Origin of the sequence: Methylobacterium sp. Leaf91 (assembly GCF_001422815.1) — a bacterium.
Classification (GTDB): Bacteria; Pseudomonadota; Alphaproteobacteria; order Rhizobiales; family Beijerinckiaceae; genus Methylobacterium.
Map to the genome: position 1 here is coordinate 115,344 of NZ_LMMP01000023.1, position 55,773 is coordinate 171,116.

The following is a 55,773-nucleotide window of genomic DNA, read 5'->3' on the forward strand; positions in this document are numbered from 1 at the left end:
TCTTGTTGTAAGCACCGCGCAGCTTGAACGAGAAGACCGGCTGCAGATCCTCGCGCTTGAGCAGAATCGGGCGCCCCAGGCGCGCGGACATGCGCGGCATCGGATCGAGCGGACTCTCGATGGCGACGTCGTAGACGCGGGCGGTGAGGATCTTGCGGATATAGTCGGTCAAGGAGACGCGTGCTCCGTCGGGGGTTCAGAATCGATGTCGGGTGTGCCTCGGGATACGCCCGAGGCGACAAAGAAGCGAGGGGCGATCCACCGGCCCGGTGGGACAAGGCGCCGCCCGTAGCGGAGATGGCAAACGAGGGTCGACTTTAAAAGAACCTGTCGACCAGGGCTGCCAGCCACACCAGGGCCGCCACGGCCTGCGCCATAAAGGCCCCGGCGGAGGCGAGATCCTTCACCACGCCGATCCGCGCATGGTGGTCCGGGTGGAGGTGGTCGCAGAGTTTCTCGATCGCCGTGTTCAGGAATTCGGCCGCCAGCATGAGGAGCAGGCCGGCCAGGAGTGCCACGCGGATCCAGAGCGTTCCGCCGAGCAGCAGGGCCGCCGGAACGCCGACCACCAACAGGACGAGCTCCAGGCGCAGGGCCCGTTCCGTCCGGGCGCCGAAGACGAGCCCGCGCCAGGAATTGAGGAAGGCGAAGTAGAGCGCGCGCATGCTTTCAGCGATCCGCCGGAGCGCCGCGTGCGATCCACTTGGCCAGAAGCGGTCCGGTGATCAGGACGACGAACAGGCGCAGGGTCTGCACCGCCAGGACGAAGGAGACGTCGGCCTTCGAGCCGACGGCGATGATCGCCACGGAATCGAGCCCACCGGGGCTCGTCGCGAGAAACGCCGTGAGGAAATCCACCGGAAGCAGGAAGGTCAAGCCGAAGGCCCAGCCGCCGCAAAGGGCGATGACCGCAAGGGTGGCGGTGAGGATGCCCGGCAGGGCGGCGACGGTCTCGCGCAACGTCTGCGCGGTGAAACGCAGGCCGACATACCAGCCGATGCAAGCATAGGCGAGATCGAGGAGCGGCTCCGGCAGGGTCATCGAGACGAGGCCCATGGCGTGGAGCACGGCACCCAGGATCATCGGCCCGACGAGGGCACTCGCCGGCAGGCGCAGAAAGCGGGCCAGCGCGGCGCCGATCCCGGCGACTGAGAGCGTCACCAGCACAGGGAGGATACTGGCCTCCTCCAGCGATGCGGCCTTTGCCGGAATCGATGTGTCGGTGAGGATGCGGGCGACCACCGAGGCCGACAGGACCACGGCAGCGACGCGGACATATTGCATGAAGGCGACGAGGCGCGGATCCGCGCCGTATTCTTCCGCCATGGCCGTCATGGCGGCGGCTCCGCCAGGGGACGAGCCCCAGGCGGCGGTACTACCCGGGAGGATTCGCAGGCGGGTCAGCGCCCAGCCGACAAGGGCGCCGGCCATGACGGTGACCAACACCACGGCGAGGATCAGCAGCCCGTCATCGAGAAGTGTCCCGACGATGTCGGCGGTCACGGATTTGGCGACGAGGCAGCCGATGATGGCCTGCGCCGCCTGGAAACCCGGTTTCGCCAACGACAGGCTCGCACCGCCGACCCCGAAAGCGATGGCGACGAGCATCGGCCCCAGGAGGAGCGCCGCCGGGAACTGCGCGAGCGTGAGGCTGTAGGCGATGACCGCCGAGGCGGCGACGAGCGCCGTCCAGAGGCCGAGGGAGCGCGGGCTGATCACGGGAGACCATTCTTGGGAAGGCAGCCGGCGCTACACCGGTTCGGCGACGCTGTCACGACCCGCCGGGGCATCGTCGCGAAACGCCGTTGTCCCGGCGGGCGCGTGCGCCCTGAAGAAGCTCGCCAGATGCGCAAGGCCGCTGGCGCGCGGGTCGCTGGAGCGCCAGGCCAGAGCGATGGTCCGGCCCGGCCCGTCGAGATCGAAGCCGCGCGTCACGGTAAGGCCGCTGGCATCGGCCCCGGCCGGCACGGCGAGCGCGGGGAGCAGGGTGTAGCCGGCGCCGGCCGCCACCATCGAGCGCAGGGTTTCGAGCGAGGTGGCATGGCGGCCCGCCGCGGAGCCGGCCCCGCACGCTGCGACGGCCTGATCGCGAAGGCAATTACCCTCGTCGAGGAGAAGGAGGTCCGGCCCGGCAATGTCCGTCGCCCGCAACGCCCCGCCCTGGGCGAGGGCATGATCGGCGGGACAAGCGAGCAGGAACGGCTCGATGAAGAGCGGCGAGACGGTGAGACCGGACGTGGGGATCGGCAGGGAGATCAAGGCGGCGTCGACCCTGCCGTCGCGCAGCCCCTCCAGGATTTCGGCCGTCTTCGCCTCGCTCAATGCCAGGGACAGGATAGGAAATTCCTGCCGCAATGTTCTCAGCACGAGGGGAAACAGATACGGCCCCAGGGTCTGGATGGCGGCCAGGACCAGGCGTCCGGTAAGGGGCGCGCCGCGCCCTTCGCTCGCCAGAGCCAGCAGCCGCTGCGCCTCGGCCAGCACCGTGCGGGCCTGGCGGACGATGCTCTGACCCGCCGGAGTCAGCATCACCCGTCGGTTGCCGCGTTCGAAGAGAACGAGGCCCAAGGCCTCTTCGAGCTTGCGGACCTGCACGCTGAGTGTGGGCTGGCTCACATTGCAGCGTTCGGCCGCCCGTCCGAAGTGATTCTCCTCGGCAACGGCGACGGCATATTCCAGATCCCGGAGGGACAGACCAGATACATTCATAGGCTCTGTCTATCGCAGCCTTTGCGACGATGCATTAGCCAAACGATCGGGCACGGTTCATAAGGGTGTCTCAGAACGATTCCAGGATGGCGACGCGACACCGCACGCCCGATCCGGATCGTCCCGACATTCTAGGAGAGAGTTCCGCATGAGCGATCAACGCCCGATACTGACCACCCGCCAGGGCCATCCGGTCCGTGACAACCAGAGCACGCGCACGGTCGGCGAGCGGGGACCGGCGACCCTCGAGAACTACCAGTTCATCGAGAAGATCACTCATTTCGACCGTGAGCGTATTCCCGAGCGTGTCGTCCATGCCCGCGGCGCCGGCGCCCATGGCTATTTCGAAGCCTATGGCAAGATCGGCAACGAGCCGGCCTCCAAGTACACCCGCGCCCGCGTCCTGAACGAGACCGGCGTGAAGACGCCGATGTTCGTGCGCTTTTCCACTGTGGCCGGTGCCAAGGAGAGCCCGGAGACCGAGCGCGACCCGCGCGGCTTCGCGGTGAAGTTCAAGACCGTCGACGGCAACTGGGACCTCGTGGGCAACAACCTCAAGGTCTTCTTCATCCGCGATGCGATCAAGTTCCCCGACATGATCCACGCGTTCAAGCCGGACCCGGTGACGAACCGTCAGGAGGCGTGGCGCTTCTTCGACTTCGTGTCCCAGCACCCTGAAGCCATCCACATGGTGACTCACTTGAAGTCGCCCTGGGGCATTCCCGCCAACTATCGCGAGATGGAGGGCTCGGGCGTCAACACCTACAAGCTGGTCAACGACCAGGGCGAAGCCGTGCTCTGCAAGTTCCACTGGGAGCCCAAGCAGGGCGTCCGCAACCTGACTTCGGCCCAGGCGTCCGAAATCCAGGCCAAGGATGTCGGCCACGCCACGCGTGACCTCTACGACAACATCTCAAAGGGCAACTTCCCCGAGTGGGAATTCTGCGTGCAGATCATGCCGGACGGCCCGAACGACCACCTGTCGTTCGATCCCCTCGACGACACCAAGCTGTGGCCGGTCGAGGACTTCCCGCTTCTGCCTGTGGGTCGCATGGTGCTCGACCGCGTGCCGGACAACTTCTTCGCGGAAGTCGAGCAGTCGGCCTTCGGTACCGGCGTGCTCGTGGACGGCATCGACTTCTCGGACGACAAGATGCTCCAGGGCCGGACGCTATCCTATTCGGACACGCAGCGTTACCGCGTCGGCGCCAATTACCTGCAGCTGCCGATCAATGCGCCGCAGCCCGGCGTGAAGGTCTATTCGAACCAGCGTGACGGCCAGATGACCTACTCGGTCGACGGCACCGGTCCGAACCGGCACATCAACTACGAGCCTTCGACGCTGGCCGAGGGCCTGCGCGAGGCTCCGAAGCCCGCCAAGGACTATCACCAGCCGGTGCAGGGCCAGCTCGGCCGCTACCAGACCTCGCGCACCGAGGACGACTACACCCAGGCCGGCGTCCGCTACCGTTCGTTCCAGGATTGGGAGCGTGACGACCTGATCGCCAATCTCGTCGGCGACATGAAGCAGTGCCCGGAAGCCATCCAGCTGCGGATGGTCTGGCACTTCTGGCATGCCGACGAGGATTACGGCCGTCGCGTTGCCGAAGGTGCCGGCATCGATCTGGAGAAGGCCAAGGCCCTGCCGCCGCTGCCGGGCCGCGCGGCTCCGGGCAAGCGCCTCCAGGCCGAGACCTACACGGATGGCAGCCAGGCGCATCGCGTCGCCGCCGAATAAGCTCCGGTAGTTCGGACTGAACCATGACCTCCCCGCGATCCTCGTGATCGCGGGGATTTTTTATGCGGTCATTCCGCGGCGGAAGCCGCGCCGACCTTCCGGTCTCGGCCCGCGCCGAGGGCGAAGATTCCGGACGCTAGGGCGATGGCACAGAACAGACCGGCCGAGACGCGCCAGCCCCCGAACAAGTCGTGCGCCAGGCCGAATCCCAGCGGGCCGAGGGCGGCGATGGAATAGCCCACCGCCTGGGACATCGCCGAGAGATCGGCCGCGCCGACCGCATCGCGGGCGCGCAGCACCACGATGGTGAGGGCGAGTCCGAACAAACCGCCGATTCCGAGACCGAGCCCGATGCCGAACGGGAGTACGAGTGCGACCGGTCCATCGACCAGCGCCAGGAAACTCGCCGCCGACAGGATGAGAAGGGCGAACGCGATACCGCGCTGGTCCCGCAGCCGCGCGGCGAAAGCCGGCACGAGGAGGGCGCTCGGCGCCTGTCCGATGCTCATGATGGAGGTGACGAACCCGGCCTCCAGCGCCGACAGGCCACGGCTCTGCAGCACGACCGGGAGCCAGCCGAAGGTGATGTAGGCGAGGGAAGATTGCAGGCCCATGAACCCGGTGACCTGCCAGGCCAGGGAATCGCGCCAGAGCGGGCGGCGGCGGGCGGGCGGCGGCCCCTTCTCGCGATGGGGCACGAAGACGATCCAGGCGATGGCCGCCGCCACGGCCGGCACGGCCCAGACCGCCATCGCCCGCGTCCAGCCTCCGAAGGCATCGGCCAGGGGCACCGCCGATCCGGCGCCCGTCGCCGCGCCGAGGCAGAGAACCATCGTGTAGAGTCCGGTCATCAAACCGGCCTGCCCGGAGAAGTCTCGCTTCACCAATCCGGGCAACAGGACGCCCGCAAGGCCGATCCCGACGGCCGCGATACAGGCCCCGGCGAAAAGGGGAGGGAGCCCTCCGAGCCCGCGCAGGGCCGAGCCGAGGGCGATGACTAGGATCGCGACCAGCACACCACGCTCCGCCCCCGTCCGCCGGACCATGACGGGGCCGAGCACGCAGGCGAGGCCGAGGCAGAGGACCGGCAGGGTCGTCAGGAACGCCGCCCCCGCGGCGGTCAGGCCAGTCTCGGCGCGGATGGCATCGAGTAGAGGACCGAGAGAGGTGAGGGCGGGGCGCATGTTGAACGCGACCAGCATCATCCCGAGCCCGACGAGGACCGGGCGGGCGTTCCGCAATGTGGGGTCGGTCACGCGATGCGGCGCCTTACCAAGAGGGCGATGAGGCCGAGGCCGGCAAGCATCGCGGCGAAGGGCAGGTCACGCAGGACGGCGTAGACTGTGCGGCCGGGCAACCGAACGGGGAGATCCGCATCGAGGATGCCTTCTACCCCCACGGGCAGGCTGGCAGTAATGCGTCCATACGGGTCGACCACCGCCGAGATGCCGGTATTGGCGTCGCGCACCATGGGCAATCCTTCTTCCACGGCCCGCAATCGGGCCTGGGCGAAGTGCTGGCGCGGCCCAGGCGTATCGCCGAACCAGGCATCGTTGGTGACGTTCAGGATCAGCCCCGGAACGGGAGACGACCCGTCGGGCGCGTGTCCGGGCAGGATTTCGCCGGGAAAGATCGCCTCGTAGCAGATCGTCGCGACAACGGAGGGAAGTCCCGCGATGTCGAGCAGACGCTGGCCGGACCGGGCGCCGGGCGTGAATCCGCCGGGAATCGACACGAACTGGCGTAGACCCACCGCCCTCAACGCTGCGTCGAGGGGCCCCGGCAGATACTCGCCGAACGGCACGAGATGGACCTTGTCGTAGATGTCGCCGAGCTTCGGACCGGACGAGATCGTCAGGATCGAATTGAAGAAGCGCGGGCGCTCATTCGGCAATGGCTCCTCGGCGCGGGCCGCGCCGGTGATGAGCTGCCGCCCCGGGGGGAAAGCAGCGGCGATGCGTGCGAGCGAGTCCGGATCGCGCTGGATCAGGAAGGGGAACGCCGATTCGGGCCAGATCACGTGGGTGACGTCCGCGATGCCGGTACGGTCCGGCGCGGCGGCACGATCGCTGAGACCGATGTACCAGTCGATGATGTCGGCCCGATTTTCCGGGCGGAACTTGGCGTCCTGGTTGAGGTTCGGCTGGACCAGCCGCAGACGTACCCCTTCCACTGTCGCCGTGGCTGTCGGCGGCAGACGAACGATCCCGAACAGCGCCATCGCGGCGAGTCCGGCGGAGGCCGCCAGGGCCGGTGCGTAACGCCCTCGTGCCGTTGTGCCGGTCGCGAGGGTGGCGGGCGCTGCCGCGATCAGGACAGCGAGAAGCGTAAGGCCGTAGAGCCCGATCACCGAGGCGGATTGCATCAGCCAAAGGTTCTGGCCGAGCGCCATGCCGAGGGTGTTCCAGGGAAACCCGGTAAAGAGGTGACCGCGTAGCCACTCAGAAGCAGAGATGCCGACCGCGAGAGCGGCGATACGTGCGGGACCCTGTGACCAGAGCACGCGCGCCAGCGCGAAACCCGCGGCGTAGAACAGCGCGAGCACCGCGGGCAGGCCGATCACGCCGAGGGGCAACGCCCATAAGAACTCGTCCGCCTCTACCAGGAACGCGGAGCCGAGCCACCACAGACCGGCGGTGAGGTAGCCGAAGCCCCAGGCCCAGCCGATGACCGCGCAGGCGAGGACCGCACCGCGGTTTCCCCGCCGCCCCGTTGCCGCCCCGTCGATCAACCAGACGGCGATGCTCAGCGAAACGACGAGGGCGGGCAGGGCACCGAAAGGCGGCATCGCCAATGCGCCGACGGCGCCGGCGGCGATCGACACGAGCAGGCGACGCCAGCCGGAGGTCAGCATGATCCATTGCGCGAGGTGTGCGAGCGGCCCCGTCGCGCTTCCGGGCACGGGCGCAGGGCGCGACCCGGCACCGTCGAAGGCGTAGCTCATCTTCGGGTCATCCCGGCTGGAGCATCAGCCCGAGGCGTGTCCGCCACGTCCTGTGAAAAGCTGATGTGAGACGAAAGCCTGGCGCGAGGTCCGCAGCGCGCAGTCAGGCGCTAGGAAGCTTCGGCGATCGGACTGCTGCTCGGCGGCGGAAGGGCCAGAGGTATGAGCGGGGCGATCTTCATCGGCCCGCGATGCAGCCGCAGCCGTTTCACCCGGCGCGGGTCGGCATCGAGCACCTCGAATTCGAGGTCGCCCGGCCCGGTGATGAGTTCGCCGCGCGAGGGAACGCGTCCGGCCAGCGTGACGATGAGGCCGCCGATCGTGTCGATCTCCTCGGCCATCTCGCCCACCGCGGCGACGAGATCGACGCCGCTCACCTCGGATACCTCGGCGAGTCCGGCGCGGGCATCGGCGATGAACATGTCGGCATCGCCCTCGACGCGCTGAACCAGGTGGCCTTCGGCCACATCGTGCTCATCCTCGATATCGCCGACCACCATCTCGATGAGGTCTTCGATGGAGATGAGCCCGTCGGTCCCGCCATATTCGTCGATGACGAGGGCCATATGCGTGCGCGTCGCCTGCATCCGTACCAAGAGATCGATGGCCGGCATGGACGGCGGCACGAACAGGACCGGGCGCTGGATCCGGGTCGAGGCCAGGGTCGCCGAAAGATCGACATTGCCGAGGTTGAGTGCCTTCAGGGCACGAGTGCCGCGGCGCGGGCGCGGAGGTACCACGGCTGCGACATCGCCCGCCGTGTCGGGAAGTGCGGTGGCGATCGCGGCGCTCGGTCGGCGGGTGGTCGCTTCGGCCTTGGCGGCGATGTGATCGACGAAGTCGCGGATGTGGACCATGCCGCGCGGATCGTCGAGCGTCTCGCCGTAAACCGGCAGGCGCGAATGGCCGGCGGTGCGGAACAGCTTCAACAGATCGCCGAGACTCGTCTCCATGGAGACGGCGACGATGTCGGCGCGCGGGATCATCACGTCGTCCACGCGCACCTTGTGCAGCCCGAGGACGTTCTTGAGCATGGCCCGTTCGAGGGGGGAGAACAGGTTCTCACCCGAATCGGGTTCGGCCAGCGCATCCTCGATATCGTCGCGCAACGAATCGCGCGGCCGGAGATGGAAGGCGTGCAGCAGACGGTCGTACCAGGGCTCGCGCGCCTGAGCCTCACCGTCACCGCTACTGGGCGCAGCCTGAGCCGCGCCGCGACTTCGATCGTTCGTCATGTCTCTCTGATCTGGAATTGCGGGCGGAATCGCCCCTCACTCGGCATAGGGGTCGGCGATGCCGAGGCCGTGCAAGGCTTCGGTCTCCAAGGCCTCCATGGCGGTCGCGTCCGCGTCGCCGGTCTCGTGGTCCTGGCCGAGAAGATGAAGCGTGCCATGGATCAGAAGATGCGCGAGGTGGTCTTGAAGCGGTTTTCCCTGCTCGGCACTCTCGCGCAGCATCGTGTCATACGCAAGAACGACATCGCCGAGCGGCACCGCGACACCCGCATGGGCGGGTTGCGGCGAAGCGGGAAAAGACAGGACATTGGTGGGCTTGTCTTTGCCACGCCAGGTCCGGTTGAGGTCCTGGACCACCTCATCCGTGGTCAGCAGCACGCTCACCTCGATCGGATGGGCCGGCGTATCGGGCGCGATGGCAAGTCCTGCCTCTACCGCCCGGATGACGAAAGCCTCGAGGTCCGGCACCACGGTTTCCCAACGTGGGTCCTCCACGGCGACGTCGATCTCGGATTCGATCTCAGACCCCGGCATCACGAAAGCGGCCTGCGGCGGGACATGGACGAGCGGTCCGCATCGCCCTCGCCATGGGCAGCCGTCTCGTAGGCGGTGACGATGCGGCGAACGAGGTCATGGCGCACCACGTCCACGTCGCGGAAGGTCACCCGGCCGATCCCCTCGACACCGTCGAGGATGTTCACGGCCTCGACGAGCCCGGATTTCTGGCCGGGCGGGAGATCGACCTGACTCGGGTCTCCGGTGATGATCATGCGCGAGTTCTCGCCGAGACGGGTGAGAAACATCTTCATCTGCATCGAGGTGGTGTTCTGCGCCTCGTCGAGCAGGACCACGGCGTTGGTCAGGGTCCGCCCGCGCATGAACGCCAGCGGCGCGATCTCGATGACGCCGGTCTGCAGGCTGCGGTCCACGTGCCGCGCCTCCATGAAATCGTAGAGTGCGTCGTAGATCGGACGCAGGTAGGGATCGACTTTCTCGCGCATGTCGCCGGGCAGGAAGCCGAGACGCTCGCCGGCCTCGACGGCGGGCCGTGAGAGGATCAGGCGCTCCACATGGCCTTGTTCCAGCAGGGACACCGCGTAGCCCACCGCGAGCCAGGTCTTACCGGTGCCGGCGGGGCCTTCGGCGAAGACGAGCTCATGGTTGCGAAGAAGCTTGATATAGGTGTCCTGGGCCGCGTTCCTGGCCCGCACGGCGCCGCGCTTGCGCGTGGCGATCTGGTCGAAATGCGGGCGATCCGGCTCGGCGCTCACCTCCGCGGAGGGGAAGAGGTTGCCCTGAAGCGTCGTCTCCTGGATCGCGCCGTCGACATCGCCGAGGGTCAGGGCGGTGCCGCTGGCCTTCACACGCGCATAGAGCCGTTCGAACACCTTGCGCGCCTTCTCGGCGGCATCCGGCGGTCCCTTCACCACGAGGTGGTTGCCCAGAGCCGTGGCGGTGACGGCCAGACGCCGTTCGATATGGGCGACGTTCTGGTCGTACTGGCCGAAAACGAGGCTGGCGAGCCGGTTGTCATCGAAGGTCAGGGAGACGTCTACCGTCTCCACGATCTCTCCCACTCGCGCCGCCGGACCACGCCCACGAAGGGGCGCTCCCCGTCCACTCAGACCGTCAGATGCCGGCACGCAGAGGCTCCTTGCTGTGAGTATCGCTGAGCGTCACGAATGGAGTCGGGACGGCATGACGCGGCCATCCCGTCTCCCGGGATGGAGGTGCGGTAGCGTGGCATGAGCCTCGTCAAGCGGCCGCCGCCTCGTCGGTAACGGCTTCGCCGAACAGGCTGTTCGAGCCGGCGCGGATCACGCGCACGGGCACGACCGTGCCGATGGTGGCGGCCGGAGCGTCGAATTGGACGGGCAGGAGATGCGGTGTCTTGCCGGCGACCTGCCCCGGATGACGTCCGGCCTTCTCCACCAGCACCTCGACGACATGGCCCACGGCGGACGCGTTGAAGGCGTGGCGCTGGTCATCGAGCAAGGCCTGGAGTGCTGCGAGGCGCTCGGACTTCACGGCCTCGGGCACGGCGTCCTCGCGCTCGGCGGCCGGCGTACCGGGGCGCGGGCTGTACTTGAACGAATAGGCCGACGCGAAGCCGATCTCGGAAACGAGGCGCATCGTCTCCTCGAACTCCACATCGGTCTCGCCGGGGAACCCGACGATGAAATCGGAGGACAGGGCGATATCCGGCCGCACCCGGCGCACGCGCTCGATGAGCCTGCGATAGGCATCGCCCGTATGCTTGCGGTTCATCGCCTGCAGCACGCGGGTGGAGCCCGACTGAACCGGCAGGTGCAAGTAAGGCATCAGCGCGGCGATTTCCCCATGCGCCCGGATCAGATCGTCAGCCATGTCGTTAGGGTGGCTCGTGGTGTAGCGCAGGCGCAGGAGGCCCGGTATCGCTTCGAGCGCGCGCATCACCGTGGGAAGCGTCACCGATGCGCCATCGGCGCCGACCCCATGATAGGCGTTGACGTTCTGCCCGATCAGCGTGATCTCGCGAGCACCGCCCCGAACGAGTTTCTGCGCCTCATCCAGGATCGCCTCCACCGAGCGCGAGACCTCGGCCCCGCGCGTATAGGGGACGACGCAGAAGGCGCAGAACTTGTCGCAGCCTTCCTGCACGGTCAGGAACGACGAGACCGCAGCCGTCCGCCTGATGGGCAGGTGGTCGAACTTGTCCTCGACGGGAAACTCTGTGTCGACGACGCGCGCCGAGCCGGAACGAGCCAGAAGATCGGGCAGACGATGATAGTTCTGCGGGCCCACGACCACATCGACGGCGGGTGAACGCGCCAGGATCTCCTTGCCTTCAGCCTGTGCGACGCAGCCCGCGACCACGATCCGTGTGTCCAGCCCAGCCTCGGCACGAGCCGATTTCAGAACGCGCAGTCGGCCGAGTTCGGAATAGACCTTGTCGGCGGCCTTCTCGCGAATGTGGCAGGTATTGAGGATGACGACATCTGCCTCCTCGACGCTTTCCGTGGCGGCATAGCCCTGGCTACCGAGCAGGTCGGACATGCGACCCGCATCGTAGGCATTCATCTGACAGCCGTAGGATTTGACGTAGGCTTTCTTCAACGCGACCGTTCCAGCACCGGATAGACCTCGGGCGTCGCTTGGACGCCCCCTGCTGCCGGCGGTGCTAGCACGTTTCACCCGGCCCGTCGCTTCCTTGCGACATTACGAACACGGCCGAAGGGGTTCAGGCGGCGACATTCGAGGAGGGGAGCGTTGCGATGAGGGGCTCCGCGACGGGCAGTGCCACCGCCACGCCCTCCCACCGGCCCGTTACGGATGCCTGCATCGCCCTGCGCACCGAGGCTTCGGCCATGGCGGTGGCGCGCTTGCGGTCGGTGCCGGCCTCGAAGGCGATGGGATCGCCCCAGAAGACATGAACGTCGATCGGCCCCTCCCGAAGGAAGACCGCAAGATGCGGGGCCAGCTCCATGTCACCGTACCAAGCGATGCCCGGCCGCTCGGACCGGATCACGGGCAGGCCGTTGCGGCGCGGATAGGTGAGGGCGAGGGGCTGGAGCCGGACACGGTCGCGGGTGCCGCCCTCGGAATCGATGGCAGCGCGGGCGGCTCCGACGAGGGACGAGCGGAACGGCAGCAGACGTGTCCCGTCACCCGTCGTACCTTCAGCGAAGAGGACGATGAGATCGCCATCGGTCAACCGGCTCGCCACCGTGGCGTTGACGCTGGCTGTCGCGGCACGGCGCGCTCTGTCGATGAAGACGGTGCGCTGGAGCCGGGCCAGGGTTCCCACGACGGGCCACCCGGAAATCTCCGATTTCGCCACGAAGGAGAGCGGCCGCAAGGATCCGAGGACGAGGATATCGAGCCAGGAGATGTGGTTGGACAGAACGAGGGCCGGCTCCCCCAGGGCAGGGGGCGTGCCGCTCTGGGTCACTCTCACGGAGAACAGCGCCAGGAAGATCCGGTGGAAGTAGGTCGGAGCATGGGCAGCGATCCGTCCGCGCCCGAATCTCAGGCTGAGGAGATGCGGACCGACCAGCACCCCGAAGGCCAGGACGCAGACGAGAAGCCGAAGGGCGGTGCCGAGACGCGTCATCGTCCGACGTCGATCAAGAAGCGCGGATCACGACAGGGTCGCCGTCATGGTGAAGGCGGTGGCGCGAGTGCCATCGGCGCGGGTGTAATACCCGGTGCGCTCGCCGACGCGCTGGAAGCCGTGCCTGGCGTAGAGCTTCAGTGCGGCGGCATTGCCCTCGTCCACTTCGAGATGGACATGGCGCACGCCGTTCAGCGCGAGATGCCCGAGATGCTCACGTACGAGCTTGTGGCTCAGGCCACCGCCCCGTGCGGCAGGTGCCAGGACGACGGTGAGGATCTCGGCTTCGTCGGCGACGCGGCGCGAAAGAATGAAGCCCTGGATCGTGCCGGCGCGCCAGAGCGCGTGAGCCTCGGTGGAGCGCTCGCACAGCATCCGCTCGAATTCATGGGCATCCCAGGGCCGCGCGAAGGAGGTGGCGTGCAGGCGGGCAAGGGTGGAGGCGGAGGAAGAATCGCGCAGAGGCGTCACGTAGGGCTCGCCGCCCCAGGCGTCCCACCAGGCGAGCCACCAATCGAGAGCCCAAAGCGGAGAGACGGGACGAATCATCGACGGGCCAGCCTCGCGTGATCCTGGGGAGTGGCGTCCGGTCCACGCAGGTAGAGCGGACGCGCCATGGCTTGGGCAGGGTCGGCCAGCATGCCGAGGGAGGCGATCCAGGCAATCTGCGGCGGGCCAGCATCACTGATAGATGCCGCGACGCCACGGGATCTCAGCAGGTTGCTCAGTGCCGGCGCGCCGGAACCGACCAGGGTGACGGGGCTACGCCCGACGTGATCGGCCGCTTCCTCGATCCGCAGGAGGCTCGGGGGAACGACGATGCCTTCCGCCATGTTCATGGCCTGAAAATACACCGAGCCGTGCCGGGCATCGATCGCCGCGGCGATCAGGCCCTGGCCGTTGGTGGCGAGCAAGGGCGCCAGGAGCGCGGACAATGTCGTGACGCCGACCACCGGAACCTGTGTGGCGAGGCCGACGGCGCGAGCGGCCGACAAGCCGACGCGAAGGCCGGTATAGCTCCCTGGACCGACGGTGACCGCGACCCGGTCGAGACTCTCGAACCCGCCTTCGACACGCGCCATCACGCGTTCCAGCATGGGGAGCAACGCTTCGGCATGGCCACGGGCCAAGGTCATGGATTCTTCGGCGAGGAGATCGTCGGAGAGATCCGTCGCGATGCAGACGGAGCAGGCGTCCAGCGCCGTGTCGATAGCCAGGATACGCAACGTCACTCCAGATCGGGATGCCCGTCGGGCGCACGAGTTTACGATGAAAAAGGCCGCCCCGTCAGTGCGGGACGGCCCTCGGAAGCAACGAAGGACGCAGGGTGTTGCGCGCTTGCGACGGCAATCAGACCGCCTGGACCTCGCGCACTTCGGGAAGGAAGTGCTTGAACAGGTTCTGCACCCCATGCCGGAGCGTGGCGGTGGAGGAAGGGCAGCCGGAACAGGCACCCTTCATTTCGAGATAGACCACGCCCTCCTTGAAGCCACGGAACGTGATGTCGCCGCCATCGCTGGCAACCGCAGGGCGCACGCGGGTCTCGAGCAGGTCCTTGATGGTGACGACGGTGTCGTGATCCGCCGCATCGTAGAATTCTTCGGCATCGTCGCTACCGAGAACGACGCCCTCTGCCAGGACCGGGGCGCCCGACTGGAAATGCTCCATGATCGCGCCGAGGATCGCCGGCTTCACCTGCGGCCAGCCATGCTCGTTCTCGATCTTGGTCACGGAGATGAAGTCGTGGCCGAAATAGACGCCGGCGACACCGGGTACGTCGAAGAGGCGCTGGGCCAGCGGCGAGCGAGCAGCGGCTTCGGCATCCCGAGCCTCGAAGGTCGATTCGGGAAGTACCACGCGCCCCGGCAGAAACTTCAGGGTGGCGGGATTAGGAGTAGCTTCGGTCTGGATGAACATGGCTGTGTCGTATCCTCGTCCGCTGCGCCGGTTCAAGGCCGGCCGGGAAGGGCGCGAGGAACGCCCCGCGCTTACCTATCCATGTGGACCGTATGCGGGATTTTCTCAACCTGCACGCACCGGGCGGTGGACAGGCCCGTTCGTGTTCTTCGACGGGGATGTCGACAAGCGCCGATGCTTCCTGTATGGCCCGCGGCAACTCAAAACAGGATGCCGAAATCCTGACGCACGCATTCCCCTCCTGGGATCGCGGGCGCGCACCGGCAGGAACTTGACCATGAACATCATCCAGCAGCTCGAGCAGGAGCAGATTGCTGCGCTCGGCAAGACCATTCCCGACTTCCAGCCCGGCGACACGGTGACCGTGAACGTGAAGGTGAAGGAAGGCGAGCGTACCCGCGTGCAGGCCTATGAAGGCGTATGCATCGCGCGCTCCGGTGGCGGCCTCAACGAGAGCTTCACCGTCCGCAAGATTTCCTACGGCGAGGGCGTCGAGCGCGTCTTCCCGGTCTACTCGCCGATGATCGATTCGATCGCCGTCGTGCGCCGCGGTAAGGTGCGTCGCGCCAAGCTGTACTACCTGCGCGACCGTCGCGGTAAGTCGGCCCGTATCGTCGAGCGCGCCGACCGCCCGGCCGAGAAGGCTGCCAAGGCCGATGCCTCGAAGGCCAACAAGGACGCCCGCAAGGCCGAGAAGGCCGCGAAGTCCGCTGCCAAGACCGCAGCCGAATAAGCTGTACGGCGCAGCAGCGTCGAATGCGAAAGGCCGGGCATTGCCCGGCCTTTTTCGTTGGCGGATGGAAGCCGCACCGGCATCCATCCCAAAGCAGTCTCGCATCCCGAGACATACTCGACCCACCCCATCCTCGACTGCAACATCTACGAGGACGGATTGGCCGGCACGAGGATCATCTCCATCCGACCACCACGGGGGAAGGGGATCATTTTCATTTCCTGCTTCGGCGCAGGGCTCAATATCCGCGACGGCTCATAGCGCTGGTCGATCGCATGGGTCGCGTCGATATCTTGGTGACGCTGTTGAACGCCGCGCTTCCCCGCCGTCTGGGCAACCGCCGCCGAGGAAGCCGTCGCGAGAATGAGCATGGTGGCAACTGCTACATTTTTATACAGCATGATTTTCCTTAGTGCATGTTTCAGCTACATAAGGGTCAACGGACGGCCAACAATGCCTAATCCTGCGCCAATCAGCCTAGTCCGTGAACAGGGTGCGGCGTCACACGGGCCAAGAGGAAAGGCCTGACATTGTGTTCGAAGGCGCGGATTAACCTCCTGACGCGATCCGAACGTGGTCTCGCCAAGGCAATAAAAAGAAGACCATCAGCAAGATGGCGGCACATAGCAAAATAAATAGAGATTTCACTTCCGAAATAGATCTCGATAAGTATCGATAGATATCTGCATCATCTTACAAAAGCGACCCGGCCGCTCGGGTCCAAGTGATGAGAGGATATCTTCGGAACCATTCCCTCAGGCCGGAGCCCCGGCCGTCATAGCCCGAGGCAGCGACCGGCGCCGCCTCGGAGGATGGGTCAGCTTCATCAGCGTCCCGGAAAGGGCGGATTGGAGGTCGGGGCGGCTGATCGAATGAAGACGTGCCGACCCCTTCACACCACTATCCCCGACGCAGGGCCTCGAGCACCTTTCCACCCGGTCGCCCGGTCTGCGGCATACCGAGCTTGCGCTCGATGGCCTTGATCGCGTCGCGGGTCTTTGCGCCGACTTTACCGTCCGGCTCGCCGACATCGTAGCCCTGGGCCGCCAATCTGGTCTGAAGATCGCGGCGCTCGGCGCGCGACAGGGGCGGATCGTCGGTGGGCCATTCCGCCTGGACACCGGAGCGGCCGCGCAGGCGGTCGGACAGCACCGCGATGGCCAGACCGTAGGATTCGGCGGCGTTATAGGAATAGAGCGCGTCGAAATTCCGGGTCACCAGGAAGGCCGGGCCGTTGATACCGGCCGGGAGCAGGATGCCGGCAGGGCCGTCGCCGGAAAGCGGGCGTCCGTCGATCCGGGTGACACCCATGGAGGCCCAATGCGCCACGGCGTGCTTGTTCTTGCGCCCGGCGGCCCCGGCATTGAAGCCCTTCGGCACACGCACCTCGTAGCCCCAGGGCTGGCCGTTCGACCATTTGGCCACGCGCAGGAAGTTGGCAGTGGAGGCCACCGCGTCGGGCACCGAATCAACGAGATCGCGGCGCCCGTCGCCGTCGCCGTCGACGGCGAGGCGCTGGTAGGTGGTTGGCATGAACTGGGTCTGGCCGAAGGCGCCGGCCCACGAGCCCGTCAAGCGAGACGGGTCGATGTCGCCACGCTCGATGATCTTGAGGGTGGCCATCAACTCACCCTTGAAGAACGCGGCGCGGCGGTGATTCGAGCAGATCAGGGTGGCGAAGGACTGAACCAGCGGCATCTTACCGAGGTTCTTGCCGAAATTCGATTCGACCCCCCAGACGGCGGCGATGGTGTAGCGGTCGACACCATAGCGCGCCTCCGCATTGGCGAGGGCCTGGCCATGCTGCTTCATCGCCGCTTTGCCGTCGTCCACCCGCTCCTCGTCGACGAGGGCGGCCATGTAGTCCCAGATCGGCGTCTTGAATTCGGGCTGCGCCTGGGAGAGCTCGATGACCTTGTCGTCGAAGGCGATGCCGTCGGTCGCCGCGCGGAAGGTCTGGGCCGAGATCCCCTGAGAGGCCGCCTCCGCCTGAAGCGAGGCAAGGCATGAGCGGAAGTCGGCCTTGGCCGGAACGGACGCTGCCGCACTCGCGAGGCAGAGGAGGGCAGTCAGCTTCGCGCGCGACGTCATGGGCGGTCTCCCGGCGGTTTTCGGCGTTTCCCGACCTTTAAGCCGCGCGCATGGTAAACGAACCGTGATGATGTCGGCGCTCAGGCAAATCCGCGCGCGGCGAGCTTCTCCTCGTAGGCGTCGATCTTCGGCGCTCGCATGAGGGTCAGGCCGATCTCGTCGAGCCCGTTGAGCAGGCTTTCTTTGCGCCCGGCATCGATGTCGAAATGCAGCGTGCCGCCATCAGGCCCCTTGATGGTCTGGCTCTCGAGATCGATCGTCAACGTGGCGTTGGAGCCGCGCTCGGCATCGTCGAACAGCTTCTCCAGATCCTCCGGCGAAACGATGATGGCGAGGATGCCGTTCTTGGCGCAGTTGTTGAAGAAGATATCGGCGAAGCTCGTGGAGATGATGCAGCGGATACCGAAATCGGCGAGCGCCCAGGGCGCGTGCTCCCGCGACGAGCCGCAGCCGAAATTGTCGCCGGCCACCAGCACCTTGGCGTTGCGATAAGCCGGCTGGTTGAGGACGAAATCCGGGTTCTCGGAGCCATCGTCGTTGTAGCGCATCTCGGAGAACAGGCCCTTGCCGAGACCGGTCCGCTTGATCGTCTTGAGATACTGCTTCGGGATGATCCGGTCGGTATCGACATTGGTGATGCGCATCGGCGCGGCAACGCCGGTGAGGGTGGTGAACTTTTCCATGATGCTTCGCCGTTCGTGAACCGGCCCGTCGCCCGCGCCTCTCCCGCGCTCGGGAGAAGAAGGGCAATCACCGGATGATCCTGTTTCCTCTCCTTACCAGTCGCCTTGGCATCTCGAAAGCAGGCGGTGCCATCTCGTAGCCGTCACGCAACTTGGCTATGCTTATCGTCGACGGACAACCGGGGCGACGCGATGAACGAGACGAGCAATCAGTTCAAGAAGGCGCCCAAGCGCAAAAAGGAAAAGGCCCGGAGCGTTTCCGTGTCACCGGAAATGCGCCAGGCCTATGCCGACCTCATCAAGGAGCGCGAAGAACGCGAGGCCTATGCCCAGCACCTGCCGGCCGAGGGCGGCGGCAAGCGCTGAGCACCATCCTCGATTTCAGCGCTTCGGGCCGGCCTCGATCACGTCTTCCAGCGTGCGGAGCCCAGCGCGGGGAGCGTTGACGAGACAGGCCATGTTGCCGGGCGGGTGCTGGTTCTTCCACATCTTCGTGTGCGCCTGGGGGATCTTATCCCACGGGAACACCTCGCTCATGCAGGGGTCGATGCGCTGGTCCAGCACGAACTGGTTGGCGGCCGAAGCCTGCTTCAGATGCGCGAAGTGCGAACCCTGAATACGCTTCTGGCGCATCCAGACGTAACGGGCATCGAAGGTGATGTTGAAGCCGGTGGTACCGGCGCAGAACACCACCATGCCGCCACGCTTCACGACGAGCGCGGAGACCGGGAAGGTCGCCTCACCGGGATGCTCGAAGACGATGTCGACATCGTTGCCCTTGCCGGTGATGTCCCAGATCGCCTTGCCGAACTTGCGCGCTTCCTTGGTCCAGGCGTGGAATTCCGGCGAGTTCACCTTGGGCAGCTGGCCCCAGCAATCGAAGTCCTTGCGGTTGATGACGCCCTTGGCGCCGAGGCTCATCACGTAGTCGCGCTTCGACTCGTCCGAGATGACCGCGATGGCGTTCGCACCGGAGGCGGCGCAGAGCTGGACGCCGAACACGCCGAGACCGCCCGAGGCGCCCCAGATCAGCACGTTCTGGCCCGGTTTCACCGTGTGCGGAGCGTGGCCGAACAGCATCCGGTAGGCGGTGGCGAGGGTCAGCGTGTAGCAGGCGCCTTCTTCCCAGGTGAGGTGCTGCGGCCGTTTCATCAGCTGGCGCGACTGGACCCTGCAGAACTGTGCGAACGAGCCGTCCGGCGTCTCGTAGCCCCAGATCCGCTGTGAAGGCGAGAACATCGGGTCACCGCCGTTGCACTCTTCGTCGTCGCCGTCGTCGCGGTTACAATGGACGATGACTTCGTCGCCGACCTTCCAGCGCTTCACCTTGGCGCCCACGGCCCAGACGATGCCCGAGGCATCCGAACCGGCGATGTGGTAGTCGGCCTTGTGCACGTCGAAGGGAGAGATCGGCTCGCCGAGGCCGGCCCAGACACCATTGTAGTTGATGCCGGCCGCCATGACGTAGACCAGGACTTCGTCGTCGCCGATCTCCCAGGTCGGCACCACCTCGACCTGCATCGACTCCTCCGGCGGGCCATGGCGCTCGCGTCGGATCGCCCAGGCATACATCTTCGCCGGAACATGGCCGAGGGGCGGAATTTCACCCAGCTCGTAGAGGTCCTTGCCCTCGGTCGTATTCAAGGCAGCACTCGCCGACATCTTGGCTCTCCCATTATTCTTTCTGTGCGACCCTATATCCACGAACCTGGACTGCTCCAAGGCCCCCTAAAAGGCCAGGATCGGGTGCTGCGTCCTCGAGTGCGTGCGCTGACCCGCCGCCTATTGATGTATTCATAATAAAGTCTTTGATGCAGAACGGCTCGTTTTCGATATTCCGCATCGAGGTCAAGGATTTACAGGAAGCTCACCTCAGTCGCCGGACAAAGCGCTCTTCAATTCGCTTGATCCTGTCGTCTAGAATTTTTCGAAGCATTATGGGCCGTCGACCGCCAAGTTGGACCATCGGCCAGATGACGTATGGCCGAGGCTTGGTTAGGGTGCCGCACAATAAGCGTGAGATCGCGCAGCCTTGGAATCGAGTGGAGTCAGTGGAATGAGCGCGAGTGCGACCGTCGCCGAGGTCAAGCGCGACAAGCCATGGATCATCCGGACGTATGCCGGCCATTCCAACGCCAAGGAATCGAACGAACTCTATCGGGGCAATCTGGCCAAGGGGCAGACCGGACTGTCGGTGGCCTTCGATCTGCCGACGCAGACCGGCTACGATCCCGACCACGAATTGGCACGCGGCGAGGTCGGCAAGGTCGGCGTCTCGATCGCTCATCTCGGCGACATGCGGACTCTGTTCGATCAGATTCCGCTGCAGCAGATGAACACCTCGATGACGATCAACGCCACGGCACCGTGGCTGTTGTCGCTCTACCTCGCGGTCGCCGAGGAGCAGGGCGCGCCGCTCAGCGGCCTCCAAGGTACGACGCAGAACGACATCATCAAGGAATACCTGTCGCGCGGCACCTACGTGTTCCCGCCGGCCCCATCCCTTCGCCTGACCAAGGACGTGATCCTGTTCACGACCAAGGAAGTGCCGAAGTGGAACCCGATGAACGTGTGTTCCTACCACCTGCAGGAGGCCGGGGCGACGCCGGTGCAGGAGCTCTCCTACGCGCTGGCCATCGCCATCGCGGTGCTCGACACGGTACGCGACGACCCCGATTTCGACGAGGCGAGCTTCGCCGACGTGTTCAGCCGCATCTCCTTCTTCGTGAATGCCGGCATGCGGTTCGTCACCGAGATCTGCAAGATGCGGGCGTTCTCGGAGCTTTGGGACGAGATCGCCCAGGAGCGCTACGGCATCACCGATCCGAAGAAGCGCATTTTTCGCTATGGCGTTCAGGTCAACAGCCTCGGACTGACGGAACAGCAACCTGAAAATAACGTCCACCGCATCCTGATCGAGATGCTGGCCGTCACCCTGTCGAAACGCGCCCGCGCCCGTGCCGTGCAGTTGCCGGCCTGGAACGAGGCTCTGGGCCTGCCGCGCCCCTGGGACCAGCAATGGTCCATGCGGATGCAGCAGATCCTCGCCTTCGAGACCGACCTCCTCGAGTACGAGGACATCTTCGACGGTTCGAAGGTCATCGACGCCAAGGTCGAAGCTCTGAAGGAGGAGACCCGCAAGGCCCTCGAAGAGATCGGCGGCATCGGCGGCGCGGTGGCGGCGGTCGAGACCGGGGCACTGAAGCGCGCCCTCGTGGAATCCAACGCCAAGCGCATCTCGGCCATCGAGGCAGGCGATCAGGTCGTCGTCGGCGTCAACAAGTTTCAGGCCGGCGAGCCTTCGCCTCTCACGGCCGGGGAGGGCGCCATCTTTACGGTCTCCGAGACGGTGGAGATGGAAGCAGAGCAGCGCATCCGCGACTGGCGGGCCAAGCGCGACGGCAAGGCCGTGGAGAAGGCCCTCGACGAGCTCGAGGCCGCCGCGCGCTCGGGCGCCAACATCATGCCGGTCTCGATCGCGGCGGCGAAGGCCGGCGTCACAACCGGCGAATGGGGCACGCGCCTGCGCCAGGTCTTCGGTGAATACCGAGCCCCCACCGGCGTCAGCCTCGAGACGATCTCCTCGGGTGCGGCCGAGGACGCCAAGCTCCTCATCGCCGATCTCGGGGAGCGCCTGGGCGAGACGCCCAAGCTCGTCGTCGGCAAGCCCGGTCTCGACGGCCATTCGAATGGCGCCGAGCAGATCGCGCTCCGCGCCCGCGACGTCGGATTCGACGTGACCTATGACGGCATCCGCCAGACCCCGGCCGAGATCGTGGCGAAAGCCAAGGAGACCGGCGCCCACGTGGTCGGACTGTCGATCCTGTCCGGCAGTCACGTACCGCTGGTGCGCGACGTAAAGGCGAAGATGCGGGAGGCGGGCCTCGACCACGTCCCCCTCGTCGTCGGCGGGATCATCTCGCCGGACGACGAACTCGTCCTCAAGAACATGGGCGTCACGGCGGTCTACACGCCGAAGGACTACATCCTCGACACGATCATGATCGGCATCGCCAAGGTGGTGGGCCGCGCCCTCGACAAGCGCGCCGCAGAGAAGGCGGATGCCGCGGCCGGCATCGGCGGATCCTCCGTCAGGGAGGGCGGCGAAAAGGTGTTCTGACGCGTCTACGTACCTTCCTCCCTCTTCGGGGGAAGGTGCCTATGCAACCGGTTCGGAGAGGCTGCCTCTCCGAAAGGTGCACTCTCCCCGCCAGCGGCAAAAACGGGTAGGCACTCCGCACGACCTCGCGACATCAGCGGACCCTCACACGACAATGCCTTTCGCGCCGCTCGTCGCCGTACCGCTGGCCGCCTGCCTCAGCGCGGTCCTGATAGTGCTGCTCAAACCGATCCTTCAACGCTATGCGCTCGCCCGGCCGAACGCGCGGTCGAGCCACAGCGTGCCGACCCCCCAAGGGGCCGGCATCGCGATCGTCCTCGCCATCCTGGCGACCGGTGGGCTCCTGGCATCCCTGATGCAGCCTATGCCGGCGACGATGGAGGCGCTGGTCCTCGCTCATGCGACGCTGCTCCTCGCCATCGTGGGTGCTGTCGACGATATCAGGCCACTGCCGGCCACGTTGAGACTCGGTCTTCAGACTCTTGCGGTGACCGGCCTCGTCCTGTCGGTGGAGGGACGGCTCCTACCCGAGATTCCGCTCATTGCTGAGCGCGCGCTCGCCGTCCTGGCAGGAGTCTGGTTCGTGAACCTGACGAACTTCATGGACGGGCTCGACTGGATGACGGTCTCGGCCATGGTGCCGGTCTCGGCCGCGCTGATGCTCGCCGGACTTGCCGGAGGATTACCGCCGCTGCCGACCCTCGTGGCCGCGTCCCTCCTCGGTGCGCTGATCGGCTTTGCACCCTTCAATCGCCCGGTGGCCCGCCTTTTCCTGGGGGATGTCGGCTCCCTACCGATCGGCCTTCTGGGGGCGTGGCTGCTCTACCGCCTCGGCCTTCAGCACGGTCTGGCGGCAGCCATCCTTCTTCCGCTCTACTACATCGCCGATTCCACGCTGACGCTGCTGCGCCGCGCAGCCAAGGGCGAGCCTGTCTGGAAGGCGCATCGCAGCCACTACTACCAGCGCGCGACGTCGAACGGCTTCACGGTGACGGAGGTGGTCGGGCGGGTCTTCGTCCTCAATACGACGCTGGCGGTCCTGGCGGGCGCCACCTTGCTTTGGCCGTCGCAGCTTGTCACGCTCGCGGCCCTTGCTGCAGGCGCGGCCCTGGTCGCCGCGACGCTGCGTCGGTTCTCGACCTTGCGAGAAGGAATCGCCGCTTGAGCGGAAACGTCATCGCGCTCACCGGTGCCACCGGCTTCATCGGCCGTCACCTCCTGCGCTCGCTCTCGGATCAGGGTTACCGGGTCCGGGTGCTGCTGCGACGCCCAGTCGAGTTGCCGCCCGGCGCCAGCGGCGCCGTGGTGGGCGACCTGAGCCGGCCCATGAACATGGCGGCGGCACTTTCCGGCGTCGACGCCATCGTCCATTCCGCCGGCCTCGCCCATGCCATGTCCGGCACGCCGGAGGACGATTACCGCTCCTCGAACATCGACTCGACGCGACGTCTCGCCGAAGCAGCGGCCAAGGCGCGGGTCGGGCGCTTCGTCTTCCTCTCCTCGATCAGGGCGCAGACCGGCATCAGTGCGGCCGGAACCGTCACCGAAGTCGATCATCCAAATCCCACCGATGCCTATGGCCGCTCGAAACTCGCCGCTGAGGAAGCCTTGGCCGAGATCGGGATCGACTGGGTCGCCCTGCGCCCTGTCCTCGTCTATGGCGCTGGGGTGAAAGGCAACATGGCCGCGCTCCTGCGGCTCGCGCGAACGCCCTATCCCCTCCCACTCGCGAGCCTGACGGGGCGTCGGTCCCTGATCTCGGTGGAGAACCTCTCGGCAGCCATCGTCACGGTGCTTCGTCACGAAGGACCGCTTGGCCGGGCGCTGGTGGCGGCAGAGCCGGACGCCTTGACCTTGCCCGGCATGATCGCGGCCTTACGCGCCGGCCTCGACCGCCGCGCCGGTCTTGTACCCTGTCCGCCGAGCCTGTTCGGCCTCGCCTGCCGGATGACGGGTCGGCGGGAGATCTTCGAGCGCCTTTCGGGCGACCTCGTGGTGCACTCCAAGGGGCTGTCTGCGTTGGGTTGGTCCCCGCAATTGACCTCATCCCAGGGGCTTACAGCCCTGGCCCGCACGGAGTGTGCAGCCTAGGCGGGGATGGTCATTGGCGCAGGTTGTGACACGGGAACCGCTTTCGGCCGGTTGCGGTAATCCGGAATAGCGGTTTCGAACACCAGATCGGCGGCGGCCCTGTCATGTGTGGCGACCGCCTGTTTCAGCGCGGCGATCCAACCCTCCAGCACGGTACGGTCGGCGAAGACGGGCTTGGCCGCCATGACACCGTCGATCCCGTCGAGGGCGACACGCGGCTCCTCGCGGGCGAACAGGATCTCGTTCAAACGCTCCCCCGGCCGCGAGCCGGTGAAGACCACCTCAATGTCTTCGCCGGGCTCGAAACCAGCGAGCCGGATCATCCGCTCGGCGAGATCGAGAATGCGCACGGGCTGACCCATCTTCAAAACGTAGACTGCAGCCCGCTGGTCGGATTCGGGGGCGGTCAGAGACAGGCAGCGTCCCTCGCGGTCGCCATGCGAGGCTGCGGTGAGAACGAGGTCGGCGGCCTCGCGCACGGTCATGAAGTAGCGCACCATTTCCGAATCGGTGACCGTGACCGGGCCGCCTCGGGCGATCTGCGCCTTGAACACTGGCACCACCGAACCGACCGAGCCGAGCACGTTGCCGAACCGCACCGCGATCAGACGAGTCGGCTTGTCCTGCGACGCGGTCGCTTGCTCGGCATCGAGCGCCTGGGCCACCATCTCGGCGAAGCGCTTGGTGACGCCGAGTTGGGAGACGGGCTCGATCGCCTTGTCGGTGGAAATCATCACCATGGCGCGCGCACGAGCCGCTACCGTCGCATCCGCGACGTTGATGGAACCAAGGACGTTGGTCTTGATGCCCTCCGACCAGTCCCGCTCCAGATACGGCACCTGCTTCAGGGCTGCGGCGTGGAACACGTAATCCGGCCGGAAACCGGCGAAGACCGCGTGCAGACGTTCACGGTCGCGAATATCGCAGAGTGCACCGGTGACATCGGCCGCTGCGATGGCGGGCTGGCTCAGGATGCCATGCAGGGCAGGCTCTGAATTCTCCACGACAAGGACGGATGCTGCGCCGAACGCCACGGCCCGGGCGACGATCTCGGAGCCGATGGAACCTCCGCCACCCGTGACGATGACGCGCGTCCCATTGAGGAAACGCTCGAGGCGCGGCCGGTCGATGGAGACGGTGGGTCGTAAGAGGAGATCCTCGATCTCCAGGGGCGCCAGTTCGGCATCGCGCATGCCCTCGCCGAGACTGGTGACCCGCGACAGCGGAAGGCCGAGTCGACGGGCGCGGGCGATCAGGTCGTCGGGCTCCGCCTCCGGTGTCAGGGCATTTGGAACGGCGACGAGGCGGCGTACCGGGGTACCCTCACTGGCTAGGTTAGCGACGACTCGCTCAAGGTCGGAGAAGGCCCCCAGGATGGGGACGCCGCGCATGATCTGGCCGGTCTCGTTTGCGCGTGGCGCAAGGATGCCCTTGGGGGACAGGCGCCGCACCGAGCCCGCTTCGATGGCGCGAAGCAGAAGTTCGATATCCCTGCCACGCCCGAGCAGCAGCGTCGGGGTCGTGGCGCTACGAGCTTGGCTCTGCCGCGAACGCGTGTATTTCAGATAGCGGAAGGCGAGCCGGGTGCCCCCCAACAGGAAGATCTGCAGCACCCAGTACAGGGCAATGGCGATCTTTCCGAAAAAGTAGAATCCATACATGTCCGCCGAAACGAGCACGTAGTCGACGACGAGGAGCGTGAGGGCGAGGACGCTCGCCGCCTTGACGATTCCGGCGAGGTCGGGGAGCGAGGCGAAGCGCCACTTTGTCCGGTAGAGCTTGAATCGACCGTAGACCAGCGCGGCGAAAGCCACGAACGGCGGCAGCAGAAGTGGAAGCGCGTCGAGGCGTTCGGCGAGCAACTCACCGTTGAAGCGGAAAACAAAGGTGAGTGTCACGGCTAGGACGGTCGCCACGCAATCGTGGACCACCATCACCGCTGTCTTGTAGATGCGCTGCTGCATGGGCTCCGGGCCGGGCGCGGTATCGGCGACGGAACGCCCCTCTGTCAACGCACCCCACGAACCACGGGGCTACACATCAGTTCAGATTGCGCACGGCACGCAGGACGGCATCGTCGGTTTCGTCGAGATCCGGTGCGTCGATGTGGCGGTACCAGGCTTGGATCAGGCCATACACGCCAAAGGCGAGATGCCCGGCGGCGACGATGCCAAGAAGGACGGAACCGTAGGGCTGAGCTCGCAAGGCGGAGAAAGCGCCTGCCAAACCCTTCACCTCCGAGGAGGCTTGGTACCATGCGGCGACCAGCACGAAGCCGCCGATGATCACGAACGCGACCCCGCGCGCAGCGTATCCGAACTGACCCAACGGCTTGACCCATCGGCAATGGGCCTCGTCGAGAGAAAGCCGGTCGGTGACATCGCCCTTCCCGGCCTTCACTAGGAAGGCGATTCCTCCGCCGATGATGCCCAGGCCGATGAGGCCGACCAGCCATGGGCCGAATGGCTTGGCCAGCAGCCACGCGGTCCAATCCTGCAATCCCCCGCCGCCGCTGGCGCGTCTGCCGAGGCCGAGGGCGAGACTGGCCGCCGTGATGCCGAGGCCGACAGCCACGATGCCGCTGCCGAAATGCGCCAGCCGAACGACGAGCCCCTTCGCCGAGGTGCCGTGGCGGTCGGCGTCGGTGACGGATTCGACGAACCTCCAGGCGGCGAAACAAAACAGTCCCAGCGCTATGAGCCCGACGAGGATGGCCCCGAACGGTCCGAGGAAGACCCACCGGATCGCACTCTCGCTATCGCCCGCCCGACCGCCCTGGCCCAGAGCGGCGAGCAGCGCCAGCCCGCCGACGATGCAATAGACGATGCCTCTAGCACCGAACCCCATGCGGGCGAGACGCTCGATCGTATTGCGGCCCATTCGCTTCACGAGGAGACTTTCACGATGACCTGTGGCGGAGACGAGCGGACGGACCGCGTTCCCTCCAACGCCGTTCGGGCTCGGACCGCTCCGGCATGGCCGTCATTTCTTTGCCGGCGCGAGACCGGAGCCTCCTAGTCGCCGGCGCGTGTCGCCTTGCCGGCGAGCGCGACGTAGAAGCCAAGGCCATCGCCGGCCGGAAGCGTCTGAAGTCGATCGACGATGCCCTTGCGCTTCGCGTCCAGCAACAGCCTGCCGACGGGCTGGAACAGGGTCTCTCCGCCGCCTTCCGGCGGCGGATCGAAGCGGATCGCCACAGTTTTGCCTTTGCCGAAGCGGCTGCGCTCCAGCATGTCGTTCAAGGATGCTTCGGCCGTCGGACGGTTCGTCCCACGCAGGTCGAGAACGGATTCCGCATCGGTGACTCCTAGAGAACCGCGCAGCTTGTCGGCGTAGAAATCTTCAAAGTGGGGCAAGGGCGGGACCTGACGCGGCGAGGGCGATGGGAGGCTCAGAGGGGCAGTCCGGTATAGAGGGCGCCGACCGGCACGGCGCCACCGAGTTCGGGAAGGTCGAGGCTGTCGTCACGGTACCGGGCGTCGACCGTCCAGCTCCCCGCCTCGGTCCGGCGCCAGGCCTCGACCCTGACCTCGTCCTGCGAAACGATGAGGAAGGTCCGCAGGCTCGGCACAGAGCGGTAGAAATCGGTCTTGCGGCCACGATCAAGACCCATCGTGCTCGGGGACAGGACCTCGGCCAGCAGCAAAGGGGCGCTGGTATATCCATCCTGACCCAGTGGGCCGAATGTCACGACGATGTCGGCGATCGGCGCGAAATCGTCCATCGCCGCGCTGAGCACGCCGAGGCCGGGAAGCGCGTTGCAGCCCCGGCGTTCCGCGAGCTCGTCGAGGCGTCTGCCGAGATTCATCACAATGCGCTGGTGGCGCCCGGTGGGCGGCGACATCAGCAGGGCTATGCCGTCGATCAGTTCCCAGCGTTCCTCGTCGGGCCGGGGCTCGGCCCAGAGGCGGAACTCGGCGACGGTCATGCGGGTATCGCGGCGCGCGGCGACGGCCATGGCGGGGGCTCCCGATCGGATACGGGATGGTAGCATCCCGCCGAAACCCTGCAACATCCGTGCAGAGGAAGCCGCTATGCAGTCGTGCTCGGGCGGGATCCCGGGCTCCACAACGCGGCCTGGGAAAAGACGTGGCGTTGGTCCTCGCCCATCATGGTCTGGCCCTTGGCGCCAAGCAGAGGGCACGGAGCGCGGGGAGGACGATCCCGCGCTCCGTTCGTCTATTCAGCTCTGAACGAGGACGTTCCGGAACTGCCAGGGGTCGCTCTCGTCGATGTTCTCGGGGAACAGGCCGGGGCGCCCGCTCAGCGGGGTCCAGTCGGTGTACACGCCGACGACGGGACCGAGATACGGCATCTGGACTTCGAGGCAGCGACGGAAATCCATCTCGTCGGCCTCGACGATGCCGGCTTCGGGGTTCTCAAGCGCCCAGACCATGCCGGCGAGGACCGCCGATGTAACCTGAAGGCCGGTGGCGTTCTGATAGGGGGCGATGCGACGGGTCTCCTCGATGGAGAGCTGGGAGCCGAACCAATAGGCGTTCTTCTCGTGGCCGTAGAGGAGCACGCCGAGTTCGTCGATTCCATCGACGATCTCGTTCTCGTCGAGGATGTGGTGCTTCTCCTGCACTTCGGCAGCCTTGCCGAACATCTCGTGGAGCGAGAGCACCGCGTCGTTGCAGGGGTGGTAGGCGTAGTGACAGGTCGGGCGGTAGGCAGCGCGCTCGCCCTCCAGCACGGTGTAATAGTCGGAGATCGAAACCGCCTCGTTATGCGTCACGAGGAAGCCGAACTGGCTCTGGGCCGTCGGCGTCCACGACCGCACGCGGGTGTCGGCACCGGGCTGGAGAAGGTAGATCGCGCAGCGCGAGCCTTTCTCCTGATCACGGGCATTGTCCGGGCGCCAGGTCTCGTGGGTTCCCCAGCCGAGTTCGGCCGGCTGGTTGCCCTCGGAAACGAAGCCTTCCACCGACCAGGTGTTGACGAAGACGCCCATGGGCTTCGGGCCCTTGGCGCGCTGGGTGTCGCGCTCGGCGATATGAATGCCCTTGACGCCGACCTCGCGCATGAGGGCGGCCCACTCGTTGCGGGTCTTCGGCTCGGGCGTGGTCAGGCCGAGATCGGAAGCGACGTTGAGGAGCCCCTGCTTCACGAACCAGGAAACCATGCCTGGATTGGCGCCACAGCACGAGACGGCGGTGGTGCCACCGGGGTTCGCGGCGCGCGCGTCGAGGATGTCCTGGCGCAGGGCGTAGTTGGTGCGGTCGCCCTGGCCCTTGGACTTGTCGAAATAGAAGCCGGGCCAGGGCTCGGCAACGGTGTCGATGTAGAAGGCACCGAGTTCACGGCACAATTCCATAATGGCGCGGGAATAGGTGTCCACGGACACGTTCACGCAGAAGCCCTGGCCGCCGCCCTCGGTGAGGAGGGGCGTGAGGATCTCGCGGTAATTGTCCTTGGTCAGCGCCACCTGCTCGAAGCGGAGGCCATGCTGATCGGCCAGGGCCTTATGCGCATCGGAGGGCTCGACGACGGTGAAGCGCGCCTTGTCGTACTCGAAATGACGCTCGATGAGCGGAAGGGTCCCGCGGCCGATCGAGCCGAAGCCGATCATCACGATGGGACCGCTGATGCGGCCGTGGACGGGCCAGGAGGTGGCGGCTTCGGTCATGCGGGCAATCCTTCTTCTCGGCCCCGCTCGAACTCACGAGCGAGGCACGTCCTTAGTCGGCGGAAATGACGGTCAGGCGACGGGCTAGTGGCCGGTTGAGGGCGTGTGGTCAACCACATCGCCGGCTTCAGCTTCGTGGACCACGAGTGGTCCACGAGGGAAGATCATTAACATGAAGTTACCTCGACGCATGATTCAGACGCGGGTCGCCTTCCCGTTGGGCACCGTTGCGAATGATCCGCGACACGCCGATATTGCAATGCAACAAACACGACATCGACACACCTACGGGACGGGAAACGCCAGAACGCCACATCACGGAGTTCCGATGTTATCCTTGTTTATCGCCAATACCCCCGCGCCGGCCGAAGAGCCGATCGATCGCGATCCTGGCGTCATCACCCTCGCGGCGGCTCTGATCCGTGCCGTTCGCCGCCAGCACGATGCAGCCTTCCGCCGCCGCTGCGAGCAGGCGACTACCACGACTGCCGTCTAGCGCTCACGCCGCCTGTCGTCGTGAATCCAATCCTTCCGGACAGGCAGCCTCATCCAGGATGCCTGAAGCGGAGAGGATACCGGTCGCGCCGTCGAGCGCGCCCCTGCGCAGGTTGACACCGAGCAACCGCGTCCTTTCGAACGGGCCCGGCATCGACAGCCCACTCATGAGATCACCGGAAAAACCGAAGCGGGCGTAATACGGCGCATCGCCGACGAGGACGATGGCGCCGTGACCGAGGGCGCGTGCCCTACCGATCGAGGCCCACATCAAGGTGCTACCGAGGCCATGGCCCTGAAGCGAGGGATCGACCGCGAGCGGCCCCAGAAGCAAGGCAGGCCGTCCACGTCCCGCTTCCACATGCCAGAGACGGACGGTGCCGACGATCCGGCCATTCAGTTCCGCGGTCAGTGACAATCCGTGAGCGGGAAGGCGCCCCTCGCGCAGCCGCTCGGACGTCTTGAGGAATCGCGCCGGGCCGAAGCAAGTATCGAGCAATTGCTCCCGAGCCGAAACATCGGTCGGCCGTTCGTCACGAATCTCGATCAAGGCCGTGCCCTTTCCCAGTCCTGGCTGGTCAACCCATCTGACGTGACGGCGCGGATCCCGCACCAGTCACATGCGATGGAACCGTCCTCGCCCGCTGCCGGGCGGCGCTTAAGCCGCCCGAGCCCCGATTATATGGCGGTCAGATGACGTATTGCTGAAGGGGGGGGAAGCCGTTGAACGCCACCGCCGCGTAGGTGGTGGTGTAGGCTCCGGCACCTTCGATCAGCACCTTGTCGCCGATGGAAAGCGAGACGGGGAGCGGGTAGGGCACCTTCTCGTAGAGGACATCGGCTGAATCACAGGTCGGTCCCGCGAGCACGCAGGGGGCCATGCGGTCCTCGTCATGCTCCGTCCGGATCGCGTAACGGATCGACTCGTCCATGGTTTCGGCCAGGCCGCCGAACTTTCCGATATCGAGATAGACCCAGCGGATCTCGTCCTCGGCATCGGACTTTTTCGAGACCAGGATCACCTCGGCTTCGATCATGCCGGCATTGCCGACCATGCCGCGACCGGGCTCGATGATCGTCTCCGGCAGCTGGTTGCCGAAATGCTTGGTAAGGGCGCGGAAGATCGCATCGCCGTAGGATTCCACGCCGGGCACCGCCTTCAAGTACTTGGTGGGGAAGCCGCCGCCGAGATTGACCATGGACAGGGTGATGCCCCGGTCGGCGCATTCACGGAAGATCGCGGAGGCCGAAGCGAGCGCCCCGTCCCAGGCTTCGGTGTTGCCCTGCTGCGAACCCACATGGAACGACACGCCGTAAGCATGCAGACCCTGGCGGCAGGCATGCTCCAGAACATCGACGGCCATCCCCGGCACGCAGCCGAACTTGCGTGACAGGGGCCATTCGGCGCCGGCCCCGTCGCAGAGGATACGGCAGAACACCTGCACCGAGCCGAGTTCGACCTCGGCGGCCTCGGCAGCACGGGCGATCTTCTCGACCTCGACCTGACAATCGACGGCGAACAGGCGAACGCCGAGCTTGAGCGCACGGGTGATGCAGCGCTCTTTCTTGATGGTGTTGCCGAATGAGATCCGGTCGGCGGTGGCGCCGGAGGCAAGCGCCATCTCCACCTCGACCACGGAGGCCGTGTCGAAGCAGGAGCCCATCTCGGCAAGCAGACGCAAGACTTCCGGCGCCGGATTCGCCTTTACGGCATAGAAGACGCGGGTATCGGGCAATGCACGGGCGAAGGCGGTGAAGTTGTCGCGCACGACATCGAGGTCGAGCACCATCACCGGGCCTTCGTCCTGGCCCATGTCGCGGCGAGCGCGCAGAAAATCGCGGATACGATCGGTCATGGTCGTTCCAACCCACAGGTTCGCTAGCGCCCGTTCGTGGGGCGCGCTATCGAAATCGGGACGGCCATGAGCCGTCCGGCGTCTGGGGGCGACGCGACGCGATCCGCGACGTGCTTTGGAGACACGTCGTCGACCGCGGGCGCATCAGCACCCGGAAGCTGCCGTGGATTGGAAGGGAGATCCCCACCGCACGCCGGGCAAAGAGAAACAAGCCTCTTCGGTGCCGGCCTTTGGAGGGCCGACGAGACCAAAAAAGCCCGTTCGTCGTTGCTTTAAGCTGCGTCCCCCGTGGAGAGCGGGGTTCGCCGGTTTCGCCTCCGGCTGCCGGTTGTTGTCGGGGTCCGGTGTTGCCACCTGGATGCCGGCCGGAGGGAATCCACCCTGTCGACCATCGATCCTTTAAGACCCCTGGCGGCTGTCCGGCAGTTGGCCGGATGCCCACCAACCGACACGCGGCCACAGGCACGTGCGAAATTGGGCAAGGCGCATATACGTTCGATGCGTCTCGGCGACAAGGAAAAACCGGTTTTCTCTCACCCGAAACCCGACCTTACCGCCTCAATGTGACCCAAAAAGCGCACCCGGGTCGGTAGGCCCTTTCCAAGGCGTCACGAACGGGTCATTGAGCAGGCGGTTTTCATGCTGATCGAACCAGTCCGATCCACCGCCTCATCCCGAGGTGCCAGAGCGTAGCGGAGGCCTCGAGGCAGGGCTCCATCACGCATTGCGACCTCTGGGAGGCTCCCACGAGGCCCGCTCAGATGGGTACCTCGGGGTGAGGTGGGCTGGATGGGACCGTGCGGGGAAGCCCGATCGTCCCTCACCACCGACCAGAGCCGCAGGACCATGACCGAGCCCACCCGCCGCGCGCTTCTCACCGGTATCGCCGCCCTGTCCGTCGCCGGCACAGGGTCAACGGCGCAGGAGGGGCGTGCACCCAAACCCTTCGATTTCGAGCAGGTGGAGCGTCGCGCCGAGGAGCTCGCCAAGGTCGCCTACGATGCGCGGGTACCGCCCCTTCCGGCTCCCATCGCAAAGCTCGATTACGACGCCTGGCGTGACATCCGTTTCAAGCCCGACAAGGCCTTTCTCGGTGGAGAGAACAGTCCGTTCCGGCTGCAGCTCTTCCATGTCGGCTTCCTCTATAACCGGCCCGTCACGGTGAACCTCGTGCGTCGCGGCATCTCGACTCCGATCGCCTATCAGTCGAGCCTGTTCGACATGGGACGGACGAAGCTCGACAAGCCGCTGCCGGTCGATCTCGGCTTCGCTGGTCTCCGCTTCCACAGCTACCTCAACAAGCCGAACCTGCTCGACGAACTCATCGTGTTTCTCGGCGCCAGCTATTACCGCTTCCTTGGACGCGATCAGCTGTATGGCCTATCCGCCCGTGGGCTCGCCCTCAACGTCGAGGGGGAGGGCGCTCCGGAGGAATTCCCGGTCTTCCGCGAATTCTGGGTGACGATGCCTGAGACCAACGCCGATTCGCTGCTGATTCATGCCCTTCTCGATAGCCCCTCGGTGACGGGTGCCTTCGCCTTCACGGTGAAGCCGGGCGACGAGACCAGCGTCGCCGTTCGCTCAACGCTTTTCCCGCGGGTCGCGCTCCCATCGGTGGGCGTCGCGCCGCTCACCTCGATGTTCTTCATCGGCGAGAACGACCGGCACCATTCCGACGATTACCGGCCCGAACTCCACGATTCCGATGGTCTTCAGATCGCGGCCGGATCGGGCGAATGGATCTGGCGCCCCCTGGACAATCCGAAGGTGCGACGCATCTCGTCCTTCGTCGATCGCGATCCGAAGGGGTTCGGACTGATGCAGCGGGACCGCGCCTTCGAATCCTACCAAGACCTCGAAGCCTCCTATGGGCGGAGGCCGAGCTACTTCGTCGAACCCGAGGGTGACTGGGGCGAGGGCGCCGTGACCTTGATGGAACTGCCGACCGATACCGAGGTCAACGATAACATCGTCGCCTATTGGCGTCCGAAGCAGCCTTATCCGGCCGGCGAACCGGTCCGCATGTCGTACCGCGTGCGCGCCAGGAGTTCGAACACCAGACTGCATCCGGGCGGATATGTGGCCAATACCTTCCTGGCCGCCACAAGCGCCAGCGGTGCCGCCAAGGGGGAAGAGGCGAAAGGGACGCTGAGCCGCCGCTTCCTCATCGATTTCGCCGGCGGCGAGCTGCCCTATTATCTCTCGGACCCGAGTAAGGTGGAGGTGGTAGCCGGAGCTTCACAGGGACGGATCACCGCCACTTCGCTCACTCCGAACCCGCATATCGGAGGATTGCGGGCAGCAATCGACATCACCCTCGACGCGGCGGACCAATCTACCGATCTCCGCGCCTTCCTGCGCGCTAGCGGTCGAGCGTTATCGGAAACCTGGGTCTATCCCTGGACCACAGCGTGAGCGCCCAAGCCCACAAACGGCAGACGGTCGCTCCGGTCACCATCCGTCCGGCGACATTGGGCGACCTCGACGCCCTGGTCGCCCTGGAACACGCGGCGTTTTCGGGAGACCGGGCGGAACGGCGGGCGATCCGCCATGCCATCGGCTCTCCGTCGATGTCGTTGCTGGTCGCTCTGGATGCCGAAGACCGCTCGATCCTGGTGGCGGCGGCCACGCTGGAGCGCCGCAAGGGAAGCCGCAGTTGCAGGCTTTCCTCCATCGCGGTGTCTCCCGGACGCGCGGGTCAGGGTCTTGGCGGCATCATGCTCGATGCCGCGGAAGACGACGCACGAGCGCATGGATGCACGAAGCTGCGACTCGAAGTGAGAGCCGATAACGGTGCCGGCATCCGACTCTACGAGCGCCACGGCTACGTGCGCTTCGCTGTCCTCGAAGAGTACTACGAGGACAGCATGGAAGCCTGGCGCTACGAGAAGCCTCTGTAGGCCGTCGCCTCTCCCCGGTATCGGGGAGGGAGCGGGAAGGGCTTAGTCGCAGTTCTCGCGGGTGACGGTCTTGCGGTCACCGACTTCGTTCTCGCGGGTGACCGACTTCACGCGGCAGCCGTCACGGGTCTCGCGCGTCTCCACGGTACGGGACTCAGATTCCGGCCGCTCGACGATGACGCGCTCGGGCGACTCGCGCTCGATGATCGTGGTCTGGGCCTGAACCGCCGAAACCCCGAAGAGCGTCAGCAGGGCAGCAGTGGCAAGCATGGAATGACGCATGGCAATCTCCTTCGAAACCATGCGCCCAACGGCGATGCGAGCTAGACCGTTCCCATTTCGCACCCCGACCTGCCAAATTCTCCTGTTGCAGGTAGGGTCGCGCACTATCCTTCTATCTTCGAGAAGTCTGCGACCTCCCGGGTCGCCGCCCGCAAGGCGTTGAGCAAGGCGAGGCGATTCTCACGCAGGGCCGGATCGTCGGCATTGACGATGACCTTCTCGAAGAAAGCATCAACGGGCGCGCGCAGGATCGACAAAGCGCGCATGGCCCCGGAGAAATCCTCGGCCGCCACGGCCGCCGACGCGGCTTCCCGGGCGGTCACCAGCGCCTCGGACAGAGCCTGCTCCTCCGGCTCGCCGGAGGCGGCGATGGCGACGCGGTCGGGCTCGGCCTCGTAGCTGCGCCCGTCCTTCTTCTCCTCGATCCGCAGGATGTTGGCCGCGCGCTTGTAGCCGGCGAGCAGGTTCCTACCGTCATCGGTCTCGAGGAACTTGCCCAGCGCCTCGACCCGACGCACGACCATCAGGAGGTCGTCCTGGCCGGGCAGGGCGAAGACGGCGTCGATCAGATCGTGGCGGGCGCCTTGGTCGCGAAGATAGACCTTCAGGCGGTCGGCGAAGAAGTTGAGGAGATCGCCAGGCATGGGGTTGTCGAGGCTGCCATGGTTCTCAAGCGCGGCCATATCGTGCTCGTCATTCCCGGAAAGGGATATGACGACGACGTGACGGTTCTTCTGAACATAAAAGGCGTCCTCCAGCACATCCTCTCGGAGGTTCAGACGTAATCCATTCTCAAGAATCAGCCGGACCACGCCAAGGGCTGCCCTACGAAGCGCGTAGGGATCCTTGCTGCCGGTGGGCCTTTCATCGATGGACCAGAAACCCGCAAGGGTGTCGAACTTATCGGCCAGGGCCACGGCGATCGAAACAGGATCGGTCGGTACTCGGTCGGATGGACCGACGGGCTTGTAATGCTCTTCCACCGCCGCGCAGACACTCGGATGTTCGCCTTGAAGCGCCGCATACTTGCGGCCCATGAGGCCCTGAAGCTCGGGAAACTCTCCAACCATCTCGGTCACGAGATCGGCCTTCGCAAGTTGAGCGCCGCGACTGGCGAGTTGTACATCCGCGCCGATATTGGGTGCTATCTCGCGCGCCAGCGACGCGATGCGCTTCACCCGCTCGCCCTGGGTTCCGAGCTTTTCATGGAAGACGATGCTGTCGAGCTTCGGCAGACGGTCTTCCAGACTGATCGCCTTGTCGGTCTCCCAGAAGAACTTCGCGTCCGAGAGGCGGGCACGCACCACGCGCTCGTTGCCGCCGGTGATCGCGAGGCCGCCATCGCTGGCGATCAGGTTCGAGACCAGGATGAAGGCGGGAGCCAGCGTGTCGGTGCCCGTTTCACGCAGCACGAAGCACTTCTGGTTGGCGCGGATGGTGGCACGGATCGCCTCGGCCGGGATGTCGAGGAAGCTCGGATCGAAGGTGCCGAGCAGCACGACGGGCCATTCGACCAAGCCGGCGACCTCGTCGAGCAGGCCCTCGTCTTCCACGAGTTCGAGACCGCGCGCGAAGGCCAGGTCACGCGCATCGTGCAGGATGATGTCCTTGCGCCGATCCGGGTCGAGCACGACCTTGGCGCGCTCCAGCGCCTGGATGTAATCGTCGAACCGCCGCACCTCGATGGCCTCGGGCGCGAGGAACCGGTGTCCGTAGGTGGTGGTGCCGGCGGTGATTCCGTCCACCGAGAACGGTACGGTCTCGGGCGTCTCGGTCTCGGGGCCGAAGGTCGCCACGATGGATTGCAGCGGCCGCACCCAGCGCAGGCTCCCCGGCTGGGAAGACGCTGCGCCCCAGCGCATGGATTTCGGCCAGGGGAAGCTCTTGATGATGGCGGGCAGGATCTCGGCCAGCACGTCGAGCGTCTCGCGGCCGGCCCGCTCGATCACGGCGACATAGAACTCGCCCTTTTTCGGATCGGTGACGATGGTCGCCTGATCGAGACTCGCGAGACCGGCGCTCTTGAGAAATCCCTGAATTGCTCCGTCCGGCGCGCCGACGCGGGGCCCTTTGCGTTCCTCGCGGACGTCCTTCCCGCGTGGCGGGAGGCCTGCCACATGCAACGCCAGTCGGCGCGGGGTCGAGAAGGCCTTCGCTCCCTCGTAGAGGAAGCCGCGCTCCACCAATGCGTCGGTGACGAGCTTCTTCAGATCCTCCGCGGCACGCCGCTGCATGCGGGCAGGAATCTCTTCGGAGCGCAGTTCGAGGAGAAGATCAGGCATGGGGAGCGGGCATCCGAGATGTTGTTCCAGGATGTCGTCGGCGCCAAGGGCGCGCCCGACGATCATCGTGCGAAGGTAAGAGAATGACCGGGCATGTCACGAAGACGATGCCGGGCGCCTGAAGTCGTGCAAGGGCAGCAGTGCCGCCACTCAACCCGCTCCGCCGCCCGCCGTCTTCAGCCAGGCGGCCCCGCAGGCCTTGGCCAGTTCGCGCACGCGCAGGATGTAGCTCTGGCGCTCGGTCACCGAGATGACGCCGCGAGCGTCGAGCAGATTGAAGACGTGGCTCGCTTTGATGCACTGGTCGTAGGCAGGCTGGACCATCCGGTGGGTTCCCGAATCTTCCGCCGGCGCGCCCGCATCCAGATAGGTGCGGCAGGCCTTCTCCGCGTCGGTGAACTGGCGGAACAACATCGCGGTATCCGCCGCCTCGAAATTGTGGCGCGAGTATTCCTGCTCGGCCTGGAGGAAGACATCACCGTAGGTGACCTTCTCGTCGCCCGTACCGCCATTGAAATTGAGGTCGTAGACGTTCTCGACGCCCTGCACATACATGGCCAGCCGCTCGAGCCCGTAGGTCAGTTCGCCCGCCACCGGTGCGCATTCCACACCGGCGACCTGCTGGAAATAGGTGAACTGGCTCACCTCCATGCCGTCGCACCAGCACTCCCAGCCGAGGCCCCAGGCGCCCAATGTCGGGCTCTCCCAATCGTCCTCGACGAAGCGGATGTCGTGCAGCTTCAGGTCGACACCAATGGCGTCGAGGGAGGCGAGGTAGAGCTCCTGCAGGTTCGGCGGGTTGGGCTTCAGGATGACCTGGAACTGGTAATAATGCTGCAGCCGGTTGGGGTTCTCGCCGTAGCGCCCGTCCTTCGGCCGGCGGGACGGCTGGACATAGGCCGCCTTCCAGGGCTTCGGCCCGAGGGCGCGCAGGGTCGTCGCGGGATGAAACGTGCCGGCGCCCACCTCCATGTCGTAAGGCTGGAGGATCACGCAGCCCTGCGCCGCCCAGAAATTCTGCAGGGTGAGAATCAAGCCTTGGAAGGAGGTCTTGGGGGCGAGATCGACAGCGCTCGGCAGGGCTTGTGCGCTCGACATGGCTAGCTTCCGGTAAGCGGGAAAGCGGCCAGCGTTTAAGAGGCGTGCCCGCGCTGTCAAGCCGAAGCCCCGCACCCACGCGGGTGCGCGGCGGCACACATTTCCGCCACGATTGCCATTACGTCCGGAACTGTCTCGCTTGATCTAAGTTCTTAGCACAAATCAAGGGATCAGCCCGGTCGCAACCGACCGGCGAACATTGCGGAAACCGGACCATGCGCAAGTCGTTCACTGTCTTCGCGGCTCTCATTGCAGCTTCCCTGACCGCAACGCCCTTCGTCATGGGGGCATCGAATGCGCTGGCCACCACGGACAAGACCGATCTCGTCGCCATGCCCGCTATGGTGACGCCGATCGAAGTCGCTAGCGTGCCGGCTCCTGCTTTGCCCGAGACCTGCACCCGCAAAGTGCGCGTGGTGTATTCCGGCTACGGCGCTCCGTCCTCGGCCTGCACCATCGCGACTCGCTGAGACCTCACAACCCGTAGCGAGCCCAGGCCGCCCGCTCTTCGACCGCCGCGAGGGCGTCGGCGGCAAGGCCGTCGACGATTGTGGAGCCCGGAACGGCCCGGCGCAGGAGCCTGCTCACGAACGAACCCTGCTTCTCGGCCACGACTTTCAGTACCACTTCTTCTCCAAACCGCGCCCGCAACGTCGAGCGGGCATCACCCAGGCCATCGATGAGGCCCAACGGCAGCGCCTGCCGCCCCGTCCAGACCGCGCCGGTGAACAGGTTGTCGCCGCTAGCGCGAACCGCCGGACGCCTCTCGGACACGAGCGTGGTGAACAGATCCTGCACATCCGCCTGGATCGCCTTCAAGCGGACGATGTCCTCCGGGTTCTCCGGGCGAAACGGGTCCAGCATCGCCTTTGCTTCGCCCTGAGTGTGGACCCTGCGTTCGATGCCGATCCGTTCGATGAGCTTGTCGAAGCCGAAACCCGCCGAGACCACCCCGATCGAACCGATCAACGATGTCGGATCGGCGATGATCTCGTCCGCCGCGCAGGCGATCATGTAGCCGCCGGACGCAGCGACATCCTCCACGAAGGCGTAGACGGGCACTTTCTTCTCGATCGACAGCGCGCGGATGCGGCGGTGGATGAGATGGGACTGGGCCGGTGATCCTCCGGGCGAGTTGATGACCAGCGCCACCGCCGAGATGCCGGTCATTCCAAAGCCGCTCTCGAGGCTCGAGGCCACGGTGGCCATGGAAAGGCCGGACCGCAACGGCGAGACGGCACCGATGACGCCGCTGAGACGGATGACCGCCACGGTCGGTTTGCGGCCACGCCACGCCTTGGGGAGGATCGGGTGGAGGAAGCGTGGCAGGGGAAGGGACATCAGTCTCGTCTCGCTGGAAAGTTCTGGGCCGCTCGGATCGGGGAACGAGCGACATCTCCCCACCCGGCAACAGTCACGAAATGGAGATGACCGAACCGATTTACAGGCTTCGCCGTTCTTCTCTGCCGGGGTTGCAGCACGGTGCCGCAGCGCGGAGGCCACCGGGCGACGCCCGGACAAGAGGAGGGAGACAGAGCATCATGCGTATCGCAACGTGGATGGTCGTTCTGATGGGGGTATTGGGCGGGGCCTATGGTTCCTTGAACCAGGCGCGCGCCGCTCCACTGCCCGTCACCGCCGTCGAGGGAGCTGCCGCAACGCCGCTTGTGGCGCAGGCCCATTGGCACCGTCACCGCTGGCATCGCCGCCATTACTGGCATCGTCGTCACGTCTGGCACCGGCCGCATTACGGCTACAGGCGGCATTATTGGCGGCCACATTTCTACCGCCCGGTCTACGGCTACCACCGTCCCGCCTATGGATGGCGCCGGCCCTACTGGCATCGCCGTCATCATTGGCATCGTCACCACTGGCACCGCCGGCATTGGCACCACCGCCACCACCATTGGCGCCGGTTCTACTGACGCTTCAGCGAACGTGCCGTATCGTCTGGCGGCGGGGGCCTATGCCCTCGCCGTCGCCTTGTTCAAGCCGGCCAGGGCTGCCCGCGATGGATAGCGTCGGCCTCCGGCGTGATCACGCCGTCCTCGCCATGCAGGACGAGCGGCGGCGCCAGGGAAAAAGGCGCGCGGCTTCCCTTAATGCCCGTGATCAGAACGCGAATCGCGGGCCGCTCCGCTCGCGCATGGACCGGTCGAACCATGATCCCTCCGAAGCGCCTCCTCATGGCGGCGAGGCAGTCGGGCAGGGCATCGGCGCGATGGATCAGGCCAAGCGTCCCTCCGGGCTTCAGCACATCGAGGCAGGCCTTCAGCCAGGGTTCGAGCCCGCCCTCCGCGAAGGTATGGGCCGAGGCTTTCCCCGCGACGGGCGATGGCCTGTGACGCTCCACCTCGAAGAAGGGAGGGTTGGTGAGCACGATGTCGGCCATCTCGGGTCCGAGCCCGGCCGCCCGGCGGGCTTCGACCGAGAAGACGTCCGCGGCGATGACGACCGCCCGACCCTGAAGTCCGTTCTCCTCGATATTTCTGTGAGCCAGACGAACGAGGTCCGCGTCCCTCTCCACCAGCACGATCCTGGCGCTCGGTTCCTCTAGCGCCGCCGCGAGACCCACCGCTCCGCTTGCCGCACCGACATCGACGATCGTGGAATCCGGCTTCGGTCGCACCAACCGGCTCAGTAACGCCGCATCCGTCCCTGCGCGGTGGGCGCCACGCGGCGGCTGATACAAGTGAAGACGTCCACCGAGCCAGAGATTCGGCCCAGGCTCCGCCTGCTCGCCAACTACTTCACGCATCGCGCAGTTCGTGCGCGAGGCCGGCATCCTCGAGAAGACGGCGCGCTTCGGTCACATAGTCGTCCGGCACGAGAAGCCTTCGTGCAAAGGCGCCTATCGAACCTTCCAGCAGGCTCATGTGGATGTCGGCGACGAGAACCGGAATCTCCGCCCCCTGAAGGAGCGACTCGGCAAAGCCCATCAGGACGATGTCGTTGCTCCGGATGAGTTCTCTCATGCGTCCACCCGCCCCATCGGCGGCTCCCTGCCGCCACCCTTTGTATACAGCGAGAAACGCGGGATGTTGCAGCGCCTCGGCGCGCATGCGAAGGGGTGCCCGCGTGGATGTTGGTCACGGGAGATAGCCCGGCCGAGCGGATCGGCCCGAGCGGCGGGTGCGCCGCCGGGATCTGCCTGGTGTGAAAAGCTCGGGAGGCATCGAGTTTGGGTGTCGTCGTTTCCTTCGATGAGGGCCGCTCCGATCCGGAGTCGAGCCTGAACGATCTTGTGGCCCTGGTCGCCAAGGGGATGGAGCGCGTGAACGCGACCATCCTGTCGCGAACCGGATCCGATGTCGCGATGATTCCGGAGGTGGCCAACCATCTCATCGCGTCCGGGGGCAAGCGCCTTCGCCCTATCCTCACCCTCGCCACCGCCGATCTCTGCGGCTACGGGGCCGGTGAGGGGGCGGTGAAGCTCGCCGCCAGTGTCGAGTTCATGCACACGGCGACCCTGCTCCACGACGACGTGGTGGACGAGAGCGACATGCGGCGCGGCCGCGTCGCGGCGCGGATCAAGTGGGGCAACGAGGCGAGCGTGCTCGTCGGTGATTTCCTGCTCGGCCAGGCCTTCCGCATGATGGTGGAAGTCGGCTCTCTACGGGCTCTCGATATCCTCTCGGCCGCCGCGACCGTCATCGCCGAGGGCGAGGTGATGCAGCTCACCGCCGCCAAAAACACCGAGACCTCGGAGGACGAGTATCTCGCGGTCATCCGCGCGAAGACGGCGGAATTGTTCGCCGCCGCCTGCGAGGTCGGCCCGGTGATCGCCGACCGCCCAAGGGCGGAGCAGGCGGCGTGCCGCTCCTACGGCATGAATCTCGGGATCGCCTTCCAGTTGATCGACGACGTGCTCGATTACGGCGGCACCAGTGCTTCGATGGGCAAGAATGTCGGCGACGATTTCCGCGAGGGGAAGATCACCCTGCCGATCGTCCTGGCCTTCCGACGGGGCAGCGAGGAGGAGCGGACCTTCTGGCGTCGCACACTCCAGGACGGTCAGGTCGAAGAGTCCGATCTCGACACGGCGCTCGCCATCCTGCGGAAACACCGGGCTCTCGAAGACACGATCGACCGCGCACGGCATTACGGCGCCATCGCCCGTGACGCCCTGGCGTTGTTCCCCAACGGGCCGATGAAATCGGCCCTGCTTCAGGTGGTGGATTTCTGCATCGCCCGGGCTCACTGAGCCGAGAGCGCTCCACCCATCCCGGTTCGTCTCGCGAGCCGGGAAGGGATGGGCCATCAGCGCAGCAAGGCGGCCCGGACCCACCAGGAAGGCTGTGCTGACCGGATAGCGACTGCGGCACGAACCGCATCGGAGCGGGTCGAGAACAGGCCGAACACCGTCGCGCCCGAGCCGGACATGCGGGCGAGCCGGCATCCCGCATGATCGCGCAGGCTCGTAAGCGTGTCGGCGATGACGGGGGCGACCGTGAGCGCCGGCGCTTCCAGATCGTTGCGAGCCGGCGTCACCGCCGCCAGGATCTCGTCGAAGCCGAGACCTCGCGCGAGGATCGGGTGGATGTCGCCGGCGTGGCGCTGCCCAACCGTCAGCCCCAGCGCCTTGAAGACCGGTGCGGTGGCGACCGGCACACCCGGATTGATCAGCACAGCCGGCAACGGCGCGAAACCCAGCGCCGGTCCGACATCCTCTCCGGCACCCCTCATCATCCGACCGCGCGGATCGAGGCAGACGGGAACGTCCGCCCCGGTGGCGCGGGCGGCCTCGACGATTGCGGGGTGATCCAGAGGAAGGTCGTTGAGTCGTGCCAGCAACCGCAGGGCGGCGGCGGCATCCGACGATCCGCCACCGATCCCGGCCGCCACGGGCAGACGCTTGATGAGGTGGAAGCCGCCGATGCGAAGCCCGGGGATGGCCTTGGCCAGTCCTCGGGCAGCACGGATCACGAGGTTGTCGTCGAGGGGACCGGCCGGTCCGGCAGTGGGCCCGGACACGTCCAGGGTGAGGTCGTCGCACGGCGTCAGGCTGAGCGTATCCCCCGAACCGGTGAAGGCCACGAGGCTTTCGAGCTCGTGGTAGCCATCCCCCTCACGACGGCCGAGGACGTGAAGGGTGAGATTGATCTTCGCCGGAGCGCGGGTGACGAGGATTGGCACGGCTTGCTCTGTCGGAGAGGGGCGGGTCTTTCGACCGCGGGAATGCGCGGCCGGTCTGGCCCCGCGATCCCCCACCCGTCAAGCCGGGTCTCAGCCGCCGGTCTTCTTGTCGGCCGCGCCGGGGGGCTCGCTCGGAGCCGGGGCGCCCTTCGGCAGATCCGGATTCACCTTCTCCGCCTCGGGAGGATTCTCGGCGGTAGCGGCGGGCTTTTCGAGTTCCGGCAGGCCATCCTTGAGCTTGGCGTTGATCTTGACGAGATCGTCCGGCTCGGGGTTCAGGTCCTTGGCGTGCTGCCACTGGAACTTGCCTTCGAGCCTCCGGCCCGAGCGCCAGTACGCATCGCCCAGATGGTCGTTGATCGTGGGGTCGCCGGGCTTGAGTTCGATGGCCTTCTCCAGCTCGCGCACGGCATCGTCGTAGCGCCCGAGGCGGAAATAAGCCCAGCCGAGGCTGTCGATGATCATGCCGTCGCGCGGGCTCGCATCGACGGCCTGCTTCAGCATGGTGAAGGCCTCATCGATATTCATGTTCTGGTCGACCCAGGAATAGGCGAGGTAGTTAAGCACCTGCGCCCGCGCCGCCGGTTGGTTCGGCGGAACCAGTTCCAGCGCCTTCTTGAGGTCCGCCTCGGCCTTGGGCCATTGCTTGGCCCGCTCGTAGGCGGTGCCGCGGAAGTAGAAGGTCGTCCAGTAATTGGACGCCGGCTGCTTGCCGATGAGCTCGATGGCACGGCTGTAGGTGGCTGCGGCTTCCTCGTATTTCTTGCGCGAGCGCTGCACGTTGCCGAGGGCGGTCACGACGTCGATGCTGTCGGGATGCTCCTTCATGGCGGCGTCGAGGAGTTGGGTCGCCTCCTCGCCCTTGCCCATCTGCTCCAGGTTGAGGCCGATCTGGATATCGGCGTTGAGCTTCAGCGGCGAAGATGCCGGCATCTGCGCATAAGCATCGTTGGCGCGCTCGGTCTGCTTCATCCGGTCGAGCGTGTCGGCGAGGGTCAGGCGGGCGAGGGCGTGTTCGGGGGCGAGATAGAGGGCGAGGCGCAGATAGACCACGGCGGGCAACTCGTCGCCTTGGGTCGATCCGGCCGAGCCGAGCCCGTAGAGTACCTCGCCGGCGCCCTCCTGAGCGGTGTTGACGAGGCGGGTCAGGGGCTTGCCAGCCTTCAGCTTGTCGAGGGCGTCGCGCACGATCGGGTGGCGCGGCAGAAGCTGGTCGAAGGCGGTATAGGCCTGGATCGCGAGGTCCGTCCGCCCGGCCTGCGCTTCGAACCGGGCATAGGCATCGACGATGCGCAGGGTATTCTGGTCGGCGTCGTAGGCGGCCTTGAGCCGGCGCTCCGCTTCCGCCTGATCGCCGACGAGGTTGGCGATCAACCCGGCATGGAAGTCGCGGAAAGTGTTGTAGGAGCGCTCGCCCTTCAGCTTGTTCACCACTTCGAGCGCGCGCTTTCCGTCATTGGCACCGGCATAGGCCCAAGCGGTCAGGAGGGTGCTGGTGAGATCGGCTGCAGCACCCCGTCCGCTGCGGGCGAAGTTCTGGCGGGCCTGCGCGAACTGGCCGGCCTTGATCTGGCGAACCCCAAGGCTGAGCTGCGCGAGGCCGTTCGATCCATCGCGGGCGGTGAGGCGCTCGGCCGCGCGGAATGCGTCTGGCAGTGCTCCGTCCGCGAGAAGCGACACGAAGGCGCGCTCGAGCAGTTCCGCATTGCGCGGGTCCGCTTTCACGGCCTCGCGGTAGAAGCTTGCGGCGGCGGAGGTGTCCTTGGACGCGCCGGCGATATAGGCGGACAGGAAGTTGCCCTCCAGCGACTCCGCCGGCTCGTACTCCGTCACCGGAGCCGATTCCCGGGGCTGGGCTGCCAGGGCCGTGACCGACGTCGCCACGGAGGCGGCGAGGCACAGGGCGAGAGCCGAGAGGGTCCGGCGGGTCGCGGCGTTTCCGTTCATGGGCACCAGTCGCGTTTGTAGCGCATCGTCCGTCAGGGACCGATGCCGATCGGGCGGGGACACTGAACTCTTCCCGCCATCCTCGCAAGGCGAAAGGATGGCGGGCAGTTGGGGTCCGGTGCGTCCTCACATGTTGGGATAGTTCGGCCCGCCCGGCCCCTCCGGCGTCACCCAATTGATGTTCTGGTTGGGGTCCTTGATATCGCAGGTCTTGCAGTGGACGCAGTTCTGCGCGTTGATCTGGTAGCGCACGCCATTGCCCTCCTGCACCCATTCGTAGACGCCCGCCGGGCAGTAGCGCGCCGAGGGGCCGCCATAGACGTCGTGCTCCGAGGACTTCTGGAGCGCCGCGTCCTTGACGTTGAGATGCGGCGGCTGGTCTTCTTCGTGATTGGTGTTCGAAAGATAGACCGAGGAGAGCCGGTCGAAGGTCAATTTACCGTCGGGCTTCGGATAGACGATCGGCGTCACCTCCGAGATCGGCTTCGTGGCGAGGTGATCGGGCTTGCCGTGTTTGAGTGTGCCGAAGGGCGAGGCGTCGAGGATCGTCTGCGACCACATGTCGAGGCCGCCGAGGCCTACGCCGACGAGCGTGCCGTATTTCGACCAGAGCGGCTTGACGTTGCGCACGCGCTTGAGGTCGCGGCCAATGTCGCTGTCGCGCCAGCCCGTCTCGTAATCGGTGAGTTCGTCGCCTTGCCGGCCGGCGGTGAGGGCGGCCGCGATGGCCTCGGCCGCCTGCATGCCGGAGAGCACGGCGTTGTGCGAACCCTTGATGCGCGGGACGTTGACGAAGCCGGCCGAGCAGCCGACGAGGCAGCCGCCGGGGAAGACGAGCTTCGGCACCGATTGCCAGCCGCCTTCCATGATCGCGCGGGCACCGTATCCGATGCGCTTGGCGCCCTCGAACACGTCGCGGATCATCGGGTGGGTCTTGAAGCGCTGGAACTCCTCGAACGGCGACAGGGTCGGGTTCTCGTAGTTCAGATGCGTGACGAAGCCGACCGAGAGCAGGTGATCGTCAAAATGGTAGAGCCAGGAGCCGCCGCCGGTCTTGTTCGAAAGCGGCCAGCCCATGGTGTGGCGCACGAGACCCGGCTCGAACGTCTCCGGCTTGAGCTGCCAGAGTTCCTTGACGCCGAGGCCATACTTCTGGTGATCGCTGTCCCGGTTCAGCTGGAAGCGGTCGATCAGCGTCTTGGTGAGCGAGCCGCGCGCGCCCTCGCCGAAGATCGTGTACTTGCCGCGCAGCTCCATACCGCGGGTGTAGTCGTCCCGCGGTTCGCCGGACCTGCCGATGCCGAGATCCCCGGTGGCCACGCCGATGACGGTACCGGCATCGTCGTAGAGCACTTCCGAGGCCGGAAAGCCTGGATAGATCTCGACGCCGAGTTCCTCGGCCTTGGCGCCGAGATACTTCGTCATGTTCGAGAGCGAGCCGACGAAATTACCGTGGTTCGACATGAATTTCGGGAAAGCGAAGTTCGGCAGCGCGATGCCGCTGTTCTTGGTCAGGAACAGAAACTCGTCGCGCTCGACCTCGGTCTTGAGCGGCCGGGCCTCGTCCTGACGCCAATCGGGGAGCAGTCGGTCGAGCCCGAGCGGATCGATCACGGCGCCGGACAGGATATGCGCGCCGACCTCGGACCCCTTCTCGACCACGACGACGGTGAGATCGGCGGCGATCTGCTTGAGGCGGATCGCGGCGGCAAGGCCAGCGGGCCCCGCACCGACGATCACCACGTCGAAATCCATACCCTCGCGCTCGGGCAACGCCATCCTATAAACTCCTCCTGCCGCGCGACCCGAAACCGATCGAGACCAGCCGTCGAATGCGCGATGTTATGATTGCGAACACTCTCAACCCATTCCAAGCTGGGAACGCAAGCCTGCGGATGGTCTCAGCTTTGTTCTGGCCGTCCCGCAGCCATGCAGACGATGGTAGATCCCGCCCCGCGAAGTGTTGTCCACAGGCTCCGCAAGAGCCACATCGAGAACCATGAGCCAAGGCCCCGACCACCAGCGCGACGTGATCGCCGAACTGGACTTCCATGTGGAATCCGGCGTCGATCTTTGTCTCGACGAACGCCCGCACGATCGCTTCTCCGAAACCGACGATCCCGCGCCCTGGCGCCCGGCGACGATACAGCGCGGATCGCCATCCCCCGTATCGTCGCAGCGGGCCGAGCTGTCTCACGAGGGGCCGCAGGCCGATCCGGTGCCGCCTCGCCGCGAGTTGCCGGCGCGAGGGCAGGCGCCGTCGGCCCCGCCGGCGCGGACCTATGGACAATCCGCGGCAGCGAAACCCGGGGAGGCTGCGGGCGACGCTCGGGCGCGGGCTCGCGACGTCGCCTCCCTCGAAGAGCTTGAGGCACTGCTTGCCACATTCGATGGTTGCCCCCTCAAGTTCACAGCCAAGAATCTCGTCTTCGCCGACGGAAACCCGGCGTCGAAACTCATGTTCATCGGTGAGGCACCGGGAGCGGACGAGGACCGCGTCGGCAAGCCGTTCATGGGCCGCTCGGGTCAACTGCTCGACCGGATGATGGCGGCGATCGGTCTCGACCGGACAAAAGCCTACGTCACCAACATCGTGCCATGGCGACCACCGGGAAACCGCAACCCGACACCACAAGAGGTGTCGATCTGCAAACCCTTCATCGAACGCCAGATCGAACTCGCTGACCCGGACATCATCGTCTGCCTCGGCAGTCCGGCCACACAGGCGATCACCGGCACGAAAGACGGTATCCTGAAGGCGCGAGGACGGTTCTATCCCTATCGGGTGGGTGACCGGGAGGTGAAGGCTCTGGCGACCCTCCACCCGGCCTATCTCCTACGCCAGCCACTTCAAAAACGTCTCGCGTGGCGGGATTTCCGCCTGCTGAGGGCAACCCTCGACGGCAAAGCGTAGGGCGAAAGCCGGGGTGGAAGCGGAACCGTATCTTTCACCGCGGGATTAGTTCGGGCACACGGGACCGAAGACAGTGATGCGCGTGGCGACCGGGTTCCGGTAGGGCTACGCCACGAAGGGTGACGAGATCATGCGCTGGGAAGATTTCCGCTCTTCGGACAACGTCGAGGACCGCCGTGGCGAGGGCGGTGGAGGCGGCGGAGGCTTTCCGGGTGGCGGTGCCGGCGGGCTCGGCATCGGCACCATCGTCATCCTCTGCATCATCGGCTGGGTCACAGGCATCAATCCCGCGATCCTGATCGGTGGCGCCGAGCAGATGAGCGGCGGCGGACAACCGCGCCAGGAGCGTGTCGATCCGCAGACCCAGGCCCAGCGCAAGACAAAGCCGGCGGACGAGAGCGGACGTTTCGCGGCTGCGATCCTCGGTAATACCGAGGACGTCTGGAAGGAAATTCTCCCGAACCAGACCGGCAAGCAGTACCGCCCGACCGGCATGGTGCTTTACACCGGAGGCACGCGCAGCGGCTGTGGATCGGCGCAGGCAGCGATGGGGCCGTTCTATTGTCCGCTCGATAAGAAGGTCTACCTCGACACGTCGTTCTTCAAGGAAATGGAGCAGAAGTTCGGGGTCAAAGGCGATTTCGCCTATGCTTATGTGATCGCTCACGAAGTCGGCCACCACGTGCAGGACGAACTGGGCATTCTGGGCAAGGTCCAGGGTCGCCAGCAGGCGGCATCCAGCAAGGTCGAGTCTAACCAGTTGTCGGTACGCGTGGAGTTGATGGCCGATTGCCTCGCCGGCGTCTGGGCCAAGAACTCAAACGACAAGTATAACTCTTTGGAGCCCGGTGACATCGAGGAAGCCATGCAGGCAGCTAGTGCCATCGGCGACGATAAGCTCCAGAAGCAGTCGCAGGGCTACGCCGTGCCGGATTCCTTCACGCACGGCTCGTCGGACCAGCGGATGCGGTGGTTCATGACAGGCTACAAGAGCGGCCAGACCAAGTCCTGCGATACGTTCCGCGCGGCGCGGAACTGAGGCGGCAGCTGCGACAAGAGCCGGGCACGGTATCGTGTCCGCACTGGGCAGCGGCCGAGGACGCTTATATGTCGGGATCGACCATCGGGCCCATTCACGGGTAGAACGAAGCGTTATCGCCGAGCCGAGAGCAGCCAGCCATGGTCGCCGCAGACAAGACCCGTAGCTTTATCCCGCTTTCTATCGCGGTGCTGACCGTCTCCGACACACGTGTCGCCGAAGACGACCGCTCCGGCGACACGCTGTGTGAGCGGCTCGTGGCGGCAGGGCACAGTCTCGCCGGCAGGGCCATCGTGCCCGATGAGGTGGCGGCGATCCGCGCTCAGGTGGAATCGTGGACCAGGGATTCGTCGGTCGACGTCGTGATCACCACCGGCGGCACCGGCTTTACTGGACGCGACGTGACGCCGGAAGCGATCGAGCCGCTATTCGAGAAACGGATGGACGGCTTCTCGGCGGTCTTCCATCGCATCTCCTACGACAAGATCGGGACGTCCACCCTCCAGTCGCGGGCCACGGCAGGACTCGCGAACGCCACCTTCGTCTTCGTCCTGCCGGGTTCGCCGGGAGCCTGCCGCGACGCTTGGGACGGCATTCTCTCGGCCCAGCTCGACTATCGGCACCGGCCCTGCAACTTCGTCGAGATCATGCCACGCCTGGACGAACACCTTCGACGTGGCGCTTCGATCCCGGTCTGATCACCCTCGGTTGAGCCGCACATTCACCCGTCGCGGATGCAGGCGGGTCGAGAAGACGCCGCTTGCGATCAGGCGGTCGCGGCGCACGAGGTCCCCTGCGCGGGGCGCACGGACACCGATCACGGACTCACCCTGCGCCGCAAGACGCGACGGCAGCCCGGCATGCAGCCGGCGCAATCGCCCGAGGACCATTTCAGGCCGTGCCGTGCCGATGAACCGATCGATCGTGCGGATCCAGCCCTCGGCCGGAACGTCGCCTGCTTCGAGGCAGAGGACCCACTCCCGCCGCGCGGCCTTCGCGCCAGCCGACCAAGGGGGCGTACCACCCGAACGGACCACGAAGGTCGCGCCGGTTGCCTCGGCGACGGCATCGATCGCTGCGTTATGGGTTGGGGCGATGATCACCGCATCGCCGACGAGCCCGGCAGCAACGCCCTCGACGAGAGCCCCCAGGGTGTCGGCGAGCTGGTCGACCGCCAAGGGGTCGGCCGGCCTCGCCACATGGATCAGAGCCGAAATCATGCGCGCGCATAGCGTATTTTCAGCGTGGGAAAAGCCAGGTGGCCGCGAAAGCTCCGCAAGAAACCGTTCCGGGGCGTCATAAGCCGGCGATTGCTCGAAATAAGGGCAGCGCCAGCCGTCGTGTTCCTGATATGTTCGGATCGTAAAGGCAGGTGGCGAAAGCGAAGGCTGGATTCGCCGTATGGTCTTGGCTTCAGGGTGAATTGGGGGTCACGGATGCGACAGGATGGTAAGATCGATTATCTCGAATTGCCGGGCGGCGATCTCGACCGGGTGAAAGCGTTCTACGGGAGGGCTTTCGGGTGGAGCTTCGTCGATTACGGCCCTCGCTATGCCGCCTTCGAACAGGGCCTCGATGGCGGTTTCGATGCCGATGCACCGAGAGCGATGCCGTTGCCCGTGCTCTACGCCGAGGATCTCGAAGCCATGCAGGCCCGCATCGAGGCGGCAGGTGGCACGATCGTAGCGCCGATCTTCACCTTTCCCGGCGGCCGTCGCTTTCATTTCACGGACCCGGCCGGGACGGAACTCGCAGCGTGGTCCGAGCGGTGAAGGATGGTGGCGGCGAATGCGACGACCCATTCGCCGTCCCCGCTCGGCGGCTCGCGGGAAGCACCTTCCCCACAAGCGCACGCAAGGGACGTGGGGCGACGGCCAACCCCAGCGGTCGCTACGAGCCGGCGCAGCGCGAGACATTCGACGACGGCTGGGCTTCGGATGACGCGGTCCGGCGCCTGCCGACGGAAGATCTTCCCGAGCGCGCACGCAGCATCCTGACACGGAATACTTCGCCGGACCTGCCGTTCGATCGCTCGATCAATCCCTATCGCGGCTGCGAGCACGGTTGCGTCTACTGCTTCGCCCGGCCCAACCATGCCTATGTGGGCCTTTCGCCGGGCATCGATTTCGAGACGAAGCTGTTCCACAAGGCGAACGCGGCCGAGTTGCTGGAGCGGGAGCTCTCGGTGCAGGGCTACGTGCCGGAGACGATCGCCCTCGGGACGGCAACGGACCCGTACCAGCCCATCGAACGCGACCACGGCATCACCCGCGCCGTGCTCGGCGTGCTGGCGCGTTTCCGCCATCCCGTCGGTATCGTCACCAAATCGAATCTCGTCGCCCGCGATATCGATATTCTGGCGCCGATGGCCGAACTCGGACTCGTCAAAGTGGCGATGTCGGTGACCACTCTCGACCCGGTCCTCGCCCGGCGCATGGAGCCACGCGCCCCCCATCCGGCTCGGCGCCTCGATGCGATCCGCCAGCTGAGCCACGCCGGCATCCCGGTCATGGTGATGATGGCACCGGTCATTCCGTCGCTGAACGACCATGAGATCGAGGCGGTGTTGGAGCGGGCGCGGGAATGCGGTGCCGTCGAGGCGCGGCATGTCCTTCTGCGGCTGCCTCTCGAACTCGACGACCTCGTGAACGACTGGTTCGCCGAACATTATCCTGGACGCCAGCGCCATGTGATGTCGCTCGTGCGAGAGGCCCGCGGCGGCAAAGCCTATGATGCGACTTTCGGCCGGCGGATGACCGGCAGCGGCGCCTATGCCGACCTCATCGCCCAACGCATGCGGCTCGCAAAGCAGCGGCTCGGCTATGCAGATGCACGCATCACCCTGCGCACGGATCTCTTCGACCGCACGGCCGCGACCGGGGCTCAGCTCAGCCTGTTGTGACTGCCGCAGGTGATGAAGCAAAACGCTTGGTGAAGCTCACCCGGTGATGGGCCGAACGGCCCATTCTCTCCAGGCCGGCAAGGTGGGAAGCGGTCCCGTATCCGACATTGCGATCCCAGGCATAGGCCGGATGACGGGTGGCCAGGGCCCGCATGAGATCGTCCCGCAGGGTCTTGGCGACGATGGAGGCCGCGGCGATCTGCGGTACGAGCCGGTCGCCACCGATCACCGCCCGGCACGGAAGAGCAAGGCCGGGAATGCTGTCGCGGCCATCGACGGCCACGGGCTTATCGAGCCCGAGTTTCTCGACGGCTCTCTTCATGGCGTCGAGGGTCGCGGCGCGGACGTTGATCCGGTCCACGACAGCACGCGAGCCGGCGGCGACCGCAACCTCGGCATGTTCCCTGATCAAAGGAGTCAGGCGCTCCCGCGTCGCCCGGTCGAGCTTCTTGCTATCATCGAGGCAGGCGAGCACTGAGGCCGGGAACACGGCCGGATCGAACCACACCGCCGCCACGACCACGGGGCCGGATAGAGCGCCCCGCCCGACCTCGTCGCAACCGATGAGAGCGGGGAGGGTGCGGGCGACGGAATCGGTGAACGGTCTGGGCATCAGGCCGTCTGCCTACACCCGTCCCGTCCGACGGTCACGGGATGGACGGGCAGAAACGTGTGGGAGGCCGATCTCTTCTACCAGCGGGATCACGGAGCCATCCCTCGTCGCCTGGTCACACGGCCGGTGCGGCCCGGAACGATCGGCGTCGGGGGATGGGAAGGCCGGTGCCGTGCGCTAAAGAGATGTTGGTGAAGAACTGGCGCGCGCTCTCGCTCCACGTATAGCGCAGGGCTTCCGCGCGGCAGCGCTCGCGCGGGATCGACAGGGCGGCAAGCGCGGCCTCGCGCAGGTCGGGCCCGAGAATTCCGGCGCCGGTGCCACCGATGACGTCGAGTGGTCCGGTCACCGGGTAGGCCGCCACCGGTACGCCACAGGCCAGGGCTTCGAGCAGCACGATGCCGAACGTGTCGGTCAGGCTCGGAAACACGAAGACGTCCGCCGCCGCATAGATCCGGGCGAGCGCCGCCCCGGTGAGGGTGCCGAGGAAGCACGCCTGCGGATACAGGCCCGCGAGACGCGCCCGGTCCGGTCCGTCTCCCACCACAACCTTCGTGCCCGGCAGGTCGAGATCGAGGAAGGCCGCGACGTTCTTCTCCACCGCCAGCCGGCCGACGAAAAGAAAGAACGGTCCGGGCAACCCGACCAGGGTATCCGGCAGGACGTCATCCGGCCCAGCGGGGCGAAAGAGGTCGGTATCGACTCCCCGCGTCCAGCGCATCAGGTTACCGAAACCACGGGAGGCGAGGTCACGCTCGAGGGATGGGGTCGATACCATCGTACCGCTCGCCGCGCCGTGGAAACGCCGCAGCCAGGCGTAGCTCCAACTCTCCGGAACGGGCGCGCGGGCGGCGAGATATTCGGGAAAGCGCGTGTGGTAGCTCGTGGTGAACGGGCGGCCATGCGAGAGGCAATAGCGGCGGGTCGCGTAACCGACGGTCCCCTCGGTCGCCACATGCACATGGGTCGGCGCAAGATCGGCCCAGAGGCGTGCGACCTTACCTTTCGTGGCGTAGGAAAGCCGTATCTCGGGATATCCCGGAAGCGGCACCGAAGCGAAATCCTGATGGGTCAGGAACACCGTCTCGAACCCGAGCTCGCGGCCGGCGCTGGCCATGTTCTCGAGCGAACGGACCACCCCGTTGACCTGCGGGTGCCAAGCATCGGTGGCGATCAGCAGCCTCACGCGACCGCCCTTGCCGGATTCGAGAGGACCGCGCCTCGTTCCGCCTCTTCGGCGGCAGCGCGTGCCCGCAGCACGCTCGGGTAATGCAGCACCTCCATGGTGCCATCGTAATGCTCGACGATGGCGGTGCAGGATTCCACCCAATCCCCGGTGTTCAGATAGGTCAGCCCGGCGATCTGGCGGTGAGCGGCATGGTGGATATGTCCGCAGATGACGCCGTCGGCGCCCACGCGCTTCGCCTCGGCGCTCAAAAGCTCCTCGAACTTTCCGATAAAATTGACGGCGTTCTTCACCTTCAGCTTCGCCCAGGCCGAGAGTGACCAGTAGGCGAGGCCGAGGCGGCGCCGGATCGTATTCAGATGCGTGTTGATGAAGAGCGCGAACGTGTAAGCCCCGTCACCCAGGAAGGCGATCCATTTGGCATGCCGAACGACCATGTCGAACTGGTCGCCGTGGATGACGAGGTAGCGCTTGCCGTCTGCCGCGACGTGGATCCGGTCGTCCACCACCTCGATCCCACCGAACGTCATGCCGAGATAATCTCTCAGGAATTCGTCGTGGTTGCCGGGGATGTAGATCAACGTCGAGCCCTTGCGCACTTTGCGCAACAGCTTCTGCACCACGTCGTTGTGGCTCTGCGGCCAGAACCAGCCCGATTTGAGCTGCCAGCCGTCGACAATATCGCCGACGAGGTAGATCTCATCGGCGTCGTAATCCCGCAGGAATTCCAGCAGTAACCCTGCCTGACAGCCCTTCGTGCCCAGATGCATATCGGACAGGAAGAGCGTCCTCACGCGGATCGTCTTCTCTGTATCTTCGCCCACGACCCACTCCGAATGGCTTCGGTGCGTTGAGCCAAACCGGATTCCCGTATCAGTTTGATGACGCGACCTCTGCTCGCTTCGCAGCGGACCCCTTTCAAGCAAGGCGCAGAGATGCTGCATTGCGCCACAAATTTTTTGAGTGGCGACGAAGTTTTTTGCATTTTCCTTCGACCGCGAACCTCGGCATAGTCAGGTCCAAGGTGACCCACCGGATCGCGCTGGAAAGCGTGTGTCCGGAGCCCGCACGAGGCAAAATCAAGGCCGCCGACGAGGTGAGAAACGACGTCCACGGCCATGGGAGTGTGCGAATACCGCG

At 65.9% G+C, this 55,773-nt stretch carries 55 protein-coding genes (1 of these 55 cut by a window edge); 17 read left to right on the top strand and 38 right to left on the bottom strand.

The genetic code is table 11. The features are described 5' to 3' along the window. From ilvA to ASF32_RS15220, 4 genes are all read right to left on the bottom strand, one after another. Positions 1-172, bottom strand: the start of a protein-coding gene (gene ilvA, locus ASF32_RS15205; RefSeq protein WP_056429928.1) for a threonine ammonia-lyase, biosynthetic. Its footprint begins 1,391 nt before the window's first position; only the first 172 of its 1,563 coding nucleotides appear in the window; the start codon lies at positions 170-172; its stop codon lies beyond the left edge, outside the window. A gap of 145 nt (positions 173-317) precedes the next feature. Further along, the gene (locus ASF32_RS15210; RefSeq protein ID WP_056429931.1) at positions 318-665 is read right to left on the bottom strand and encodes a diacylglycerol kinase; all 348 of its coding nucleotides are present in this window, start codon (positions 663-665) and stop codon (positions 318-320) included. A 4-nt stretch (positions 666-669) separates the two neighbouring features. Continuing rightward, positions 670-1,719: an AbrB family transcriptional regulator gene (locus ASF32_RS15215; RefSeq protein WP_200919142.1), complete on the bottom strand. Its 1,050-nt coding sequence runs from the start codon at positions 1,717-1,719 to the stop codon at positions 670-672. Between the two features lie 30 nt (positions 1,720-1,749). Next, positions 1,750-2,709: a LysR substrate-binding domain-containing protein gene (locus tag ASF32_RS15220; protein WP_056429935.1), complete on the bottom strand. Its 960-nt coding sequence runs from the start codon at positions 2,707-2,709 to the stop codon at positions 1,750-1,752. Positions 2,710-2,857: 148 nt separating this feature from the next. Between ASF32_RS15220 and ASF32_RS15225 the strand changes: the two genes are divergently transcribed. Next, positions 2,858-4,447, top strand: coding sequence for a catalase (locus tag ASF32_RS15225; RefSeq protein ID WP_056429937.1), 1,590 nt, complete (start codon positions 2,858-2,860; stop codon positions 4,445-4,447). Between the two features lie 68 nt (positions 4,448-4,515). On the opposite strand, the gene ASF32_RS15230 is transcribed toward ASF32_RS15225, so the two are convergent. The 10 genes from ASF32_RS15230 to ASF32_RS15275 form a co-directional block, all read right to left on the bottom strand. Beyond that, entirely contained in the window at positions 4,516-5,703 is a 1,188-nt protein-coding gene (locus ASF32_RS15230) for an MFS transporter (protein WP_244483664.1), read from the bottom strand. Continuing rightward, positions 5,700-7,391 (bottom strand): apolipoprotein N-acyltransferase, encoded by a 1,692-nt coding sequence (lnt, locus tag ASF32_RS15235; RefSeq protein WP_082470379.1) that lies wholly within the window; start codon positions 7,389-7,391, stop codon positions 5,700-5,702. The genes ASF32_RS15230 and lnt overlap by 4 nt, the downstream gene beginning before the upstream one ends. A 110-nt stretch (positions 7,392-7,501) precedes the next feature. Beyond that, the gene (locus ASF32_RS15240; RefSeq protein WP_056429940.1) at positions 7,502-8,626 is read right to left on the bottom strand and encodes a hemolysin family protein; all 1,125 of its coding nucleotides are present in this window, start codon (positions 8,624-8,626) and stop codon (positions 7,502-7,504) included. Positions 8,627-8,662: 36 nt separating this feature from the next. Continuing rightward, the gene (ybeY, locus tag ASF32_RS15245; protein ID WP_056429944.1) at positions 8,663-9,160 is read right to left on the bottom strand and encodes an rRNA maturation RNase YbeY; all 498 of its coding nucleotides are present in this window, start codon (positions 9,158-9,160) and stop codon (positions 8,663-8,665) included. Further along, positions 9,160-10,191, bottom strand: coding sequence for a PhoH family protein (locus ASF32_RS15250; protein ID WP_244478093.1), 1,032 nt, complete (start codon positions 10,189-10,191; stop codon positions 9,160-9,162). Before ASF32_RS15250 ends, ybeY begins: the two co-directional genes overlap by 1 nt. A gap of 190 nt (positions 10,192-10,381) precedes the next feature. Continuing rightward, a complete protein-coding gene (gene miaB, locus ASF32_RS15255) occupies positions 10,382-11,722 on the bottom strand; it encodes a tRNA (N6-isopentenyl adenosine(37)-C2)-methylthiotransferase MiaB (protein WP_056429947.1) in 1,341 nt (446 codons plus the stop codon). Between the two features lie 124 nt (positions 11,723-11,846). Beyond that, positions 11,847-12,719, bottom strand: coding sequence for a lysophospholipid acyltransferase family protein (locus tag ASF32_RS15260; RefSeq protein WP_056429949.1), 873 nt, complete (start codon positions 12,717-12,719; stop codon positions 11,847-11,849). Between the two features lie 27 nt (positions 12,720-12,746). Continuing rightward, complete coding sequence (locus ASF32_RS15265) at positions 12,747-13,268, bottom strand: GNAT family N-acetyltransferase (protein ID WP_056429952.1); 522 nt, start codon at positions 13,266-13,268, stop codon at positions 12,747-12,749. Beyond that, on the bottom strand, positions 13,265-13,945 hold the full coding sequence (gene tsaB, locus ASF32_RS15270; protein ID WP_056429955.1) for a tRNA (adenosine(37)-N6)-threonylcarbamoyltransferase complex dimerization subunit type 1 TsaB: 681 nt from the start codon (positions 13,943-13,945) through the stop codon (positions 13,265-13,267). The genes ASF32_RS15265 and tsaB overlap by 4 nt, the downstream gene beginning before the upstream one ends. Before the next feature lie 124 nt (positions 13,946-14,069). After that, on the bottom strand, positions 14,070-14,636 hold the full coding sequence (locus tag ASF32_RS15275) for a NifU family protein (RefSeq protein WP_056429959.1): 567 nt from the start codon (positions 14,634-14,636) through the stop codon (positions 14,070-14,072). A 277-nt stretch (positions 14,637-14,913) separates the two neighbouring features. Here ASF32_RS15275 and rplS point away from each other — a divergent pair, with 277 nt between their 5' ends. After that, the gene (rplS, locus tag ASF32_RS15280) at positions 14,914-15,369 is read left to right on the top strand and encodes a 50S ribosomal protein L19 (RefSeq protein ID WP_018042354.1); all 456 of its coding nucleotides are present in this window, start codon (positions 14,914-14,916) and stop codon (positions 15,367-15,369) included. A gap of 146 nt (positions 15,370-15,515) precedes the next feature. Here rplS and ASF32_RS15285 read toward each other — a convergent pair whose 3' ends face one another. The 3 genes from ASF32_RS15285 to leuD form a co-directional block, all read right to left on the bottom strand. Beyond that, the gene (locus ASF32_RS15285) at positions 15,516-15,770 is read right to left on the bottom strand and encodes a hypothetical protein (protein WP_056429962.1); all 255 of its coding nucleotides are present in this window, start codon (positions 15,768-15,770) and stop codon (positions 15,516-15,518) included. Positions 15,771-16,269: 499 nt separating this feature from the next. Continuing rightward, on the bottom strand, positions 16,270-17,460 hold the full coding sequence (locus ASF32_RS15290) for a lytic murein transglycosylase (RefSeq protein WP_056429967.1): 1,191 nt from the start codon (positions 17,458-17,460) through the stop codon (positions 16,270-16,272). Between the two features lie 80 nt (positions 17,461-17,540). After that, positions 17,541-18,143, bottom strand: coding sequence for a 3-isopropylmalate dehydratase small subunit (leuD, locus tag ASF32_RS15295; RefSeq protein ID WP_056429968.1), 603 nt, complete (start codon positions 18,141-18,143; stop codon positions 17,541-17,543). A 192-nt stretch (positions 18,144-18,335) separates the two neighbouring features. Between leuD and ASF32_RS25975 the strand changes: the two genes are divergently transcribed. Further along, complete coding sequence (locus ASF32_RS25975) at positions 18,336-18,509, top strand: hypothetical protein (RefSeq protein WP_200919143.1); 174 nt, start codon at positions 18,336-18,338, stop codon at positions 18,507-18,509. A 15-nt stretch (positions 18,510-18,524) separates the two neighbouring features. Here ASF32_RS25975 and ccrA read toward each other — a convergent pair whose 3' ends face one another. Then, positions 18,525-19,805, bottom strand: coding sequence for a crotonyl-CoA carboxylase/reductase (gene ccrA / locus ASF32_RS15300; protein WP_027172596.1), 1,281 nt, complete (start codon positions 19,803-19,805; stop codon positions 18,525-18,527). Positions 19,806-20,199: 394 nt separating this feature from the next. On the opposite strand from ccrA, the gene ASF32_RS15305 reads away from it, so the two are divergent. The 3 genes from ASF32_RS15305 to ASF32_RS15315 all read left to right on the top strand — a co-directional run bounded on the left by ASF32_RS15305 (position 20,200) and on the right by ASF32_RS15315 (position 24,354). Next, complete coding sequence (locus tag ASF32_RS15305) at positions 20,200-22,263, top strand: protein meaA (RefSeq protein WP_056429971.1); 2,064 nt, start codon at positions 20,200-20,202, stop codon at positions 22,261-22,263. Positions 22,264-22,417: 154 nt separating this feature from the next. Then, on the top strand, positions 22,418-23,428 hold the full coding sequence (locus tag ASF32_RS15310) for a glycosyltransferase family 4 protein (protein ID WP_056429974.1): 1,011 nt from the start codon (positions 22,418-22,420) through the stop codon (positions 23,426-23,428). Continuing rightward, entirely contained in the window at positions 23,425-24,354 is a 930-nt protein-coding gene (locus ASF32_RS15315; protein WP_056429977.1) for an NAD-dependent epimerase/dehydratase family protein, read from the top strand. The genes ASF32_RS15310 and ASF32_RS15315 overlap by 4 nt, the downstream gene beginning before the upstream one ends. On the opposite strand, the gene ASF32_RS15320 is transcribed toward ASF32_RS15315, so the two are convergent. From ASF32_RS15320 to ASF32_RS15340, 5 genes are all read right to left on the bottom strand, one after another. Next, on the bottom strand, positions 24,351-26,318 hold the full coding sequence (locus ASF32_RS15320; protein ID WP_056429979.1) for an SDR family NAD(P)-dependent oxidoreductase: 1,968 nt from the start codon (positions 26,316-26,318) through the stop codon (positions 24,351-24,353). The genes ASF32_RS15315 and ASF32_RS15320 overlap by 4 nt on opposite strands. Before the next feature lie 76 nt (positions 26,319-26,394). Then, entirely contained in the window at positions 26,395-27,234 is an 840-nt protein-coding gene (locus ASF32_RS15325) for a DUF1206 domain-containing protein (RefSeq protein WP_056429984.1), read from the bottom strand. Between the two features lie 134 nt (positions 27,235-27,368). Then, complete coding sequence (locus ASF32_RS15330) at positions 27,369-27,710, bottom strand: hypothetical protein (RefSeq protein ID WP_056429987.1); 342 nt, start codon at positions 27,708-27,710, stop codon at positions 27,369-27,371. 35 nt (positions 27,711-27,745) lie between these two features. Further along, positions 27,746-28,312 (bottom strand): Uma2 family endonuclease, encoded by a 567-nt coding sequence (locus ASF32_RS15335; RefSeq protein ID WP_056429990.1) that lies wholly within the window; start codon positions 28,310-28,312, stop codon positions 27,746-27,748. Between the two features lie 225 nt (positions 28,313-28,537). Then, positions 28,538-29,983 (bottom strand): saccharopine dehydrogenase NADP-binding domain-containing protein, encoded by a 1,446-nt coding sequence (locus ASF32_RS15340; RefSeq protein WP_056429995.1) that lies wholly within the window; start codon positions 29,981-29,983, stop codon positions 28,538-28,540. Between the two features lie 328 nt (positions 29,984-30,311). On the opposite strand from ASF32_RS15340, the gene ASF32_RS25980 reads away from it, so the two are divergent. Then, a complete protein-coding gene (locus tag ASF32_RS25980; protein WP_200919145.1) occupies positions 30,312-30,479 on the top strand; it encodes a hypothetical protein in 168 nt (55 codons plus the stop codon). A 3-nt stretch (positions 30,480-30,482) separates the two neighbouring features. On the opposite strand, the gene ASF32_RS15345 is transcribed toward ASF32_RS25980, so the two are convergent. Beyond that, positions 30,483-31,028 carry an N-acetyltransferase gene (locus ASF32_RS15345; protein WP_056429998.1) on the bottom strand — a complete coding sequence of 182 codons (546 nt, stop codon included), beginning with the start codon at positions 31,026-31,028 and terminating at the stop codon, positions 30,483-30,485. A 139-nt stretch (positions 31,029-31,167) separates the two neighbouring features. Continuing rightward, positions 31,168-32,334: a type III PLP-dependent enzyme gene (locus tag ASF32_RS15350; protein ID WP_056430001.1), complete on the bottom strand. Its 1,167-nt coding sequence runs from the start codon at positions 32,332-32,334 to the stop codon at positions 31,168-31,170. 846 nt (positions 32,335-33,180) lie between these two features. Here ASF32_RS15350 and ASF32_RS15355 point away from each other — a divergent pair. Together ASF32_RS15355 and ASF32_RS15360 are read left to right on the top strand one after the other, a co-directional pair. Continuing rightward, positions 33,181-34,749 (top strand): glucan biosynthesis protein G, encoded by a 1,569-nt coding sequence (locus ASF32_RS15355; protein ID WP_082490450.1) that lies wholly within the window; start codon positions 33,181-33,183, stop codon positions 34,747-34,749. Beyond that, positions 34,746-35,234 carry an N-acetyltransferase gene (locus ASF32_RS15360; RefSeq protein ID WP_056430005.1) on the top strand — a complete coding sequence of 163 codons (489 nt, stop codon included), beginning with the start codon at positions 34,746-34,748 and terminating at the stop codon, positions 35,232-35,234. Before ASF32_RS15355 ends, ASF32_RS15360 begins: the two co-directional genes overlap by 4 nt. Positions 35,235-35,276: 42 nt before the next feature. On the opposite strand, the gene ASF32_RS15365 is transcribed toward ASF32_RS15360, so the two are convergent. The 3 genes from ASF32_RS15365 to ASF32_RS15375 form a co-directional block, all read right to left on the bottom strand. Further along, complete coding sequence (locus ASF32_RS15365) at positions 35,277-35,516, bottom strand: hypothetical protein (protein ID WP_056430508.1); 240 nt, start codon at positions 35,514-35,516, stop codon at positions 35,277-35,279. A gap of 104 nt (positions 35,517-35,620) precedes the next feature. Continuing rightward, positions 35,621-37,798 carry a glycine--tRNA ligase subunit beta gene (gene glyS / locus ASF32_RS15370; protein WP_056430510.1) on the bottom strand — a complete coding sequence of 726 codons (2,178 nt, stop codon included), beginning with the start codon at positions 37,796-37,798 and terminating at the stop codon, positions 35,621-35,623. Between the two features lie 150 nt (positions 37,799-37,948). After that, on the bottom strand, positions 37,949-38,896 hold the full coding sequence (locus ASF32_RS15375) for a glycine--tRNA ligase subunit alpha (protein WP_056430009.1): 948 nt from the start codon (positions 38,894-38,896) through the stop codon (positions 37,949-37,951). A 215-nt stretch (positions 38,897-39,111) separates the two neighbouring features. On the opposite strand from ASF32_RS15375, the gene ASF32_RS15380 reads away from it, so the two are divergent. After that, entirely contained in the window at positions 39,112-39,366 is a 255-nt protein-coding gene (locus tag ASF32_RS15380; protein ID WP_056430013.1) for a hypothetical protein, read from the top strand. Positions 39,367-39,370: 4 nt separating this feature from the next. On the opposite strand, the gene ASF32_RS15385 is transcribed toward ASF32_RS15380, so the two are convergent. Then, the gene (locus tag ASF32_RS15385) at positions 39,371-40,237 is read right to left on the bottom strand and encodes a S49 family peptidase (RefSeq protein ID WP_056430016.1); all 867 of its coding nucleotides are present in this window, start codon (positions 40,235-40,237) and stop codon (positions 39,371-39,373) included. A 200-nt stretch (positions 40,238-40,437) separates the two neighbouring features. On the opposite strand from ASF32_RS15385, the gene ASF32_RS15390 reads away from it, so the two are divergent. Beyond that, positions 40,438-40,821: a hypothetical protein gene (locus tag ASF32_RS15390; protein WP_082470383.1), complete on the top strand. Its 384-nt coding sequence runs from the start codon at positions 40,438-40,440 to the stop codon at positions 40,819-40,821. A 62-nt stretch (positions 40,822-40,883) separates the two neighbouring features. Here the strand turns inward: ASF32_RS15390 and ASF32_RS15395 are convergent, their stop codons facing one another. Continuing rightward, positions 40,884-41,654 (bottom strand): methyltransferase, encoded by a 771-nt coding sequence (locus ASF32_RS15395; RefSeq protein ID WP_056430024.1) that lies wholly within the window; start codon positions 41,652-41,654, stop codon positions 40,884-40,886. Continuing rightward, positions 41,647-41,871: a DUF2007 domain-containing protein gene (locus ASF32_RS15400; protein ID WP_056430027.1), complete on the bottom strand. Its 225-nt coding sequence runs from the start codon at positions 41,869-41,871 to the stop codon at positions 41,647-41,649. Before ASF32_RS15400 ends, ASF32_RS15395 begins: the two co-directional genes overlap by 8 nt. Positions 41,872-42,077: 206 nt before the next feature. Here ASF32_RS15400 and ASF32_RS15405 point away from each other — a divergent pair, with 206 nt between their 5' ends. Continuing rightward, a complete protein-coding gene (locus ASF32_RS15405; RefSeq protein WP_056430030.1) occupies positions 42,078-43,100 on the top strand; it encodes a polyprenyl synthetase family protein in 1,023 nt (340 codons plus the stop codon). Positions 43,101-43,156: 56 nt separating this feature from the next. Here ASF32_RS15405 and ASF32_RS15410 read toward each other — a convergent pair whose 3' ends face one another. From ASF32_RS15410 to ASF32_RS15420, 3 genes are all read right to left on the bottom strand, one after another. Further along, the gene (locus ASF32_RS15410) at positions 43,157-44,032 is read right to left on the bottom strand and encodes a 4-(cytidine 5'-diphospho)-2-C-methyl-D-erythritol kinase (protein ID WP_056430033.1); all 876 of its coding nucleotides are present in this window, start codon (positions 44,030-44,032) and stop codon (positions 43,157-43,159) included. A 90-nt stretch (positions 44,033-44,122) separates the two neighbouring features. Then, a complete protein-coding gene (locus tag ASF32_RS15415) occupies positions 44,123-45,979 on the bottom strand; it encodes a tetratricopeptide repeat protein (protein ID WP_056430037.1) in 1,857 nt (618 codons plus the stop codon). Positions 45,980-46,105: 126 nt separating this feature from the next. Then, complete coding sequence (locus tag ASF32_RS15420) at positions 46,106-47,758, bottom strand: electron transfer flavoprotein-ubiquinone oxidoreductase (RefSeq protein ID WP_056430040.1); 1,653 nt, start codon at positions 47,756-47,758, stop codon at positions 46,106-46,108. Positions 47,759-47,978: 220 nt separating this feature from the next. Between ASF32_RS15420 and ASF32_RS15425 the strand changes: the two genes are divergently transcribed. The 3 genes from ASF32_RS15425 to moaB all read left to right on the top strand — a co-directional run bounded on the left by ASF32_RS15425 (position 47,979) and on the right by moaB (position 50,630). Then, a complete protein-coding gene (locus ASF32_RS15425; RefSeq protein WP_056430043.1) occupies positions 47,979-48,893 on the top strand; it encodes a uracil-DNA glycosylase in 915 nt (304 codons plus the stop codon). 130 nt (positions 48,894-49,023) lie between these two features. After that, on the top strand, positions 49,024-49,932 hold the full coding sequence (locus ASF32_RS15430; RefSeq protein WP_056430046.1) for a neutral zinc metallopeptidase: 909 nt from the start codon (positions 49,024-49,026) through the stop codon (positions 49,930-49,932). 140 nt (positions 49,933-50,072) lie between these two features. Beyond that, a complete protein-coding gene (gene moaB / locus ASF32_RS15435) occupies positions 50,073-50,630 on the top strand; it encodes a molybdenum cofactor biosynthesis protein B (protein WP_056430048.1) in 558 nt (185 codons plus the stop codon). Here moaB and ASF32_RS15440 read toward each other — a convergent pair whose 3' ends face one another. Beyond that, complete coding sequence (locus ASF32_RS15440) at positions 50,631-51,152, bottom strand: hypothetical protein (RefSeq protein WP_056430051.1); 522 nt, start codon at positions 51,150-51,152, stop codon at positions 50,631-50,633. A 216-nt stretch (positions 51,153-51,368) separates the two neighbouring features. Between ASF32_RS15440 and ASF32_RS15445 the strand changes: the two genes are divergently transcribed. Then, positions 51,369-51,704, top strand: coding sequence for a VOC family protein (locus ASF32_RS15445; protein ID WP_056430053.1), 336 nt, complete (start codon positions 51,369-51,371; stop codon positions 51,702-51,704). Next, a complete protein-coding gene (locus ASF32_RS15450; protein ID WP_082470385.1) occupies positions 51,689-52,834 on the top strand; it encodes a PA0069 family radical SAM protein in 1,146 nt (381 codons plus the stop codon). The genes ASF32_RS15445 and ASF32_RS15450 overlap by 16 nt, the downstream gene beginning before the upstream one ends. Here the strand turns inward: ASF32_RS15450 and ASF32_RS15455 are convergent. The 3 genes from ASF32_RS15455 to ASF32_RS15465 form a co-directional block, all read right to left on the bottom strand. Next, a complete protein-coding gene (locus ASF32_RS15455) occupies positions 52,821-53,447 on the bottom strand; it encodes a ribonuclease HII (protein ID WP_056430058.1) in 627 nt (208 codons plus the stop codon). The two genes, ASF32_RS15450 and ASF32_RS15455, sit on opposite strands and share 14 nt — an antisense overlap. A gap of 115 nt (positions 53,448-53,562) precedes the next feature. Continuing rightward, on the bottom strand, positions 53,563-54,633 hold the full coding sequence (locus ASF32_RS15460; protein ID WP_056430061.1) for a glycosyltransferase family 1 protein: 1,071 nt from the start codon (positions 54,631-54,633) through the stop codon (positions 53,563-53,565). After that, on the bottom strand, positions 54,630-55,457 hold the full coding sequence (locus ASF32_RS15465) for a UDP-2,3-diacylglucosamine diphosphatase (protein WP_056430064.1): 828 nt from the start codon (positions 55,455-55,457) through the stop codon (positions 54,630-54,632). Before ASF32_RS15465 ends, ASF32_RS15460 begins: the two co-directional genes overlap by 4 nt. Positions 55,458-55,773: the final 316 nt, after the last annotated feature.

What these genes read in the sequence shown, in the direction of transcription:
- ASF32_RS15210 (WP_056429931.1), bottom strand. Translation starts at nt 665, where the DNA reads ATGCGCGCGCTCTACTTCGCCTTCCTCAATTCCTGGCGCGGGCTCGTC.
- ASF32_RS15220 (WP_056429935.1), bottom strand. Translation starts at nt 2,709, where the DNA reads ATGAATGTATCTGGTCTGTCCCTCCGGGATCTGGAATATGCCGTCGCC.
- ASF32_RS15225 (WP_056429937.1), top strand. Translation starts at nt 2,858, where the DNA reads ATGAGCGATCAACGCCCGATACTGACCACCCGCCAGGGCCATCCGGTC.
- lnt (WP_082470379.1), bottom strand. Translation starts at nt 7,391, where the DNA reads ATGAGCTACGCCTTCGACGGTGCCGGGTCGCGCCCTGCGCCCGTGCCC.
- ASF32_RS15240 (WP_056429940.1), bottom strand. Translation starts at nt 8,626, where the DNA reads ATGACGAACGATCGAAGTCGCGGCGCGGCTCAGGCTGCGCCCAGTAGC.
- ybeY (WP_056429944.1), bottom strand. Translation starts at nt 9,160, where the DNA reads ATGCCGGGGTCTGAGATCGAATCCGAGATCGACGTCGCCGTGGAGGAC.
- ASF32_RS15260 (WP_056429949.1), bottom strand. Translation starts at nt 12,719, where the DNA reads ATGACGCGTCTCGGCACCGCCCTTCGGCTTCTCGTCTGCGTCCTGGCC.
- ASF32_RS15265 (WP_056429952.1), bottom strand. Translation starts at nt 13,268, where the DNA reads ATGATTCGTCCCGTCTCTCCGCTTTGGGCTCTCGATTGGTGGCTCGCC.
- ASF32_RS15275 (WP_056429959.1), bottom strand. Translation starts at nt 14,636, where the DNA reads ATGTTCATCCAGACCGAAGCTACTCCTAATCCCGCCACCCTGAAGTTT.
- rplS (WP_018042354.1), top strand. Translation starts at nt 14,914, where the DNA reads ATGAACATCATCCAGCAGCTCGAGCAGGAGCAGATTGCTGCGCTCGGC.
- ASF32_RS15285 (WP_056429962.1), bottom strand. Translation starts at nt 15,770, where the DNA reads ATGCTGTATAAAAATGTAGCAGTTGCCACCATGCTCATTCTCGCGACG.
- ASF32_RS15290 (WP_056429967.1), bottom strand. Translation starts at nt 17,460, where the DNA reads ATGACGTCGCGCGCGAAGCTGACTGCCCTCCTCTGCCTCGCGAGTGCG.
- leuD (WP_056429968.1), bottom strand. Translation starts at nt 18,143, where the DNA reads ATGGAAAAGTTCACCACCCTCACCGGCGTTGCCGCGCCGATGCGCATC.
- ASF32_RS25975 (WP_200919143.1), top strand. Translation starts at nt 18,336, where the DNA reads ATGAACGAGACGAGCAATCAGTTCAAGAAGGCGCCCAAGCGCAAAAAG.
- ccrA (WP_027172596.1), bottom strand. Translation starts at nt 19,805, where the DNA reads ATGTCGGCGAGTGCTGCCTTGAATACGACCGAGGGCAAGGACCTCTAC.
- ASF32_RS15305 (WP_056429971.1), top strand. Translation starts at nt 20,200, where the DNA reads ATGAGCGCGAGTGCGACCGTCGCCGAGGTCAAGCGCGACAAGCCATGG.
- ASF32_RS15310 (WP_056429974.1), top strand. Translation starts at nt 22,418, where the DNA reads ATGCCTTTCGCGCCGCTCGTCGCCGTACCGCTGGCCGCCTGCCTCAGC.
- ASF32_RS15320 (WP_056429979.1), bottom strand. Translation starts at nt 26,318, where the DNA reads ATGCAGCAGCGCATCTACAAGACAGCGGTGATGGTGGTCCACGATTGC.
- ASF32_RS15325 (WP_056429984.1), bottom strand. Translation starts at nt 27,234, where the DNA reads ATGGGCCGCAATACGATCGAGCGTCTCGCCCGCATGGGGTTCGGTGCT.
- ASF32_RS15335 (WP_056429990.1), bottom strand. Translation starts at nt 28,312, where the DNA reads ATGGCCGTCGCCGCGCGCCGCGATACCCGCATGACCGTCGCCGAGTTC.
- ASF32_RS15340 (WP_056429995.1), bottom strand. Translation starts at nt 29,983, where the DNA reads ATGACCGAAGCCGCCACCTCCTGGCCCGTCCACGGCCGCATCAGCGGT.
- ASF32_RS25980 (WP_200919145.1), top strand. Translation starts at nt 30,312, where the DNA reads ATGTTATCCTTGTTTATCGCCAATACCCCCGCGCCGGCCGAAGAGCCG.
- ASF32_RS15350 (WP_056430001.1), bottom strand. Translation starts at nt 32,334, where the DNA reads ATGACCGATCGTATCCGCGATTTTCTGCGCGCTCGCCGCGACATGGGC.
- ASF32_RS15355 (WP_082490450.1), top strand. Translation starts at nt 33,181, where the DNA reads ATGACCGAGCCCACCCGCCGCGCGCTTCTCACCGGTATCGCCGCCCTG.
- ASF32_RS15365 (WP_056430508.1), bottom strand. Translation starts at nt 35,516, where the DNA reads ATGCGTCATTCCATGCTTGCCACTGCTGCCCTGCTGACGCTCTTCGGG.
- glyS (WP_056430510.1), bottom strand. Translation starts at nt 37,798, where the DNA reads ATGCCTGATCTTCTCCTCGAACTGCGCTCCGAAGAGATTCCTGCCCGC.
- ASF32_RS15375 (WP_056430009.1), bottom strand. Translation starts at nt 38,896, where the DNA reads ATGTCGAGCGCACAAGCCCTGCCGAGCGCTGTCGATCTCGCCCCCAAG.
- ASF32_RS15380 (WP_056430013.1), top strand. Translation starts at nt 39,112, where the DNA reads ATGCGCAAGTCGTTCACTGTCTTCGCGGCTCTCATTGCAGCTTCCCTG.
- ASF32_RS15385 (WP_056430016.1), bottom strand. Translation starts at nt 40,237, where the DNA reads ATGTCCCTTCCCCTGCCACGCTTCCTCCACCCGATCCTCCCCAAGGCG.
- ASF32_RS15390 (WP_082470383.1), top strand. Translation starts at nt 40,438, where the DNA reads ATGCGTATCGCAACGTGGATGGTCGTTCTGATGGGGGTATTGGGCGGG.
- ASF32_RS15395 (WP_056430024.1), bottom strand. Translation starts at nt 41,654, where the DNA reads ATGCGTGAAGTAGTTGGCGAGCAGGCGGAGCCTGGGCCGAATCTCTGG.
- ASF32_RS15400 (WP_056430027.1), bottom strand. Translation starts at nt 41,871, where the DNA reads ATGAGAGAACTCATCCGGAGCAACGACATCGTCCTGATGGGCTTTGCC.
- ASF32_RS15415 (WP_056430037.1), bottom strand. Translation starts at nt 45,979, where the DNA reads ATGAACGGAAACGCCGCGACCCGCCGGACCCTCTCGGCTCTCGCCCTG.
- ASF32_RS15420 (WP_056430040.1), bottom strand. Translation starts at nt 47,758, where the DNA reads ATGGCGTTGCCCGAGCGCGAGGGTATGGATTTCGACGTGGTGATCGTC.
- ASF32_RS15425 (WP_056430043.1), top strand. Translation starts at nt 47,979, where the DNA reads ATGAGCCAAGGCCCCGACCACCAGCGCGACGTGATCGCCGAACTGGAC.
- ASF32_RS15430 (WP_056430046.1), top strand. Translation starts at nt 49,024, where the DNA reads ATGCGCTGGGAAGATTTCCGCTCTTCGGACAACGTCGAGGACCGCCGT.
- moaB (WP_056430048.1), top strand. Translation starts at nt 50,073, where the DNA reads ATGGTCGCCGCAGACAAGACCCGTAGCTTTATCCCGCTTTCTATCGCG.
- ASF32_RS15440 (WP_056430051.1), bottom strand. Translation starts at nt 51,152, where the DNA reads ATGATTTCGGCTCTGATCCATGTGGCGAGGCCGGCCGACCCCTTGGCG.
- ASF32_RS15445 (WP_056430053.1), top strand. Translation starts at nt 51,369, where the DNA reads ATGCGACAGGATGGTAAGATCGATTATCTCGAATTGCCGGGCGGCGAT.
- ASF32_RS15455 (WP_056430058.1), bottom strand. Translation starts at nt 53,447, where the DNA reads ATGCCCAGACCGTTCACCGATTCCGTCGCCCGCACCCTCCCCGCTCTC.